At 41.1% G+C, this 49,553-nt stretch carries 48 protein-coding genes and 1 pseudogene (1 of these 49 cut by a window edge); 10 read left to right on the top strand and 39 right to left on the bottom strand.

Annotation, left to right across the window (positions count from 1 at the left end; all coding sequences use genetic code 11):
- Nucleotides 1-1,008: 1,008 nt before the first annotated feature.
- Together PGP85_RS17205 and PGP85_RS17200 are read right to left on the bottom strand one after the other, a co-directional pair.
- The gene (locus PGP85_RS17205; RefSeq protein WP_010743121.1) at nt 1,009-1,716 is read right to left on the bottom strand and encodes a helix-turn-helix domain-containing protein; all 708 of its coding nucleotides are present in this window, start codon (nt 1,714-1,716) and stop codon (nt 1,009-1,011) included.
- Between the two features lie 422 nt (nt 1,717-2,138).
- Nucleotides 2,139-3,452: an NCS2 family permease gene (locus PGP85_RS17200; RefSeq protein WP_034708455.1), complete on the bottom strand. Its 1,314-nt coding sequence runs from the start codon at nt 3,450-3,452 to the stop codon at nt 2,139-2,141.
- 352 nt (nt 3,453-3,804) lie between these two features.
- Here PGP85_RS17200 and PGP85_RS17195 point away from each other — a divergent pair, with 352 nt between their 5' ends.
- Complete coding sequence (locus PGP85_RS17195; protein WP_010743119.1) at nt 3,805-4,716, top strand: UbiA family prenyltransferase; 912 nt, start codon at nt 3,805-3,807, stop codon at nt 4,714-4,716.
- 45 nt (nt 4,717-4,761) lie between these two features.
- On the opposite strand, the gene PGP85_RS17190 is transcribed toward PGP85_RS17195, so the two are convergent.
- From PGP85_RS17190 to PGP85_RS17150, 9 genes are all read right to left on the bottom strand, one after another.
- A complete protein-coding gene (locus PGP85_RS17190; protein WP_270328601.1) occupies nt 4,762-5,538 on the bottom strand; it encodes a DeoR/GlpR family DNA-binding transcription regulator in 777 nt (258 codons plus the stop codon).
- Nucleotides 5,539-5,606: 68 nt separating this feature from the next.
- On the bottom strand, nt 5,607-6,653 hold the full coding sequence (locus tag PGP85_RS17185; protein ID WP_270328600.1) for an alcohol dehydrogenase catalytic domain-containing protein: 1,047 nt from the start codon (nt 6,651-6,653) through the stop codon (nt 5,607-5,609).
- Nucleotides 6,654-7,676 (bottom strand): Gfo/Idh/MocA family oxidoreductase, encoded by a 1,023-nt coding sequence (locus PGP85_RS17180; RefSeq protein WP_270328599.1) that lies wholly within the window; start codon nt 7,674-7,676, stop codon nt 6,654-6,656.
- A gap of 8 nt (nt 7,677-7,684) precedes the next feature.
- Nucleotides 7,685-9,061: a PTS fructose transporter subunit IIC gene (locus PGP85_RS17175; RefSeq protein ID WP_010743115.1), complete on the bottom strand. Its 1,377-nt coding sequence runs from the start codon at nt 9,059-9,061 to the stop codon at nt 7,685-7,687.
- A 14-nt stretch (nt 9,062-9,075) separates the two neighbouring features.
- Complete coding sequence (locus tag PGP85_RS17170; RefSeq protein WP_270328598.1) at nt 9,076-9,522, bottom strand: PTS sugar transporter subunit IIA; 447 nt, start codon at nt 9,520-9,522, stop codon at nt 9,076-9,078.
- Between the two features lie 4 nt (nt 9,523-9,526).
- Nucleotides 9,527-10,207 (bottom strand): deoxyribose-phosphate aldolase, encoded by a 681-nt coding sequence (gene deoC, locus PGP85_RS17165; RefSeq protein ID WP_270328597.1) that lies wholly within the window; start codon nt 10,205-10,207, stop codon nt 9,527-9,529.
- A gap of 182 nt (nt 10,208-10,389) precedes the next feature.
- The gene (locus tag PGP85_RS17160; protein ID WP_270328596.1) at nt 10,390-10,689 is read right to left on the bottom strand and encodes a rhodanese-like domain-containing protein; all 300 of its coding nucleotides are present in this window, start codon (nt 10,687-10,689) and stop codon (nt 10,390-10,392) included.
- Nucleotides 10,682-12,331 (bottom strand): FAD-dependent oxidoreductase, encoded by a 1,650-nt coding sequence (locus PGP85_RS17155; RefSeq protein WP_270328595.1) that lies wholly within the window; start codon nt 12,329-12,331, stop codon nt 10,682-10,684. The genes PGP85_RS17160 and PGP85_RS17155 overlap by 8 nt, the downstream gene beginning before the upstream one ends.
- Nucleotide 12,332: 1 nt before the next feature.
- Nucleotides 12,333-12,644 (bottom strand): rhodanese-like domain-containing protein, encoded by a 312-nt coding sequence (locus PGP85_RS17150; RefSeq protein ID WP_010743110.1) that lies wholly within the window; start codon nt 12,642-12,644, stop codon nt 12,333-12,335.
- Nucleotides 12,645-12,822: 178 nt separating this feature from the next.
- Here PGP85_RS17150 and PGP85_RS17145 point away from each other — a divergent pair, with 178 nt between their 5' ends.
- From PGP85_RS17145 to PGP85_RS17135, 3 genes are read left to right on the top strand one after another with little or no spacing between them, the layout of a single operon-like run.
- Nucleotides 12,823-13,083 (top strand): metal-sensitive transcriptional regulator, encoded by a 261-nt coding sequence (locus PGP85_RS17145; protein ID WP_010743109.1) that lies wholly within the window; start codon nt 12,823-12,825, stop codon nt 13,081-13,083.
- A 9-nt stretch (nt 13,084-13,092) separates the two neighbouring features.
- Nucleotides 13,093-13,407, top strand: coding sequence for a DsrE family protein (locus PGP85_RS17140; RefSeq protein WP_270328594.1), 315 nt, complete (start codon nt 13,093-13,095; stop codon nt 13,405-13,407).
- 41 nt (nt 13,408-13,448) lie between these two features.
- On the top strand, nt 13,449-13,655 hold the full coding sequence (locus tag PGP85_RS17135; protein ID WP_010743107.1) for a restriction endonuclease subunit S domain-containing protein: 207 nt from the start codon (nt 13,449-13,451) through the stop codon (nt 13,653-13,655).
- Nucleotides 13,656-13,768: 113 nt separating this feature from the next.
- On the opposite strand, the gene PGP85_RS17130 is transcribed toward PGP85_RS17135, so the two are convergent.
- The 5 genes from PGP85_RS17130 to PGP85_RS17110 all read right to left on the bottom strand — a co-directional run bounded on the left by PGP85_RS17130 (nt 13,769) and on the right by PGP85_RS17110 (nt 18,280).
- Nucleotides 13,769-14,083 carry a PTS lactose/cellobiose transporter subunit IIA gene (locus PGP85_RS17130; RefSeq protein WP_010743106.1) on the bottom strand — a complete coding sequence of 105 codons (315 nt, stop codon included), beginning with the start codon at nt 14,081-14,083 and terminating at the stop codon, nt 13,769-13,771.
- Between the two features lie 26 nt (nt 14,084-14,109).
- Entirely contained in the window at nt 14,110-14,430 is a 321-nt protein-coding gene (locus tag PGP85_RS17125) for a PTS sugar transporter subunit IIB (RefSeq protein ID WP_010743105.1), read from the bottom strand.
- Between the two features lie 54 nt (nt 14,431-14,484).
- Complete coding sequence (locus PGP85_RS17120; RefSeq protein WP_090403722.1) at nt 14,485-15,915, bottom strand: 6-phospho-beta-glucosidase; 1,431 nt, start codon at nt 15,913-15,915, stop codon at nt 14,485-14,487.
- Between the two features lie 16 nt (nt 15,916-15,931).
- Nucleotides 15,932-17,287: a PTS sugar transporter subunit IIC gene (locus PGP85_RS17115; protein ID WP_090403720.1), complete on the bottom strand. Its 1,356-nt coding sequence runs from the start codon at nt 17,285-17,287 to the stop codon at nt 15,932-15,934.
- A 234-nt stretch (nt 17,288-17,521) separates the two neighbouring features.
- Nucleotides 17,522-18,280, bottom strand: coding sequence for a MurR/RpiR family transcriptional regulator (locus PGP85_RS17110; RefSeq protein WP_090403718.1), 759 nt, complete (start codon nt 18,278-18,280; stop codon nt 17,522-17,524).
- 241 nt (nt 18,281-18,521) lie between these two features.
- Between PGP85_RS17110 and PGP85_RS17105 the strand changes: the two genes are divergently transcribed.
- Nucleotides 18,522-19,142, top strand: coding sequence for a GyrI-like domain-containing protein (locus PGP85_RS17105; protein ID WP_270328593.1), 621 nt, complete (start codon nt 18,522-18,524; stop codon nt 19,140-19,142).
- A 35-nt stretch (nt 19,143-19,177) separates the two neighbouring features.
- Here PGP85_RS17105 and PGP85_RS17100 read toward each other — a convergent pair whose 3' ends face one another.
- From PGP85_RS17100 to PGP85_RS17045, 12 genes are all read right to left on the bottom strand, one after another.
- Nucleotides 19,178-20,245 carry a hypothetical protein gene (locus PGP85_RS17100; RefSeq protein WP_270328591.1) on the bottom strand — a complete coding sequence of 356 codons (1,068 nt, stop codon included), beginning with the start codon at nt 20,243-20,245 and terminating at the stop codon, nt 19,178-19,180.
- 19 nt (nt 20,246-20,264) lie between these two features.
- Nucleotides 20,265-20,531, bottom strand: coding sequence for a hypothetical protein (locus PGP85_RS17095; RefSeq protein WP_010743099.1), 267 nt, complete (start codon nt 20,529-20,531; stop codon nt 20,265-20,267).
- A gap of 60 nt (nt 20,532-20,591) precedes the next feature.
- A complete protein-coding gene (locus PGP85_RS17090; protein ID WP_270328590.1) occupies nt 20,592-22,241 on the bottom strand; it encodes a hypothetical protein in 1,650 nt (549 codons plus the stop codon).
- Nucleotides 22,242-22,415: 174 nt separating this feature from the next.
- Nucleotides 22,416-23,612, bottom strand: coding sequence for an MFS transporter (locus PGP85_RS17085; protein ID WP_270328589.1), 1,197 nt, complete (start codon nt 23,610-23,612; stop codon nt 22,416-22,418).
- Nucleotides 23,613-24,085: 473 nt separating this feature from the next.
- Nucleotides 24,086-24,742, bottom strand: coding sequence for a methionine ABC transporter permease (locus PGP85_RS17080; RefSeq protein WP_270328588.1), 657 nt, complete (start codon nt 24,740-24,742; stop codon nt 24,086-24,088).
- Nucleotides 24,735-25,709, bottom strand: coding sequence for a methionine ABC transporter ATP-binding protein (locus PGP85_RS17075; RefSeq protein ID WP_270328586.1), 975 nt, complete (start codon nt 25,707-25,709; stop codon nt 24,735-24,737). The genes PGP85_RS17080 and PGP85_RS17075 overlap by 8 nt, the downstream gene beginning before the upstream one ends.
- Nucleotides 25,710-25,720: 11 nt before the next feature.
- Entirely contained in the window at nt 25,721-26,521 is an 801-nt protein-coding gene (locus tag PGP85_RS17070) for a DUF169 domain-containing protein (RefSeq protein WP_270328585.1), read from the bottom strand.
- Nucleotides 26,514-27,326, bottom strand: coding sequence for a MetQ/NlpA family ABC transporter substrate-binding protein (locus PGP85_RS17065; RefSeq protein ID WP_270328583.1), 813 nt, complete (start codon nt 27,324-27,326; stop codon nt 26,514-26,516). The genes PGP85_RS17070 and PGP85_RS17065 overlap by 8 nt, the downstream gene beginning before the upstream one ends.
- 351 nt (nt 27,327-27,677) lie before the next feature.
- Entirely contained in the window at nt 27,678-30,758 is a 3,081-nt protein-coding gene (locus PGP85_RS17060; RefSeq protein WP_270328581.1) for a bifunctional metallophosphatase/5'-nucleotidase, read from the bottom strand.
- A 219-nt stretch (nt 30,759-30,977) separates the two neighbouring features.
- Nucleotides 30,978-32,810 (bottom strand): DUF4365 domain-containing protein, encoded by a 1,833-nt coding sequence (locus PGP85_RS17055; protein ID WP_270328580.1) that lies wholly within the window; start codon nt 32,808-32,810, stop codon nt 30,978-30,980.
- 198 nt (nt 32,811-33,008) lie between these two features.
- Nucleotides 33,009-33,488 carry a rhodanese-like domain-containing protein gene (locus PGP85_RS17050; protein WP_270328579.1) on the bottom strand — a complete coding sequence of 160 codons (480 nt, stop codon included), beginning with the start codon at nt 33,486-33,488 and terminating at the stop codon, nt 33,009-33,011.
- A 388-nt stretch (nt 33,489-33,876) separates the two neighbouring features.
- On the bottom strand, nt 33,877-34,803 hold the full coding sequence (locus PGP85_RS17045) for an FAD:protein FMN transferase (RefSeq protein WP_270328578.1): 927 nt from the start codon (nt 34,801-34,803) through the stop codon (nt 33,877-33,879).
- A gap of 146 nt (nt 34,804-34,949) precedes the next feature.
- Here PGP85_RS17045 and PGP85_RS17040 point away from each other — a divergent pair, with 146 nt between their 5' ends.
- From PGP85_RS17040 to PGP85_RS17030, 3 genes are all read left to right on the top strand, one after another.
- A complete protein-coding gene (locus PGP85_RS17040) occupies nt 34,950-35,936 on the top strand; it encodes an ornithine cyclodeaminase family protein (protein WP_270328577.1) in 987 nt (328 codons plus the stop codon).
- A gap of 62 nt (nt 35,937-35,998) precedes the next feature.
- On the top strand, nt 35,999-36,211 hold the full coding sequence (locus tag PGP85_RS17035; RefSeq protein ID WP_090403693.1) for a tautomerase family protein: 213 nt from the start codon (nt 35,999-36,001) through the stop codon (nt 36,209-36,211).
- Nucleotides 36,212-36,223: 12 nt separating this feature from the next.
- Entirely contained in the window at nt 36,224-37,792 is a 1,569-nt protein-coding gene (locus tag PGP85_RS17030) for an L-serine ammonia-lyase, iron-sulfur-dependent, subunit alpha (protein ID WP_270328576.1), read from the top strand.
- A 99-nt stretch (nt 37,793-37,891) separates the two neighbouring features.
- On the opposite strand, the gene PGP85_RS17025 is transcribed toward PGP85_RS17030, so the two are convergent.
- A complete protein-coding gene (locus PGP85_RS17025) occupies nt 37,892-39,214 on the bottom strand; it encodes a DUF1958 domain-containing protein (protein WP_270328575.1) in 1,323 nt (440 codons plus the stop codon).
- 380 nt (nt 39,215-39,594) lie between these two features.
- Nucleotides 39,595-40,134, bottom strand: a complete 540-nt coding sequence (locus PGP85_RS17020) for a prolyl-tRNA synthetase associated domain-containing protein (RefSeq protein WP_010743084.1) — start codon at nt 40,132-40,134, stop codon at nt 39,595-39,597.
- Between the two features lie 152 nt (nt 40,135-40,286).
- On the opposite strand from PGP85_RS17020, the gene PGP85_RS17015 reads away from it, so the two are divergent.
- Together PGP85_RS17015 and PGP85_RS17010 are read left to right on the top strand one after the other, a co-directional pair.
- Complete coding sequence (locus tag PGP85_RS17015; protein ID WP_270328574.1) at nt 40,287-41,153, top strand: LysR family transcriptional regulator; 867 nt, start codon at nt 40,287-40,289, stop codon at nt 41,151-41,153.
- A gap of 86 nt (nt 41,154-41,239) precedes the next feature.
- Complete coding sequence (locus PGP85_RS17010) at nt 41,240-42,151, top strand: TSUP family transporter (RefSeq protein ID WP_408639903.1); 912 nt, start codon at nt 41,240-41,242, stop codon at nt 42,149-42,151.
- A 45-nt stretch (nt 42,152-42,196) separates the two neighbouring features.
- On the opposite strand, the gene PGP85_RS17005 is transcribed toward PGP85_RS17010, so the two are convergent.
- From PGP85_RS17005 to PGP85_RS16965, 9 genes and pseudogenes are all read right to left on the bottom strand, one after another.
- A complete protein-coding gene (locus tag PGP85_RS17005; protein WP_010743081.1) occupies nt 42,197-42,610 on the bottom strand; it encodes a phosphate-starvation-inducible PsiE family protein in 414 nt (137 codons plus the stop codon).
- Between the two features lie 158 nt (nt 42,611-42,768).
- A complete protein-coding gene (locus tag PGP85_RS17000) occupies nt 42,769-44,163 on the bottom strand; it encodes an oxaloacetate decarboxylase subunit alpha (RefSeq protein WP_270328573.1) in 1,395 nt (464 codons plus the stop codon).
- Nucleotides 44,156-44,707 (bottom strand): citrate lyase holo-[acyl-carrier protein] synthase, encoded by a 552-nt coding sequence (citX, locus tag PGP85_RS16995; RefSeq protein ID WP_270328572.1) that lies wholly within the window; start codon nt 44,705-44,707, stop codon nt 44,156-44,158. Before citX ends, PGP85_RS17000 begins: the two co-directional genes overlap by 8 nt.
- Nucleotides 44,700-46,232, bottom strand: a complete 1,533-nt coding sequence (citF, locus tag PGP85_RS16990) for a citrate lyase subunit alpha (RefSeq protein ID WP_270328571.1) — start codon at nt 46,230-46,232, stop codon at nt 44,700-44,702. The genes citX and citF overlap by 8 nt, the downstream gene beginning before the upstream one ends.
- Nucleotides 46,233-46,234: 2 nt before the next feature.
- On the bottom strand, nt 46,235-47,122 hold the full coding sequence (gene citE, locus PGP85_RS16985) for a citrate (pro-3S)-lyase subunit beta (RefSeq protein WP_270328570.1): 888 nt from the start codon (nt 47,120-47,122) through the stop codon (nt 46,235-46,237).
- On the bottom strand, nt 47,110-47,418 hold the full coding sequence (citD, locus tag PGP85_RS16980; RefSeq protein WP_251865638.1) for a citrate lyase acyl carrier protein: 309 nt from the start codon (nt 47,416-47,418) through the stop codon (nt 47,110-47,112). Before citD ends, citE begins: the two co-directional genes overlap by 13 nt.
- The gene (citC, locus tag PGP85_RS16975; protein ID WP_270328569.1) at nt 47,382-48,425 is read right to left on the bottom strand and encodes a [citrate (pro-3S)-lyase] ligase; all 1,044 of its coding nucleotides are present in this window, start codon (nt 48,423-48,425) and stop codon (nt 47,382-47,384) included. The genes citD and citC overlap by 37 nt, the downstream gene beginning before the upstream one ends.
- A gap of 16 nt (nt 48,426-48,441) precedes the next feature.
- Nucleotides 48,442-48,567: an OadG-related small transporter subunit gene (locus PGP85_RS16970; RefSeq protein WP_010743074.1), complete on the bottom strand. Its 126-nt coding sequence runs from the start codon at nt 48,565-48,567 to the stop codon at nt 48,442-48,444.
- A 61-nt stretch (nt 48,568-48,628) separates the two neighbouring features.
- A pseudogene (locus tag PGP85_RS16965) lies at nt 48,629-49,553 on the bottom strand (sodium ion-translocating decarboxylase subunit beta) (it continues 190 nt past the right edge of the window).

The raw sequence follows: 49,553 nt of genomic DNA, 5'->3' as shown, positions 1-49,553 counted from the left end.
TATTTTAAATAAATAATTTTTATGTTTTATTATACATCTATTTTTAAAAAATTATAAAATATTTTTTATAATAAATCAATAGTATATTAACTTTTAAAGAAACCTTTTTTTTAAAATGATTTTTGCTCATCGAAATTTTTAACAATTTACACATTTAAAAAAGAGCATGAATCTCTTCAACTTTTTTTCTGAAACAATCATTAGAAATAGCTACATAATAATAATTCTCTAAAAACAATAGCTCTGTTCACCCTTCCAATATCGAAACCAACTTTTCAGTTATGAATAACTTAAAGACAAAAAAAGACCTCATTATCGATAAAATCGATCGGCCAACTTTTAATATATTTATCGAAAAAAAATAATAAAACGTGCATATTCATCAAATGCATACAATAAATATTTATTCATTATTAATTCATATTTATCGATTTTATTCACTAACTTCTTTTTGCCCAATCAGTTATTTATCCTTTTACTACTCTTCGGACCTTTTTCAGACTTATTCTAATCTAGGAGATGTATTCTAATATAATAAATAAATAATTTACAAACTGATGACTAGAAATAGCCGAATCATCGTATTTAGCTACCTACTATTTTTTGTATTACTTTATAAGAATTATTCTTTTGTTGCTATGTAAGCGGCTATCTCAACAGTTTATTGTGCTTCAAAAAAGTTTTAGAAACAGCATCCCAGCTTGTTCCGCCTCAATTGTTTGTATTTGAACGATAATTATTAGTGCATTAATATAAAGTTTTCTTTTGATTCCATTGCATAAATCGTTTTATTTCGTGTCGATCACAACAGAAAACGATCGTCATTTCATGACGATCGTTTTAAAAAGACTCTGCTGGGGCGTATACGATAATCGTACACCACTCCTAGCAGAGCCTATTAGTTGCACCTATTTACAATACTCATTATCACTGTTTTTTTGTTACCTAGCTTAAGATGAACTATTTCGATCAGAGTTAAAAATTTTACTTACGCTTCCCAGCAAATCCCTACTCTACAATCGTTAGTACCGGTTTTTCGCTCAGATCATCGTATAAGAAATCAAAAATTTTCTTATTCAAGCGATACCCTTGCCCCCAAACCGTTTGAATTGCTTCATCTCCAAATTCGTTCTCCAGTTTCTCATTCACTTTTGAGACAACTTTTGACAAGCTCGCTAAAACTGATTTTGTTGGCGCCTTTTCCCATATTTGACGACTAATTTCTTCTCTTGGTACTGTACGATCTCCTGATTGAATTAAATAGTACACAATTTCTTTTTGTTTCAGCTTCAAATTTAGGTCGGATAACTTTTGTTTTACCGTGATTTGTTGACTACGATCCGCTTCCTTCGATGCTAACTTAGATAATTCCGCGACTAATAAAATTTCTCGTACTCTCTCCAAACTCGAATCCATTGGAATCCAAGCATCATAAATGGAGTCAAAAGTTTCATCGCAGCTAACTTCATTTATACGCCGGAAAAATTTCAAGTTTTCTTTTGGTAAAACCTGGATCAATTCTTCTACTTCTTTGTCATACATCGTCTCACTAAAAATAATTCCTTCGAACTGAGCCAAAAGCTCTTTGTTGAATGTGCCTCGCTTAAACGCTGTTATCAAACTATTGGAACAATAGACCTCATTTCCCAATTGCTTTAATTGACGTTCAAAGTTTTCTTCATATAAAGGAACCTTCGTTAATAGTAATAATTGCATGCCGTCCATCCTTTCATATCGCCGTATTTTTCTAGTCAGCTGTTCTTCTCGCCTTGCCATCTTCCACTCACTGCCAAAAATATTAGTACGTTTTTTGAAATAGAATGGAATTATTATCAAATATATTAATATATAAAAAATAATTGCATAAATTAATTATAATATAATGTTAATTTACGGTCAATTCCTAGTTTAGTACAATGATTATGCAGGCGGTTGTTTTTTATATGTATTATATTAATATGAATACACTTATAATGTCCATTAAATTTTAGTTATACGCTTACAAACACGACAAATGACGGAAACATATAATCTTTAAGTCCTTAGATACGAAAAAAGCACATAAAAAAAGAATCATAAAAAAAAGCTGCTCAGCTTCTGAATACGACAGAAACTGAACAGCTTGTTCGTTTAACCTTTTATTTTACATTTAAAATCCACATGAATCCGATGAAGACAAAAAACAACCCATACATGATCGGCGAAACTTCTTTCCCGCGTTTGGCAGCAAGCATCGTAATTGGATAGAAGATGAAGCCTAAGGCAATCCCATCCGAAATACTATATGTCAACGGCATGCCAATCAAAATTAAAAATGAAGGGATCGCGATCTCTAATTGATTCCATTTGATTTGACTCAAGGATTGAGCCATCAAAACGCCTACCACAATTAAAGCTGGTGCGGTGACTTGCGATGTAACAACTGACAATAATGGTGAGAAAAATAGACCAAAGATAAAAAATATACCTGTCGTGATTGCCGTCAAACCAGAACGTCCGCCAACAGCGATACCTGCTGAAGATTCTACGTAAGCCCCCACTGGTGAAGTGCCTAATAATGATCCGGCCAACATAGCAGTAGAATCAGAGGCCAAAGCTTTTCCAACTCGCGGCATTTTATTGTCTTTCATAAAACCAGCTTGATTCGCTAATCCGACTAGCGTCCCCGCTGTATCAAAAAAGGTCACCAATAAGAAAGTCAGCACAACGACCCAAAGCTGAAGCGTGTTAATATCTTTTACATGTTTCAGAGCAACTAAAAAGGTTGGTTTCAAACTAGGTGCCGCTGAAATAATTTGTGTTGGCGCCTGAATCAAGCCGGTCACTAAGCCTAATAATGTCGTTGCGACCATACCGATAAAGATTCCGCCTGGAACTCGCCGCACCATCAAGATCGCAGTCACGATCAAACCAAAGACTGTTAACCATGTCGTCCCCACACTCATTGAACCTAAACCGACTAATGTTGATTTGTTCGCTACGATAATGCCGCCTTCGCTCAACCCTAAGAAGGCGATGAATAGGCCGATCCCGCCTGAGATCGCATATTTCAAGTCGGCTGGAATAGCGTCAATGATCATCTCGCGTAATTTAAAAACTGTGATCAAAATGAAGATCAGCGATGCAACAAATACGCCAGCTAAAGCTGTCTCCCAGCGTATGCCCATTCCGATACAAACAGAATAAGCAAAAAAGGCATTGATCCCTAGTGCAGGTGCGGTGGCGATCGGATAACGCGCCAAGACACCCATCAAAATACAGCCCAAAGCGCTGGCTAATGCCGTTGCCGTGAAAACGGCCCCTTCATTCATTCCAGAGGCACCCAGCACACTAGGATTAACAAAGAGGATATAGGCCATTGAAATAAAGGTGGTGAACCCCGCCAGAATTTCTCTCTTTACTGTGGTGTTTAGTGTTTCGAGTTCAAAATAAGCATTTATTTTTTCTTTCATGTTGCTCCCCCTACGGTCTAAAAATGTTCGTAAAATAATAGCATGTTTTTTCAAACAACGAGGATAATCATATAATAAACAGGATAATAAGTAAACAATAATATGTAAATGAACGAAAACCCGAACATTAAACAAAAAAGCACTTTCAATTAATGAAAACCTTTCCGCCGAGTCAAACAAACTAGTGGACAAATAGCCCAATCCTCGCTATTTTTGAAAAGAACTTCATCGCAAAAATATCCTTTCTATTTTGTACATTCAGTACATCGGTTGAATGGATTGCGACTTGAAAATCAGATTTATTTTTCTGGAAGGAAAAATGATTACCTTAAAATGAAAGAGGAGAATTATTTTGAAACAACTAACCTTTAAACAATTCTGGGAATTATCGGAAATCTACACTGCGCCATTAAATCTATTTATTATTTTACTGGGATATGCCATCGCCAAATTTCAATTGAATAGCTTGCCGAGTCCCGAATTTTTTCTATTCGTTTTGATTATCGTGATGTTCCATATTACCGTTAACGTTTTTAATCATTACATGGACTACCGCAACGCGTCTGACGAAAACTACAAGCAGCAAACCAATATTATCGGACGCGATCATTTAGATCTGCGTTTTGTTCGCAATTTTTACTTATTTAATTTGATTGTTTCCTTCCTACTAGGACTACTATTGGTTTGGCGTACGAACTGGGTGATCGGTGCTTTGGGTGTGATTGGTTTTTACATCGGCTTGTTCTATTCCTATGGTCGCCGTCCTTTGAATAGTTTGCCGATTGCTGAAGCCCTGACCGGTACTGCCAGCGGATTTTTCATTACGGTAGTGAGTTACTATTTGGCCGTTTATCAAACCCATGTTGTCACCCTACCTATGATCGGAAAAGTTTTCTTGATCAGCTTGCCGTTGGTATTGATGATGTTCAATAATTTATTGGCTAATAATACTTGCGATTTGGAAGAAGATATCGAAAACCATCGCAAGACACTGGTTTATTATTTAGGAAAACCATTAGCAGTAAAAGTTCTATTAAGCGTCTACGTCTTTAGCTTTATCTGGCTATTCGTTTTAGTGATTGCCGGGTTGGCTCCTTGGACTGTGCTGTTTTTACTCTTCCTCTTCCCAAAAAATTGGCAGAGTTTAAAAAAATACCGTGCATTGCAAGATAAAAAGACGACTTTCCCAATTGTTTTAAAAGCGATGTCGGCAATTATGGTACTCTATCCTGTTCTCTATTTTATCGGTTCTCTTTTCGCATAATAAAAAGCCTGCCCAACTTCCATAAGGAATTAGGCAGGCTTTGCTTTATACCATTAACAAATTGATTTTTAAGGCTTCGATATCCGTCTGCTGCTCACGCGTAATCTGAAGATCTGTAATCAGATAATCACATTCATCCGGTTTAGCAAACTGTTTAAAGCTTCGTTGATTGATTTTACTAGACTCGCATAATACAATTTTTATTCGTCCAATATTGATCAAACTCTTTTTCATTTCAGCTGTTTCATAATTAGGGGTCGAATACCCATAATTCTTATCAAAAGAGGTGGTTCCCAGAATGACTTTATCCACGGAAAAACCAGCTAAACCTAGTGCGACAGAACTCCCGGATACATAAGGATAGCCATTACGGATCGCACCCCCGATCACTTGAACTTGATAGTTGGTCTTTTCGCTTAATAACAAAGCGATCTCCAAATCGTAGGTCAAGATCGTCAAACGCTGGAGCTGACTATTAATCAGCTTCTCGGCAAAGGCTCTGCAAGAGGTTCCCGTGTCGATCGCCAAAATATCATTTTCTTCAATCAATTTGACCGCTCGTTCAGCAATCCGATATTTTTCATCTGTAAATTCACGACTCTTGGGAATAATCTCGACGCTGCGCTGAAAATCACGCTTGATCACTCCGCCATGTGTCCGAGTCACTAATCCTTCGTTCTCCAATTCCCGCAAATCATTGCGAATCGTTGAACCTGTAACGTTAAAAATATCGGCTAACTCCGCAACTTGCATGCGATTCTTCTCGTTGACTAGATTTACGATGGATTGCTTTCGTTCCTCCGCGTATAATTGATCATCCATTTTTTATCACCTTTTTGCGTTTTGTTTCATTATAAAAGAAACTGAAAATGTAAGCAATCAAACTAAAATTATTCTTTGAAGACAATCACATTCTTTAAACCGATGGCCTTTTTAGCATTTTCCAAGGCCTCATCAAATTGATCGATCGGATAGCGCTTTGTAATCAGCTCTTTCAACGGAATTCTGCCGCTGGCAACCAATTGAGCTGAAGTCCGATAGCCCATCAAACTAGCACGAGTACAGCCAAAGACTCTCAATTGTTTATAGTGCAGAATATTCGTATTCAGTTTGACCTCTTCTTTTTCTTTCGGCAAACCGCCAAAGAATAAGCAACGACCGTTCATCGCCATATAATTGAAGCTGGCTTCTTGCGCTTGTGGCGCTGGTGCTGCAATAATACAAAGGTCAACGCCTTGATTATTGGTTTCAGCAAAAATTTTCTCCTGCAAATTTTCCGAAGTCAATGGAATCAAATCGGGAATCATTTTTTTTGCATCTGCCAAACGAGCTTCCGATAAGTCATTCATCATGACTTTTCCTGCACCTCTTGCGCGTGCCAACATCGCGTGCATGATTCCGATCGGACCAGAACCGATAATCAACACATTGTCTCCGGGGTTATTTCCGGCAATTTCTTGCCCGTTGAACACACAGCTGAAAGGTTCGATCAATGCTGCTTCTTCATAAGACAACTCGTCAGGAATCAAAGAAATATTCCCTTGGCGAACTGCTTTTTCCGGAATCACTAGATATTCGGCAAAACCACCAGGCAAATTGATGCCAAAAGCTTCATAGGTTTCACACAAATGAGTATTTCCGCTAACACATTGATCGCAAATTCCGCAGCCCATATTCGGAGCAATCGCAACTCGCATGCCTTCTTTATAAAAATTAACCGAAGATCCGACTTCAACGATATCGCCTGAAATTTCATGTCCTAACGTTAATGGTGTTTCTTCACTTGCGGTAGGATAGCCGTTTTTATACATCCGAACATCGGTCCCGCAAATCGATGCTGCTTTGACTTTTATCAAGACTTCTTTTTCAGATATTTCGGGTTTAGCGAGTTCGCTTAATTGAATCTTTTCTTTTCCTAGTAATTGGATTGCTTTCATTTATCCTTCCACCTCGACAATTCTATTTTCCAGCAGCGATGTCAGCCCCGCGTTGACTAATCGAACCGACATTAAGCCATCTTTTCCTGTACATTGAGGCGTCGTGTCATTCAGAATACAATCAACAAAAGCTTGATCTTCAGCGACATAGGCCTCTCTAAATAAATACATCCAGCTGTGCATCGTCGGCTGGGTCAATTTTTGATCGCTGGTCGCCACCACGATATTATGTTTTCCTTGATCGCCAACCAGAATACTTCCTTTGGTTCCGAGAATCTCCGTTCGCGCGTCATATCCATATTGAACATATTGAGCGCCATCGATCAGTCCCAGCTTGCCATCCATAAAACGCAGATTCATCGCAACCGTATCGTAATAATCAGGAAACTCTTCGCTCACCTCTGGCGAACGGTAATTACCGCCATTCGTGTAAATACTACTTACTTCACTCCCCGTTAGCCAACGCAATGTATCAAGATCATGACTATTTACTTCACCGATTGGCCCATTACTCTTACGTATATCAAACATCCAAGGTTTTGGTTCACTAGGACCGTGAGTCAATGATTTTACCAATACGATATCCCCAATTGCGCCTGAATCTACGACTTTTTTCGCCTCTTGAAAGCTTGCATCAAAACGACGCATGAAACCGACTTGCAGCTTCACTTGATTTTCTTCAGCGGCTTGGATCATTTCCAAACATTCCGCTTCATCCATCGCTAACGGTTTTTCACACAAGATATGTTTTTTCGCCGCTGCTGCCGCCAAAGCGATCTCCTTATGGTAGATGGTCGGCGTGACGATCACGACAGCGTCGATCTCAGGATTTTGCATTGCTTCACGGTAATCTTCATAAAGGTATTGGCAATCCACTTCTTTTTGAGCCAATTCTAAACTCTCCTTCGAAGGATCGCACAAAGCAATCAATTGTGCATTTTCAATTCGGCGAGCGAAATTTTTACCATGGATCATCCCCGCTCTGCCTGTTCCTATCAAACAAATTTTAATCAATTCTGTCATGCCGATCATTACTCCTTAGCTGTTTGTTTCTTCTGCGAGAATACTTTTACTGCCGTTACCAAAAATCCGCTGACCGCTGTTCCGATCGCCAACGCTAACACATAAAGCAAAACATTTTCGACTGCGCCGGGAATCAGGAAGACGAAGAAGCCGCCATGAGGAACCGCGATCCCGCATTTAAAGATCATCGATAATGCACCCGTAATCGCCGAACCGACCGTCACAGAAGCCAACACCCGAATCGGATCTGCCGCCGCAAAAGGAATCGCGCCTTCAGAAATAAATGATAATCCCAAGACCCAAGCAGATTTCCCAGCTTCACGTTCTTCTTTACTGTATAGGTTTTTACCTAAAACAGTTGAGGATAAAGCCATTGCCAATGGTGGCACCATACCAGAAACCATTACCGCCGCCATCACCATACTTGTCTCTCCAGCACCTAGATTCGTTAATGACGCAACTCCGAAGAAATATGCCGCTTTTCCGATTGGTCCGGCTAAATCGATCGCCATCATTCCACCTAGAAGCAGTCCCAGTAATACAGAGTTCATACCTGACAAACTATTCAACCAATTCGTGATTCCTTCGTTTAATGCCGTAATCGGAATCCCTACGATAAATTTCATAACAAGACCAACAAATAATACCGATACGACTGGAAGAATCAATACAGGCAATAACCCAGAAAAAGCTGATGGTAATTTTAGCACCTTTTTCAACCAATGAACGGTATAACCAGCAAGGAAACCACCCAATAACGCGCCTAGGAATCCGGCGTTCATTGACGAAGCGATCATCCCAGCAACCATCCCCGGAACTAAACCTGGTCGGTCAGCGATTGAAAAGGCAACATACCCACCTAGGATCGGCCACATCAAGCCCATCGCGATCCCGCCTAGCTCATTGATCGCTGAAGCCAGATCACCCTTGGCGTTGATCCCGCCGAAGGCAAAGGCTAACGCAATACAAATCCCGCCTGCCACAACAAAGGGAATCATGTAAGAAACACCCGTCATCAAGTGACTATAAATTCCGCTTTTTTCCGCTTTCGCTTCTGACTTTACTTCCGCCGAAGTCGTATAAATCGCTGCATTCGGTGCACGATCGAATAAATCATCTGGATGATCGATCGCCTCAGTCACATCGACTTCCAACAAACGTTTCCCATTAAAGCGATCCTTATTCACCGATGTGCTCGCTGCGATAATAACCGCGTCCGCGTCGGCGATCTCCTGTTCAGTTAACACATTCTCCGCACCAATCGAGCCTTGTGTTTCTACCTTGATTTCAATATTGCGTTTTTTAGCGGCGATCTCTAAGTTTTCAGCCGCCATATAAGTATGTGCGATCCCCGTCGAACACGATGTAATCCCTACAATTTTCATTTTTTTCACCCTTCCTATTCAAAAATCTGATAGATTTCTTCGACATCAGTGACAGTCATCAGTTTTTGACGGATATCATCATGCATCAGCTTCCGTGATAGTTTGCTCAGAATTTTCAGATGCTCATCGTTTGACGTTTCAGGGACAGCGATCAAAAACATCAAGTGAACAGGTTCGCCATCCATTGAATCGTATTGAATTCCCACTTGGCTGCGGCCAAATGCTAGTGAGGCTTCAGTAACTGCTGCACTTTTCCCATGCGGAATCGCTACACCAAAACCAATCCCTGTCGTACTTTCCTCTTCTCTTTTCAACACGGCCTCAAGGTAAACGCTCTCATTATTGACAACACCCTCTGTTACAAAGGTGTTCGCAAGTTCGCTGATCGCCGCTTGTTTATCGGTCGCTGCTAAATCAAAATTAATAAATGCCGTTTTCAATACGTCGCGAATTTCTGTCATCTCTCTACTCCTTTACTAAAGTCTTGTATTCTTCTACGATTTTAATGCCTGAACTTGTCCCTAAACGTTCCGCCCCTGCTTCTACCATCTTCAATGCGGTAGCCAAATCACGAATGCCGCCAGCCGCTTTTACTTTTACGCCATCACCAACTGTTTTTCTCATCAACGCAACATCTTCAAGTGTGGCACCGCCTGTTCCAAATCCTGTTGAAGTTTTGACAAAATCAGGCTTTACTTCCTTCGCGATTTCACAGACAGCCACTTTTTCTTCATCGGTTAAGTAGCAATTTTCCAAAATAACTTTGTTGATAATTCCGCCTTCACGAGAAGCATTCACAATTGCTTTCATTTCTTCACGAATATATTCAGTGTCGCCATCCTTTAATTTGCCAATATTGATCACATAATCAATTTCATCCGCGCCGTTTTTAATGGCATCCTGCACTTCAAATACTTTCGTTTCAATTGTCGTTTGCCCTAAAGGAAATCCGATGGCTGCACCCACATGAACCTCGCTGTCTTTCAAGAACTCCCGACACATTGCTACTGGATAAGAATTAATCGCTACCATTTTAAAGCCATAATCATCTGCCTCTTTGCACAATTGCTTGAATCCGTCTTTCGTTGCATCGGCCTTTAATAATGTGTGGTCCACCATATTCGCTAATTTCTTCAACTCAATCATCTTATTGCTCCTTTTGTTTTTATTTACACCTTTATATTATCATTCACTTTCACTTTGTCAACATATAAAAACAAAAAAATGAATATTTTCACTAGGATTCTATGAACAAAACAAAGAAGTGTTGATTTAAAGGCTAAATCAACACTTCTTCCTTATTCTTCATTTTAAAAGCAAATGAAAATCTATTTAGTTAACTCTCCTGGCCAAGCGGAGGTTCCACCTAAAACATTGATGACCTTGAAACCCTGACTATCTAAAAAAGCACAAGCATTTTCTGAGCGCGCCCCTGATTGACAGATTAGATAATAGTCGTTATCAGGATTTAGTTCACTCGTACTAGCGCCTAGTCCACTTAATGGTAAGTTTTTCGCGTGGGGCACATGCCCCATTTGATATTCATAGGCTTCACGGACATCAATGATTTTCACTTCTTTTTGTTTAGTTAAATGATAAAAATCATCCATAGCGATGGCATTAGTCATAAATCAATTCCTCCGGTCGAACTGTTTTGTATAAAGCAAAGGCGCCATCCAAATTTTTCACCTTGAATCCATTTTGTTTTAACTGGCGTTCAGCCACATAGCTTCTCAAGCCGCTGTGACAGCTAACAATATAGTCTTGCGTTGGATCTAGTTCGGCGATTCGTTCGCGTAATTGATTCAACGGAATATTGACTGACTCAGGAAAACGCCCATTGGCTAATTCTTCTGGATTCCGTACATCTAATAATTGACTGCCATTTTGCTGTGCTTGCTTCAATTGATACCATTGGATCGAATCACTGATGCCCTCTGATAAATTGATCGCAGCGTAGCCTAACATATTGACCGGGTCTTTGGCCGAGCCGAATGGCGGTGCGTAGGTAAATTCCAACTCAGGCAAGTCAAAAATCGTTAACCCGCCTTTGATCGCTGTCGCTAGAATATCGATGCGTTTATCTACACCGTTAGCACCGACACCTTGAGCCCCATAGATTTTTCCACTTTTTGGCTCAAACACTAATTTCAATGTCAGGTCACTAGCCCCCGGATAATACCCCGCATGGTCTTTTCCAGAAACATGGACCACCTGATAGTCTAGACCCAATTGTTTGACCACTCGCTCACTCAGACCAGCCGCCGCGGCGGCTAGATCAAATACGCGAACGATCGCTGTTCCAATACTTCCGCGATTCGTTCGTTTCAGGCCAGAGATGACATCCGCTACTTGCCTCCCTTGACGATTTGCTGGAGAGGCAAGTGAAATCAAGGCATCCTCGCCGCTAACCTGCTGTTTGACTACGATCGCATCACCAACCGCAAAAATATCCGGCATACTTGTTTGATAGTTCTCATCCACCAAAATGCCTCCGCCTAAACCAGTCTCTAATCCTGCTTGGTTTGCTAAAGTATTCTCTGGACGGACACCGACTGAAAGAATCGTTAAGTCCGAGGTCACTTCTTCCCCGTTCGTCAATCTGATTTTCTGTCCTCGTTCACTGAAACTTTGAGCAGATTCTCCATTGATGACCCGAACGCCTTGCTTGATCAGCTCATTTTTGACAAAGGCAGCCATTTCTTCATCTAGTGGCGGCAATACATGCGGCGCTTTTTCAATAACGGTCACATCCAGCCCGCGAGACTTTAGGTTTTCCGCCATCTCAAGACCGATAAAACCAGCTCCGATCACCGTTGCCTTCGCAGGTTCTTTTTCCAACGCCTGCATGATCCGATCCAAATCGGGAACATTGCGCAAACTATAGACATTCGTTGCCTCAGTCAGCCCAGCCATTTCTGGAATCAATGGTTTCGCACCTGGAGATAAAATCAATTTGTCATAACTTTCTGTAAAACTCCCGTGGTCATTTTTGACAGTTATAGTTTTATTTTCAGGAGAAATACTGGTGACCTCATGGAAAGGACGAACATCTAGATTGAAGCGGGCTTTTAACGATTCTGGTGTTTGGACCAAAAGCGCCTCACGATCCGCGATCTCTCCGGACACATAATAAGGCAATCCACAATTTGCGAAAGAAACGAATGGTCCTTTTTCCAAAACAATGATCTCCGCATCTTCCATTAAACGACGCAAACGCGTAGCTGCGGACATCCCGCCTGCGACGCCGCCTACAATAACAATCTTCATCTTACTTTCCTCCCCTAGTCGGACCTTGCCAACGATTCATGCCGCCTTGAACATTGATTGCTTCATAGCCTTTTTGCTTTAAAATCTTAACGGCTTGTTTGCTGCGCATCCCTGATTGGCAAATGACATAAACTTCTTTTTCTTTTCCTTGATAACGATCAATTTTATTCAAAGGATAATTGGATGCTTTCGTAATATGCCCTCCACGGTATTCCTCAGGTGTTCGAACATCTAATAAAGTAATTGGTTCTTTGAGTTTTTCAGCTAAGTCCTTGGTTGAAATAGCCGTATTCCTCTGAAATAGATTAAACATAAACTGTCTCCTTATTTTTTCTTTTAAATACCTCATAGGGTATTTTTATCATATCTTTTTGATTCCTGTCAACCGTTCTGTTTAGTTCTCATTATTATTAGAAGCGATCCACTTGACGAAACATACCCTCTCTAGGTATATTCTTCTTAAACAGCTTGCACAAAGGAAGTGGAAATCAATGGAGATAGAAGAAAAAAAGATCCTCAATCGGTTGAAACGAACGGAAGGACAAATCCGCGGTGTCCAAAAGATGATTGATGACGAGAAAGAATGTATTGATGTCATTACCCAATTAAGCGCCGTACGTTCCAGTATTGATCGTGTAATGGGCATGATCGTAGCTGAAAATTTGAAAAATTGCTTTGAGCATCCTGACAAGAATCCTGATGAACAGGCACAAAAATTGGAACAAGCAATCAACATGATTATTAAGAAATAAGGTGTAGAAATGAACGTTGTCTTTCATATTGATGAATTGGAAAAATGGCCGGAAGCAGCCAGTAACGTGAAAAACTTATTGAAAGAACCCTATAAAATAGCTATTATTATTTTAGTAAATGGGAAAGCGATCAATGGCTATCTTGCTCCTGAAAATCAAGCATTCATCGCAACTGCCGGTGTGACTTTTCACGCGTGCAATAATGCGATGCGGACAAATAAGATCGCAAAAGAACAATTACCGAAGAATGTCGTTGTCGTCCCTGCGGGTGTTTTAGATTTGATTGAATTACAGGCACAGGGTTATGCCTATATCAAACCATAAAACGGTTAAGCAGGAAGCTACTCAGGGGAAGGGGTAGGCACTTGAACACTATTGAAAATATCAACAAAAAAATGCATGTTACAGGTAGTTTGATTAATTTGAAAACGATCCAAGAAAATTTTGAAAAAATCAATGCCAAGGATATTTGCTCAGAAGATGAAAAACAAGAGATCATGGAATTTCTAAATGCCATCGACACAGAGTTGAATTCCATTCAAGAAAAAATCGGATTTATCCGTCAAATGTAATTGAACAGCTAACCAAAAATAGTCCATCTCCATAATTTTGGAGATGGACTATTTTTACATTAACAACGAACTTAGCAATAACTGAAAAAGTTGATTGCGTTCGCGAAATATTTTTAAGCACTGATTTTTTTGTAGACGTCGATGATCTCTTTCGCTAAGTCTGTGAAAGCAATCGAAGTCATCAAATGATCTTGGCTGTGAACTGTCAACAAATTCAAATCGAGATGCTCACCTTGCGCTTCTTTTGTTAAAAGTCCTGTTTGCGAATGGTGCGCTTCGACTAATGATTCTTCTGCTTGTTTGATTTTTTCATCTGCTAATTGGAAGTCACCATCTTTTGCTTCTTGAATGGCTTCCATCGCATTACTTTTGGCATTGCCTCCGTGGATGATCAACCCCATCACCGCTTCTAAATTTTCTTTCTGCATTTAAACACTCCTTATTTTATACCGATTTATCCATTGATCATCGCTACTGCTTGATCAAGTACCTTTTCACCATTCATCATGCCATAGTCCGTCATATTGATGATATCCACAGGAATTCCTAATGGCGCCAATTTTTCTTCAAACTGCTTCTGCATAAAACGAACCTGTGGGCCTAACAAGACCGTATCGATCTCACGTTCCTGCAATTTGTTCGTTGCATCTGCCGCCGCAATCGCAAAAATATCGACATCAAGTCCTTGTGTTTCCGCCGCTTTTTGCATTTTGGTCACTAGCATGCTGGTACTCATCCCAGCATTACAAACTAACATAATCGTTTTTTCACTCATAATACTATCCTTTCTCACGTTCTTCACTAATTCTGAGTTGGTGCGGAAGTGTCTTTATAGTACATCGCCATTACTTGCGATCACCTTTTGGAACCAATGGAAGGAATCCTTTTTACTGCGATCCAACGTTCCTGCACCTTCATTATCTTTATCGACATAAATGAAGCCATAACGTTTTTTCATTTCGCCTGTTCCAGCAGAAACTAAATCAATGAAGCCCCATGGCGTATAACCCATCAAATCAATTCCGTCATAAATGACCGCTTCTTGCATCGCTTCAATGTGTTCACGCAAGTAATCGATCCGATATTCGTCATGGATCTCGCCATCATCAGCGATTTCATCGATGGCACCAAAGCCGTTTTCTACGATAAACAATGGCAATTCATAGCGATCATTGAACCAGTTCATCGCGTAGCGCAATCCAGTTGGATCAATCTGCCAGCCCCAATCGGATGCTTTGACATAAGGATTTTCTACTAAATCATGGGCTTCATCATAATCATAAGCTGGTCCTTTATCATGATCTTTGACTGCGAAGGACATGTAATAACTGAAACCGATATAGTCAACGGTTCCTTTTGTTAACTGTACTTCGTCTGCCGCAGTGATATCCAAATCAAACTGTTTGCGATCAAAGTAGGTCTTCATATAGCTTGGGTAACGTCCTTTACAATGCACATCAGTGAACCAATAGCGACGCTGCATCGCAACTGTTGCGGCCATCATATCTGACGGGCTGCATGAATACGGATAGATTGGAACCATCGCGATCATACAACCAATCTCAAAATCAGGATTGATCTTATGTCCGATCTCGATCGCTTTTGCACTGGCAACCAACTCGTAATGAGCCGCTTGATACATGATTTTTTCCCGATTGTCATCAGCTTCAAATTTCAGACCGGAATTCGTAAACGGCGCGAAATCTTCTTGATAATTGGCTTGATTGTTGATCTCATTAAAGGTCATCCAATACTTGACCTTATCTTTATAGCGCGTAAAACAAACTTCAGCAAAATGGGCGAAGAAATCAATCATCTTACGATTACGCCAACCACCGTATTCAGTTACTAAGTGGTAAGGCATTTCAAAATGCGACAAGGTGATCACTGGTTCGATCCCATATTTCAAACATTCGTCGAATAAATCATCATAAAACTGTAATCCCGCCTCATTCGGCTCAGTCTCGTCTCCATTAGGAAAAATACGTGTCCAGGCAATCGATGTCCGGAAACATTTCAATCCAAGTTCCGCAAACAGCTTCACATCTTCTTTATAGCGTCCATAAAAATCAATCGCATCATGGTTGGGATAATTTTCTCCCTCTAAGACACCGTTAGTAATTCGACGTGGCGTGCCATGGGCACCGACAGTCATAACGTCAGCAACACTGACTCCTTTACCGCCGTCTTGCCAGCCGCCTTCTAATTGATGGGCGGCTACTGCGCCGCCCCATAAAAAATTCTCTTTAAAAATACTCATTGCTTTACCTCTTCAACTAAGCCGTTGCATTTCCTTCGGCTTTATTATTTTCGTTTGCTAAATCTTTTTCGATTTGTTCCATACTTTCACCTTGCTCTTGCAAATAGTTCAATGAATCCACTTTACGAACAAATGGCAGGTAAATGAAGAATCCGATAACTAGTACAACTGCCTGTAATAGCGCTGTTCTTACACCACCGACTAAGAATCCTGAAATGATTGGCGGTGTTGTCCAAGGAACAACGACCGCAGTAAACAATGGAACAAGTCCGGAATACAGTGCAAAGTAAGTGATCACACCAGAAACCATTGGCGTTAAGATAAACGGCAATGCCATGATCGGATTCATTACGATCGGTGTAGCAAACAGAATCGGCTCATTGATATTGAAAACTGCCGGTAATAATGCTAAACGTCCCAATTGCTTAAACTGTGCGGAACGGGCGAACATCACCATGAACATCACGATCCCGATCGTCATACCAGCCCCTGTGACTGTCATGAATTGGTCTAAAAATTGTTGTGTTACGATGTGACCGCCATTAGCGATGGTCAATTCTTTGCCTGAGTTCAAGATTGCTGTATTTTCTAATGAATTCGCTGTCAAGATTGGTCCCATGATTCCGCCGACCAATGTCGAACCGTGAACCCCGAAAAACCATAAGAATGGTACCAAGAAGCCTAACATCATAGCGCCGCCGAAGGTATCTGTAACCCCTTGCATCGGTGTTTGAATCAATTTATAAATGGCTTCTACAACCGTTGTATTGAACACTTTATCAAAGATTACATAGACAACTAATGCCACTGTTGTTATTACTGCCGCTGGAATCAACGCAGTAAATGAGTTCGCGACGTTTGCTGGTACTTGTTCTGGCAATTTGATCCGAATATCACGTTTCAAGAACCAAGAATAGGCCCAACCAACGAATAGCCCAACGATGATGGCACTGATCATACCTTGACCACCTGTCCAAGTCTTATCAATGACATTGGTCACGACCGCATTTGTTTCTGCATTCGTAGCGCTTGAATGTTGTGTAAGTAAGAAGATTACTAACGCGATCATTCCAGCTGGTAAACCTTCGAAGCCTTCTTCCTTTACATAAGAATTAGCAATACCCATTACCGCAAAAATTGACATAATACCAAATGATGCACCGAAAGCTTCATTAAAATAAACCGCTAAACCACTGCTGGTGACCCAATCAGAAACAGCCGGGATCGGAAAATTCGCTAAAAGTAAGAAAACAGAACCAATAATGGTAAAAGGCATGGTGTACAGCATCCCATTACGCAGAGCAGTAATCGCTTTAGTATTTACAAATTTTAAAATAGGGGGCAATAATTTCTCATTAATAAAGTTATTCATAAATGATTCTCCTTAAAAGATAGTTTTATGCAGCGATGGCCATCGCATTGTTTGTATCCGTTTACAGTTTTATCATAAGGGATGACTTCCCTGAATGGAATACTTCTGGAACAGCAAGAAACATGTTCCAATAAAAAAAACAATCTAGCTGTTTATTAGACAGCTGGATTATTCTCTTGCTAAATATATTTTTTTTTAAATTCGATTCGTTTTATTAAATAGCTAAATCAATAGCTAGTCTTTTGCATCTTTTTCCCGTTGATAGGCTTGGTGGGCCAGAATTTCCAAAAGTGCGATGACTGGAACTTGCGTCGTAAGGTTGATAAATTCTTCTGTCGGGTCAGGTCCTGTGACTTCTGGCATATAATAGGAGATATTGAAATCCGCCATTTGCGCAATAGTCGAATGCTGATCGTTGGTGACACTCAATATTTTTGCACCGTAGCGTTTAAAATCCTCTATTTGCTTAATGATTTCGACTGTTTCACCAGAAACGGATAGAGCGATCACCAAGGTAGTGTCCAATCCTCGTGTTGGCACAGGAATGAACGGGTCTGTTATCGCGTAGGCGTTGAATTGTAGATTTGAAAAATAGCGGGCACCATATGTCCCTAAAGTTCCACTGGTTCCAATTCCTGAAAAAACCAAATGCTTGCTGTCCATAATCAGATCGATCGCCGGATCTATGACAGTATGGTAACTTTCATTATTGACCTTTTTCAAAAAAGCATCCACATGCACGTTCGCGTCGTAAAAGGCTTCGAAAGACTGCCCTTCGCGGGACAAATTTTCTTTTAGGGCATATTTGAATTCTGTAAAACCAGAGTAACCCAGTTTGTTTAAACAACGTAAAATGGTCGAAGTAGATACATGGCAGCTTTCAGAAAGATCACGGATCGTCATACCGCCTACACGATCCATATTTTCTACGATAAAAGTATAGACGATCAATTCCAACTCATTTAGTTCTTTTACTTTTTGCGAATCGAACACCTGATTTCAACTCCTAATAATAAGATCTCTGTTTATTTATTATCCCATAAAACCCAAAAATTACACAGTCTATTGATCGTTTTTTGCGTTATTTAATGAAATCACGTAAACTATCTATAATAGTTGAAATAGCGCATTAACATCATTCGATACATTAATCAAAAACAATATCTAAGATCAATAATTCAAGCCAATACCGATGGATTGGATGCTCTAAAAAAAATGGCAGGAGATCAAACCGATGAAATATGAATGGCGCAAAGAAGAAAAACAATTCTATTTACCAAAAAAAATTGAGATTCAAACAATTCCCAAGTATAAGTTTATTTGTCTAACTGGACATGGAAATCCGAATAGCGACTTATTTGGTGAGCAAGTCGCTGCGCTTTATGCATTGTCGTATGCGTTGCGAATGAAATTAAAAAAAGGGGAATTAGGCGAACCATTTGAGTACACCGTCTATCCTTTGGAAGGTGTTTGGACTTCTGAGACAGATCCCGGCGATGGTCCAGTGAATAAGGATGAACTGATTTATCGGATCATGATCCGCCAAACTGACCGCCTCACAAAAGAAGATTTCTTGGCCGTCGTTGAACCGACATTCAAGAAAAAACAGAATTCGTATATCAAGGAAGCAGAGTTTATTGAATACGAAGAAGGACGTGCCGTACAAATGATCCATCTTGGTTCTTACGATGACGAGCCCGCATCCTTTACAAAAATGCATGAATTTATGAAGGAAAACAACCTTCATAAAACAACTACCATGGGTGACTTTATCCATCGGGAAATCTATCTTTCCGATCCGCGCAAAGTCGATTCCGCTAAACAGAAAACTGTCTTGCGTTATAAGCTCAAATAAAAAATCCGACACGAGGTCGGATTTTTTTATTTCTTCTATTTGCGCTGAATTGCTTTTCGAATTCCCACGCGATAAACTTTTGGGATTGCGAGAAAAAAATTCTGCGTAAATTGATAGTGCTGATATTTTTCAATGATGAAGCGGATTAACTCTGCGTCTCCATATTTCTTTTGATGAAAAAGTTCAAAGCTGTGGATTTTTCGGGCGACTTTAGTTGGCTCTTTCAACACGAGTAAAAAGGACAGCAAATCATCAAAGTAACGTTCTTTCGCCTCTTCATAGGTCTCCGTACCGTAACGCTCTAACTGAATAAAATCAGTCAGCTTACGTCCCCAAAACTTCCGTTCCAAGTAAATAGGAGCTTGAATGTCTTGTTGAAAATCCTCCAAATAGGCTTCAAAAACCTTTTTATCAGCTAAGAAATTTTTCTCCTGCCGATCGAACACTTCCCGATCGAGTTGATTGATCTCCGTCACAACACTTAGATAATCGCCAATAAACAGCGGCATCTTCGCTTCACGAAAACGAACCACTCGTTCGCCTAATCTCTGATTCAGAGAAAGCGGGCGGCGCAGCGTATTATTACGATAGTAAGCAAATACATAACGTTGCCACAAATCTTCCGGAAACGGAATGCCTTTTTCCGTCAACCACAATAATTCATCTAAGGCCAAATCCACATGAGCGACACCTTTTTTGATCTCTTCTGCCACTTGCTGTGAGATCCCTAAATGATCCTTGAAATGCCGGATACCTAAGCGAATCTCCTGCTGCTTGAGCTTTGATTCGATCACAAATTGGTATTTCAACGGACGTCCGCAAGCACATTTCAATTGACTGTGAACTCCACGTTCAAATTCGTCATCAATATTCAACGCGACAAATTCCCAATCCGATGTCTGTAAATACTGCTTTTGTAAAAACAGCGAGCGGACTTCGTATTTTCTTTGCTGATTGACCAGCGCTTGCTGAGGTTCCGTTAGTTTCTCAAATAGGGCTTTGCGCTCTGCTCCCGAATACGTCACATGACATTCTGTCGGATAATCATTCAAGCCATAGCTTCGTGGATACCAGTGTTCATAAATCTCTAAATAATTATCCATGGATTAACTCTTTCACAGCTTATTTCTTCGAATCAAATTTATCTTCGAGCTCTTTAATAATCTTTTTCGCTTCGTCTTTAAATGAAGCATGCGGTTCTTCTTCCTCTACCGCGTTCGAGCCTGAGCGCGCGACTTCTTTCGGTTCGCCAGAATTACTGCCGGCTAATGCTTCCGGCTTGTTTTCTGTCTCGCTAGAATTTGTCCCTGCTAAAGCGACATCATCGTCGGTTTTTGGTGCCATAGAACCGCGCAAACGGGGTTCTTTTTCATTGTTATAGTTAGTCATTATGCTTCACTCCTCGCTTCTTTTTTGTATTTTACCCGATAGTTTGTTAGATTACCAAAGTTAACCTAGCTTTATGAAAAATCGATAAGCACACCATAGCAATGTCGTTAACCAACTTAGACCACATAGAGTAAAAATCATCCCTACGTATTTTGGCGGATCATAACGAACACGAACAGTATTTTTACCGACGTGCTGTTTAATTGTTGGGACGCCAATGTTAGAAAGCGAAACTGGCGTGATTTCTCGATCGCCTTCAACTATTTTCGTATTTTGATAGACAATCACTGGCAATTGAATATTATCGGTTTTCTCTGCCTGCCACGAAATCTCCAACTGATTGTTTTTTACAGTCTTAGAAAATTTTGTTTGATCTGCGAGAATTTGTTTTTCATAGCTGACATATTTGTTCTTCTTATCGTTGTGATAAATTGGCAGATAGTCTGGACTCGACTTTTCTACAGCTTTTAACGCTTGTTCCATATCTGTATCATAAAAACTTTCTCTCGCCTCTTTTTCAGAGACGCGGACAAAGGTGTGTTTACTTGTTAAAGATTCCTTATCCCAACGGTTCAGATCATGCGAAAGGATCTGCCAGTTCTGCCCGATACTGATCACACTAAATAAGGCTAAAACAATAGGAAGGAACCTCTTGCTTGGCAAATCATTGACCATTGAAGCAAAGAAAAAAAGAAACAATATCGTAAATGGTGCGAAAAAGCGAAATGGAAATTGGATCAGTGAAACCAGCGGTACCTGATGAGCCACTAACCAATCCCAAGGAATGATGCTCGTTGAAAGGAATAAAAAGAGACCACTAAATATCAGCAACTGTTTTGTAAATCGTTGGACACTATGCCAATATACGAGACAAAAAAGAAAGCCGACAATTACTATCAAGCGTAAAATTTCAGGATAATGCAGCCAATATGCCCCGCCCAAATCAATCGCCTTTTCACTCATTTGTGGATTGGTAAACGGCATCTTCAATTGATCTCCAGAATTGATCAAAAATAAACTGACCCAAACATTGATCGACAGGCAACCGTACAAACCGATTGCTTTCGCTAACTCGATCAGAGCCGTTCCCCAACGATTTCGCGCATAAGCAATAAAAAACGGAACATAGATTAGGCCCAGCATCACTGCCGTCAACATGTGAATTTGGGTCATCAGCGCGACACTTAAGGCAATTTTCACGAAAGGAAAATGGCGATTTTTCAGATCGACCAGCGGAATCAAGCACAATGGTAAAAGACTCGTTCCCCAGCTAGTAAACCCTTGATTCAATATCCAATAGTTGATACTGTATGTTGTCATAAAAATAATTGCCGAAAACAGCGCCGTGTTTTCTTTGATCTTACCGTAGGTCAATAATTTGAACAATGAGCACCCGGCAAATAGATAAACCAAAAAATTCGACAACACTTGATAACGGAACCAGCTGCCGGCCAGTAAAACTAGTCCACCCTGCAAATAAGAAAACAACGGTCCGTATACCGCATTGACGATTCGTCCTGACTGTTGAAAACCAAAGATCGAAATAAAGTAACTGAAATTGCCTGTTTTGAGTTGTTCCGCAGTCTCATAAAAACGATTGTAGTGAAAGACAGCGTCGGCGCCCAAAATCATATTCTGTGTCCAAATCTGCGGAGCGACAAAGAGTCCGGCGATCAAAAAAATGATCAGATAATAGCGATTGCGTTTCATAAACGACCTCCTTGTTCATACTAATGAGTAAATTTTTGCGTACCGTATTGCCCTCTGTATAAGATGACTACGGCTAACTTAGTTAATTAGTACAAACTTCACTCTATCCTATTTAAAAAAATAAACGAAATAAAACGCCTATTTTCATGATGAAAATAGACGTTCCTTATACTTTTATTTTTCTACCGAGAGCCAAACAATCACTGTTCCAACCAGCGAAATCAGCGTACCGATCATAAGCATCGCCGAAACGGATAAGAAACTCAGCATTTGACCACCGACAAAAGCGCCAATGATTCCGCCAATCGTGTTGGCTGTTGCCATCAAGGTTTGACCTTTAATCAAATCTTTTTGTGGAATGATTTGATTCGTATAATAGACCGACGCCATCGTGTGCATCGCAAAACCGACCATCTGTAAACTTTGCGCGACATTAATTAGAAAAATACTTCCCGCAAAGAGAATCAATACTGCCTTGACTGAGAAGAAAAAGGCCGCCACTCGCATCAGCGAATGAATTTTAAATCGCCGCAAAACCCAAGTAAACAAAAACATCGTCGGCAATTCACTCAACGCAGCGATCGATAAGGAACTCCCCGCATTCGCGGCCGTCCCACCCAAAGGCTGCATGATCTGAAACATATAACTGTTGATGATCGTATGATACACAAACAATAAAGACACACCGAACAATAGAAATATAAAGCGCTTATACTTTTTAGTGAATTCAATTAAACCAATCGGCTCTTCCAACGACCCTTCACGATGATGCTCCGTCAACAATGATTCAGAATACTTTCCACCTTGTTTTCGCGTATCGATAAGCAGTGCCATCACCGCGAATAGCAAGAAAATTCCAATCAATAAATACAAGATGATCGTTGGTGAAAATCGTTCGATCAATACGCCAGTTACCGAAGCAGCTCCAGCAAAGGCCAGTGACCCCAGTCCACGTGCCACACCGAAATTTAGCCCATAGCCGCGGCTAATAAAAAAGGTTCCGATCGAAATCGTCATCGGCTGCAGAAGTACTAAACTCGCATAAAGCAAAACATAAATGACCGCTACGATCAGAAAAGCTTTCGGCAGCGCCAGCAAAATCCCCGAAAACAGTACCAGCAGCAATGCCATTCCCGCCGCTAGCTGGGACAAACGAACTCGGACCATCCGATCAGCAAAGGATGCTAAGAATGGCTGGCACACTGCGGCGAGTAAATTCGCCAATGATAAGATCATCCCGATCTGCCCATTTGAAAAATCACGAGACAATAAGAAAACAGAGGTAAAGCCGCCCAACACCGAAAATCCCATCCAATAAGGAATCTGCATACTGATATATTGTAGATTCAACTTGATATGATTTGTCTCCATAGTCCCTCCCCAAAATTATCGTTCACTCATTATACCTGATAAAATTGTTGAATTCAGACGAATCTTGAAAATAGTCGCGGCGGACTTAATTTAGACCGGAAAACTATAAAAACAGAACTCGCAGCTAGCTTTTTTTTGCTGAAGTATTTTTCCAAAGATCGGAAAAATCTTTTTATTTTCGCTTCGCATACGATTCTGCTATACAGGGTTCGCTAAGTATGGGGCGAATGATCCTAAAATACTCCGTTTGCCCCGACAAACTGCTAAAACTGAACTCGCAGCTAGCTCAGTTTAGCTGAATGATTTTTCCAAAGACCGGAAAAATCTTTTTTTGTCGCTTCGCATACGATTCTGCTATACAGGGTTTACTATGCATGGTTGAGTTATCGTGAATCAATCCGTTCAACTTAAAGAACTGCTAAAAGCAGAACTCGCAAAATCAGAGCATAAGTTGACTTACGCTCTGATCGATATTAATTTTTCGCTTTTTTATAACAGATATTGCCAATCCATTGAACGACTTGCACGAAGACGATCAATAGGACAACGGTGCTATACATGATCGTATTATCAAAATTTTGATACCCGTATGTGATCGCTACAGCACCTAGTCCACCTGCACCGACTGTTCCCGCCATCGCGGTATACCCCAGCACTGAGATGACTGCTAAAGTCAGACTTGAGATCATACTAGGAAAAGCTTCTACCAGCATCACCTTGAAGATGATCTGCATATGCGTCGCGCCGATCGATTTCGCCGCATCCAACGTATAGGGATTGATCTCCAATAAATTATTTTCAAACAACCGTGCCACATATGGTGTCATCGCAAAGGTCAACGGTACGATTGCCGCCGAAGTGCCGATCGTTGTTCCTACTATTGAACGAGTAAAAGGCATCAATGCTACCATTAAAATGATAAAGGGAAATGATCGAATGATATTCACGACAAAATCCAGTAAGCGATAAATGTTCAAATTAGGCGCCAGACCCTTTTTATTGGTGATCACTAATACGACCGCCAAGGCAAAACCAATGATCGTCGCAATCAATGAAGAGACCAGTACCATGATCAATGTACTGACTAAGTTCGGCAGCAACACTTGCGTGATCAAAACTGAATTACTCACCGACCTTCACCTCCTGGCAATTAAAGTGACCCTGATCGGCGAGTCGCGTCAATTTCTCGACATCCTCGTCTGGGATTGACAAGAGCAAAGTAGAAATTGTTTCATTTTTGAATTGTTCTGTCGCTGCCTTCAACAGATGAGGTGTTTCTATACCTGCTTGCCGCAACAAAGCCAAGACATCTTTATCCAGTTGCGTAAATAGTTTCACCAAACGATGACCTGCCTTTAGTTTGCCAAAGCCTGTCTGCTGCTCACCGGTGATTGTTTTCAGCACTTCAGAATCATTGAAGAAGACTTGCTGAACGGTATTTTTTTCTACGATTTTTCCACTCTGTAGAATGGCGACGCGATCACAAATCTTTTTCACCACTTCCATCTGATGAGTCACGACTACGATCGTTAATCCCATTTTTTGATTCAATTTCAGCAGCAAATCCAAAATGCCGTTCGTTATATTTGGGTCTAGTGCCGAAGTCGCTTCATCACACAATAAAATCTCGGGACTCATGGTCAATGCCCGCGCGATCGCTGCCCGCTGTTTCTGTCCACCAGATAATTGCCGCGGCTTCATCTGTGCTTTATCCGCGATCCCAACTTCTTTCAACAGTTCATCCACTCGTGCTTTAATGTCTTCTTTAGAATACCCGCTGCATTCTAGCGGCAGTGCCACATTCTTAAATATCGTTTTTTGTTCGATCAAGGAATTTCCCTGAAAGATCATTCCGATCTTTTTCTTTACTTCACGCAACTGTTTTTCTGATAATTCTTCCAAAGCTTGTGTACCGATTTTGATACTGCCCGATTGCCCTTTTTCTAAGCCGTTGATACAGCGCAGCAAGGTTGATTTTCCAGCACCGCTGACTCCTAAGATCCCCATGATAGAACCGGCGGGGATCGTCAGAGAAATATCTTCTAAAATAATTTGTTCACCATAACTTTTATTGACTTGATCGATGACTATTTCCATCTGCTCAACACCTAACGTTTGACGCCTTGATATGCGCCTCTAAAATAATTTTCTCGCTTACGCACATCATAAAAATCCGGTGCATCGTCTTCTGCGGTTTTTTTGATGATTTTGCGTTTCTTTTCTAATAATTCCATCGGGTTCAAGGTTTCTTCTAAGCCTTCGATCATCGTCTCGAATTTTTCATAAGGAACACCGACACACAATTCTTCGTCCTTCCAGCGCGCGACATACCGCGTTCCAGAACACATCATCGAAATGTTGATCAAGCCGGTCTCATAGGGATAAGACGTTCCTTCCTGACAAATCGCCTGCATCCCGGTCATCTTGATATTTTTCGCCTGCCCATTGAAATAAGCATTGCCCTGCAAAATACGCATCGCATTAAAAGGAGTCGTGATGATCAAAATGACATCGGGCGCACTTTGCCACGCTTCGATCGGATCAACAGCGATTCCATAAGAAGATTCACGACAGTAAACCATGTCATCCGCGATTGCTTTACTCACTTCGATGTCTTTATAGACACCCATCTTGGCATGCTTTTGTCCGCTAGCGCTGTATTCGTCGTTTTCGATCAAGCCCAAAGCCACCGCAGACGCCGGACAACCAAAGTTATCGATCGATAATTTCACACTGACACCTTCTGTTGCTTGCTGAACCGAACGGCAATAAGGAACTAATTTTTCGGTCGCTGGTGCATCGTAGGCTTCAAAATCCTCTTTGCTTCGTAAAAAACTAATTCCCACGACCTTGCGTTTCAATTCCAATAAATAATTCAATCGCCGATCTAGCTCTTGAAAATTACTCATAGAAAGTGAACACCCCTTTGAAGTGATCGTTGATTCCTTTTTTGCTCTCTTTCGTAGTGAATGAGCTGTTGATTGCTTTCGCCCAGTCCGTATCCTTGTTTTTATCCTTCACAATCAGGCTGATTGGGAAATCTTTGGCGTGCTGATCACGAATCAAATAATCCTTGTAGTTTTCACCAGAGTTAAACATAAATGTAAAGAAGCACGTCGCTGCATCTAGATCTTCCAAACTGCGAACCGTTTGTGCTTGTTCGATCTCAACAAATTTGAAGTTTTTCGGATTCTCAACGATATCCAATGCTGTAAAACCAGATTTCTTCTCATCACTTAATTTGATCAAACCGGCATCCTGCATCATCAATAAAGAATTATCCCGGTTCATCGCATCATTCATAATAGCAATTTGCGCGCCATCAGGTAATTGATCAACCTTGTCATGTTTTGTCGAATATAAGCCAATCCCTGTGTAATAAACATGCGGCTTCATCATTGCCAAATCGCCGCCCTTTTGCTCATTGAAAGATTTTACGAAGGGCTCATGTTGTGCAAATGATGCATCGACATTGCCATCTTGAACGGCTTGCAATGCTTCAATATTATTTGAAAAGACCACAAATTCTGGTTTATAGCCTTCCGCTTCCATGGATGCTTTTGCCGCCTTAAGTGAATTCTCCGACACTTGATTACAGGCGATCTTAATTTCTTTCTTCTCATCCTTAGCTGTCGCGTCTTCTTTCTTCGAGCCACAAGCTCCTAATACTAAAACCGCCGCTAATACTGCAAATCCAACTTTTAATTTCTTCATCTTCATTCTCCCTTTTACATAAATTTTTGTACTAATAAATCGTATGTGTTCGAGCGCACAAAAAAGAAACATACAAAACTGTATGCTCCCCCGATCCAGCAAAAATAAACGTAAAGAATCACGTACCAAAGAAAGGAGGGAAATTTTGCTTACTCATTGACTTAGTAACTCTAAGCCCACACTTCACTCAAACTCACCGTCGATAAATAAACAAACTTGCCACCCCCCTAAATATTAAAAGCGTTATCATTAAGAGTATAGCGAAAAGAGAAACGCTTCACAATAATTCTCACAAAAAAAGAATAAATACTAAAAAAGCCGAATCCAAAAACGGACTCGGCAAACTCTCACTTATTTCCTCTTAAAGTAAATCAAACCGCTGGCGCTTAGAACGACCATTCCCAATACAACAAAGATCGGCTGTTTCCCTTCACCAGTATTCGGATAAATCTTTCCAAAAGCATTTTCGATCCAATGAGTGCTGTTGGATGTCCCGTTGTTCACACTGGAAATAATTTTCCTTTCTAGAACTGTTTTCTCAAATACGTACGCACCACCATTTACTCCAGTGATCGTAATCGTAATCTTTTGATCCTTCTTCAACGCCAATTCAGCTATATCAAGAATGATATTGCCTTTTCCATCCGATTTACCAAGTGCAAATTTTCCACTCTGAACAACTGATAAATCGATCGTTGCATTCGCGATCGTCTTACCCGTGAATGTCGTGTCGCCTTCGTGTATATCATTTAATGTAGTTTCTTTTTTGATACGCGCTGTTTCCTCATCCGCAGCTGGGTCAGTCCCTGCTTTTGCTAAAACTGGCGTCCGGAAACTAGCATTCCCACCATTTGGTCCAGTGACGCTGACAACAACTTCTTGACCTGCCTGCAGCTTCAAGTTTTGAACATCAATTTTGAACTTACCTTCTGCATCAGATTTTTTCGGCTCCTCAGCAGCCTGCGCAGCAACTTTCGCCATTGGTGCAGGTACCGCAGCTTCAGCTGATTTCACTTCTGGAACAGCAACCTCAATTGTCGCATTCGGGATCGTTATTCCAGTCAGATATTGGTCACCTTCATAAATTTTGTCTAGTTTAGTTTTTTCTTTAATCAGTTTTATTTCCGCTGAATCTTCTGATGGTTCTGTCGTTGAACCTGTCGTATCTGTTGTTGTATCACTAGTCGTACTAGTCGTGCTGGTTGTCGTATCCGTCGTTGTATCGCTTGTCGAACTAGTTGTGCTAGTTGTTTCCATTGGCAATACGGTCACTGGAAATTCTGCTTTACCACCGTTGTCCCCTTCGATACTCACGGTGATCTCCTGACCTTCATTCAAACCTAACTGATCTACAGCAAGACTGATTTTTCCATCTTTATCAGCTTTCGTTTGAGCCAGCGCACGCGTTTTAACGGAAGTGATTGTTACTGTAGCATTTGGAATAGTTTTTCCTGTTAGATGCTGGTCTCCTTCGCGATAGTTATCCAATTTTGTCTCTGCTTTAATTTTTTTTGTTTCTTCTACCGCCGGATCAACTGGGGCCAAGGTTTTACGGCCTTCAATTTTTGCCGAAACTTTCTTGCCATTCGCTTCTAAATCCTTGATGTAGCCAATGAATGTTTCAGTATCAGGATCTAAGGCACCTGTCAGGTTCGCATTCGTAAATTCGGAGAAACCATCTCCGCCACCATATAAGAAATCATTGATGATCAGCTTGTACGTTTTATTCGCCTCGAGTGGTGTACCGTCAGCCTTTTTGATTTCCTTGACCACAGAAGATGTGCCATTTTTCTCAACTGTATATTTCAATCCAGAAACCTGAAGGAAGTATTTATCACTTTGCTGATTCAAAACATTCTCAATTTGTTGTCCGGTCATTTCTACAATCTGCATGATATTTCCAAACGGTTGAACGGCTTGAGCCGCCCCCCAAGTAATTGACGAATCATCCTTCACTTTCAAATCATCACGAATGCCACCATTATTCGTCATAGCAAAATCAACGTCTTCGCCATTTTTCTTCGCCATGTAGACTTGTGCATCTGTCACAAGATTTCCGACTGGCGACTCACCCAGTTCATTGACTGTACGTGTGATATCTTCCGCTTTATCCGCTGTTCCGATTTTTTCATCCGTTACATCCTTAACACGAGTATCAGCATCGTCAACAATCCCTTTTACTGTCGCATCGGGAGTAACACCGCCATTTGGATCAACTGGATTAACTGTTGCTTTCGGTGTCGCGACAAAATCATTGGTTGCTGTGTCGTATTCTCCCTGCAAATCAATGTATCCTTTTCCTTGTGAAGTGGATTGTACGATCCGCGTATTACCGACTACACCGTTTGTATATACATGATTATGTCCTGCAAAAAAGGCATCCACACTATTATTAGGATCTGCTTGATTGACCTTCGTCATAATATCAGCCGTCTCACCACTCACACTTTCGCCAGCGCCTTGCACTGATGGCGTATGACCAAGTACAACGATCGCATTAACACCTTGATTAACTAACTCTTTTGAATATTTTACAATTTCATCAGCTGGATCAGTAAAATTATAATCCTCATGGTATTTAGCTAAAACCAGATTTGGGATTTCAGTAGTAACTACTCCAATGTAGCCAATCTTGATTGGCTCAGAAGTCGTGCCCACATTTTTAATAGTATATGGTTTCCAACCATATGGGATATCTCCCGTATTCTTATCACGAACATTGGCGATGACTAAATCGAATCCGCCCTTTAATTGATCTTGAGTATAATCATTATTGTAATCCTTCACGATCTGATAAAAATCAGAAGTTGGATCTGGTTTAGTTCCGGTCAAGATCCGATTGAATTCTCCTAATCCCTCATCAAACTCATGATTTCCTAAAGTTCCAACATCAAACTTCATTTGATTCAAAATTCGCATCGTCGGTTGATCTTGCAACAAGCCAGAATTTGCCGGACTTGCCCCAACCATATCACCTGCTTGTACTCGCAACGTTTTTCCAGTACTGTTCTTTTGTTTGAAAGTTGATTCGGCCTGGCTAAAATATCCAGCCAATAATGCTGCCGTTCCAGCGCCAGACACTTTTGCTCCATTCGCACCATAATAGCTTCCTGTCGTACTCAACGCACCATGAAAATCATTGATTCCCAACATCTGAATTGGAACAGTCGTTGAACTTTTCGCTGCTTTTTCTGGAGATGAACGCCTTTCAGCCGTCGATTCAGTCGATAAAGCAGAATCTGATGACTGACTATCGACCTCACTATTCATCTCACTAGTGGCGGTACTATCTGTTGTATCACTAACTTGACTGCTTATCGTACTATTTATTTCGCTATTAATCGTTTCTGCTGCCGCTAACCCAGACGGCAAAGTAAAACCTAAAACGGTAAGTAATGTTACAGCACTTCTAATTAGATTCGGCTTCCTCAAAGAATTCATCTCCTTTAATATTAAAACGCTTACAATAGAGATGTTAACAATTCTTCACGAAATATTCAAACTTTTTTCGAATTTTCTTATTATTTCTTGTCGATACGATAAAAATGAGCAAAAAAATAAACCTAAGAAGATTGATAATATCTTAGATTTATTTTAAATACAACGAAAAATCCGTTTCTTAAAGTTGGGCCATTCATAAGTATTGTCATGCTAACTAACCAATAACTTAATCAACCGTTCTTCGTTATAATCAACGATCAAGTCAGAAAAATCTTTGAGCAGTTCACTTTCACGAATCCTTTTTCCATCGAAGGAGCCTTTGTATTGTTGAACGATCGCTTGGAGTCTGCTAAATATATTGGCTAGAAAATAGCCTTCACTGAGCGTTTCATTTTTCTGTTCTTGTTTCATTTGTGCTAAATCCTCAAGTAAAATATTTTTCTTGTTTTGGTACCAGGCTTTTGCGGAATTACCGTCGATCGACAGTTCGGCTTGAACTAACCGATCGAAATTCAGTAGCAACTGTTCAAATGAAGCATAGTTGACCAAATAGAAATCTTTTTCTTTCATATATTCAGCCAAATAATAAAAGGTACTGGCTAGTTCACTGTTGCTATTGGGATACTGCGTAAGTTTATATTTCGGTACAAAGATTTTTTTCTCGATTTCTTCTTTGGTCAACGTTTTATACACTTTTATCAGCTTCGTTCCAAAAAGTCTTTTTTTCCTGACTGTAAATTCATTCGTGAGGAATTTAGGCAGCAGATCATTGATAAAGAAGGAATACGTATCCACAACACTATACGGCTGTTCTGGTTTATTTTCACAATCATCGAGATATTCCCAGATGACATCTACGACTAATTTCTCCGAGTCATAACTTGACTGCTCGTAACTGCCGTACACATTGAAAAGCTCTTTCCCCTGCTCATCCTCGATACCGATTCGGTTATTGTCCTCAAAAGGAATAAAAATATACCCCTCTTCAAAGGAGCCGTTGCTCAGCTGATACTTCTGGACGTGCTCGCGAATCGTCTCCCAAAGTTCTACCTCAAGCTGCATCAATTTAAAACGGCTATGACTTCCGCGATAAGGTTCAAAGGCAAATGACTCCAGCTCTTTCATGAAGCGAGTGATTTTTCCTACATAATTTTTGATGAATGTATCGATAACCACACACAGCTCATCCACTTCATCTTGATACAAATAAGCGATACTATTGCCGAAATCCGCAAAGTATTGATCGATTTCTTCTAAGTACAATTTGATAAACTTCCGCATTCCCAGCTTGGCGTCTGTTTCTTTGCCAAAATAAAATAAATCCAATAATTCTTTATGTGTTAAACGTATCTCCGCATCGGGTTTCTTTGCATATCTGCTGAATTGGATCGAACAGCTCGCCTCACGCGAAGCCAGATTATCCATTGGATAGGATGCCGTTAGACGAACGTTTTTATAGTTGATACTAATTGATTTTTCCGCTTCTTCAATCAGCAGCTCCTCTGAAAAATACTCAATTTCAGAAAAAGTGGCGATATCCTGGCTGATTCGATCTAAGGCACCATTAAATAAATGGTTATCAAAGCGTTTCATGTGCTCCATAAAGTCTGTTGGCAGATCTTCCGATTTTTCATGTAACAGGTTCGTTTTAGGCAGTTTGATCACGATCGATTCTTTATCTTCAGAAATTTCTTTGATCTTCTCAAAAAGTTGCTCAAAGGGATCTACCCAATAAATATCTTCCTCTTCTGGATCAACGTAAAATAGAAAAGTTACATATCTTTTTTTGAACCAAAGACGAACCATCGCTGGATTCATTTGCAGGGACACATAATCATCGTCCTCAGCAATTTTTTCTACTCCTTTGTATTGAACAAAAAATTCTCTTCCATTAGCTACTTCCCCCGAAGTAACCGTACACGAAAGATCGATCCCAAAATCATCGTGCATTTTGTTTACAGTACAGTTCCTTGATAAAAATGTGTTTAATAACGATTCCGTTTTATTTTCCATTTCTTGTATCGTTTCCATTTCTACAACCAACGATGTCCCACCTCTCACTTAATCATTTCCATTAACAAAAATAACATTTTTCGCAACTTAAGTAAATGGTCCAGGACTATTTATAATGATAAAATAGTATATTTTATAGTTGTTAAAAATAAATATAACTACATTAATAATAGATAATAAACGAAAAACCTCCTCTTGGTTAAGAGGAGGTTTGCATTATTTTTATATTTATTCTGTTACCCAAAGTTTATTATCATCTTTATACGGCCATTTCTTCGCGCCATTTTCAACGATGAACAAACGAGATTCATCCACACCTTCGTCGATCATTAGCGAGATGGTGCGTTTGGCACCGCCACCGCCGCCAGGACAAACAACATAGATCGGTTTGTCGCCTTCTTTGAATTGATCAACATTATCAACGACTAGCTTTTCTAATTTTTCAGTGTCGACCGGATAAGCTGGCACACTGATTGAATTTGGCATATGGCCTTTGTCAAACTCAGCTTCTGGTTGGATATCGATGATTTGATAGTCCGTTGAATCATCGGTTTCAAGAACCTTTTTCATATCTGCCGGCTTGATCATCTGCCAATCGATATCGGCCTCTGCACGGTCTTCTTTAGCATCCTCTTTTTGGCACCCTGTCAATACTACCGCAAACACCGCTAAAGCGATAATTAATAATCCGCTTACTCTTTTTTTCATTTCTTAAATCCTTCTTTCATTCAATTTTTTGTTGGGATCACTTGATGAGCTTTAACTCTCCATCCGTCAAAAAATTCCCTGCAAAAAAGCATCTATTTGTGTTTTTAATCACATATATTTCGAGGGAAAGATTGTTAAATACACTCGCTTAGAGACTCTAAGTATACTTTCACCTCATAGTCATAGTCGTTTTGACAAATCTTTCACCTCCACGTCAGAATGTAAGGGCTCTCTCAAATCAAAGTATATAGAAAGGAAATTGCTTTTTCAATAACAAAAGGGAAGATTTTTCATTGTTGCAAAATCTTTAATATCAAGTAAAAAAATTGAATGAAATAACGATATTTATTTTAAAAAAAGACATAAAATCACTTTTATGTCTTGCTGCTTAGAACTCGATTCGATTCTTTAGTCCATCGCTATATGCCATTTGCTGATCCGTCGTAATGACGATTCCATCGATGCCTTCATGCTGATTCAATTCAGCCAGAACCTCATGGGCATTTTTCCCAAATAAGCGTGTGGTCCAAATCTCGCCAGCTAATGATTTTTTAGACACGATCGTCAAGCTGGCCAAATCATTTTGGATAGGATAGCCGGTCTGGCTGTCAAAGATGTGATGATAGCTTTGCCCTTGCCACTCGAATTTGCGTTCATAGATGCCTGATGTCACTACCGATTCATTTTGCGCCTTTACGACAGCGACATAATTTCCTCGTGGCAAGAAAGGATTTTGAATCCCGATTCGCCAGCGTCCTTCGGCTCGTTGCGGTGCTGATCCATAAGTCAGCACATTTCCGCCAAGATCAATAAACGCCGCGGCTGCTCCAGCAGCTTTAAATTCAGCAATGATTTTATCAGCAAAGTAGCCCTTGGCTAGCGCGCCCAAATCCAACGCCATACCTGCACGCTCCAAATAGACCATCTGTTTCGCTTCATTTAATTGGATCAAAGCTGGATTAATAATAGCAAGCAGCTCGTGGATTTTTTCTGGTGAGGGATATTTCGCGTCTTTGAAGCCGACCCGCCACTCTTGAATCAAGGGACCGATGGCAATATTCAACGCGCTATCTGATACCAGACTTTGTTCCTTTCCAATTTTAATCAGCTCAAAAAGCTCTTCGTCCACCTTAACCGGCACCTTCCCTGCTTGATGATTGATCTTCATTAACTCGGAGTCATCTACGTTGGCGCTGAAGCGCTGCTCAAAATCGCGTAAACGTTCTTCTGCACTGATCAATAATTCTTCTGATTTTGGATGCTCAACCCAAAGCTTAATGACCGTTCCCATCAAATGCAGTGTCTTTTCATTCATACTCGTGTTCCTTCCTTATTCTTCTATTCTCTAGCTTAATGGAATCGTGGACAGAACAAAAGAAGAATTTCTGGAATTGTTTTGAAACCAGCAATGTAATCGCTTATACTTCTAGGTGTGAAAGAAAATTTGTAAAGGGGGATTTTATGCTACTTTTATCTCGGGACAATATCAAACAAGTTTTTACTATGAAGGACGCCATCGAGGCAGACAAGGTTGCCTTCCAATTATTCAGTGAGGACAAAACAGATGTGCCTTTGCGCACGCAAATCGTATCAGAAAAACAAAATGGGACATTTCTATTCATGCCTTCTTATGTACCTGATTTGGATGCGGCGGCATTAAAAATCATCAATATTTTTCCTGACAATATTGATAAGGGCTTGTCATCTGCTCCGGCTCAAGTGCTATTAGTTGATGGCAAGACCGGTTACGTCAACGCTTTATTAGACGGCGTGACCGTTACACAATTCCGAACGGGGGCTGCTTCAGGAGTTGCCTTTGATGTCTTAGGTCGAAAGGACGCTAAGAAAGGCGCTTTGATCGGAACAGGCGGACAAGCCGCGACGCAATTAGAAGCGATGATTTGCGCACGCGATTTGGAGACCGTTTATGTTTTCGATCAAAATCCAGAACGGACGAAAGAATTTTCGGAGCAAATGAGTGAAGAATTGAAGGCTTACGGAACAGAAATTTTACCAGCCGCAACTTCTGATGAAGCCATCGGAGATGCCGACTTGATCGTTACTGTGACTCCGGCTACCTCCCCTGTTTTTGACGGCAGTAAAGTTAAAGCTGGTGCGACTGTCAGCTGTGTTGGCTCATATCAGCCGCACATGCAAGAAATGGACCCGGTTGTTTTGGAACGGGCAAGCAAAATTTATTTTGATTCAGAAGAAGCCGTTCTTTCCGAAGCAGGCGATATTTTGATTCCATTGGAAGACGGCACCATCACCAAAGACGATTTCACTGGTGACATTGGTGAGGTATTAATGGAAAAAATTGGCGGCAGAGAAAATGACGAAGAGATCATCGTCTTCAAGACCGTCGGAATCGGGGCACAAGATTTAGTCACCGCTCAAAAAATCTATGAACGGGCTCTAGAAGAAAAAATTGGAACAGAATGGTGTTAAACAAGTTCCGATTCTTTACAGCAAAAGACTTCAAAAAATAAAATATATAGGAGGAATAAACCATGCCACATTTATCAGTTAGATTATATCCAGGTCGCACGAAAGAGGTAAAACAGGATTTTGCCGAAAAATTGCAGGATCTAGTCGTGAAGGAATTAGGCTGCGAACCAAATGTCGTGTCTGTTTCTTTTAAAGAAATCGAAAAGGAAAAATGGGATGACGTGATCAATGATGAAATCGCGGGTGAAGATATTTATATCGAAGCGGATTTCTAAAGGAGGCCGTGGATGAAAGAACACGCAAGTATTTTTAATGATGTTTTAGGACCGGTAATGATCGGTCCTTCAAGCTCTCATACTGCTGCTTCTGTCCGAATCGGTCGCGCCTTACGTCAAATGGTCGCCGGGAAAATCACATATTTTCAAGCGGATTTCGATCCATCGGGTTCTTTAGCGGCAAGTTATATCACGCAATGTTCCGATATTGGCTTAGTCGGCGGATTACTAGGCATGGACCCCACGGATAGTCGGCTCACCAACGCGATTGAAATTGCCGAAGACGGTGGTATGGAGATTATTTTCCGGATCATCCCTTATGAAAATGAGCACCCCAACACCTATAAAATGACGATTAAAACGGATTTAGGGGAAGAATTAGCTGTAGTCGCTCTTTCTGTCGGCGGCGGAATGATCGAGATCACTGAGATCAATCATTTTGCAGTTGAAGTTACTGGCGGCTTTTATGAAACGCTGCTCTTTGGTGAGGCGTTGAATTTAACGGAAGCAGACTTCGCAGAAAAGATCAGTAAATTCTGTTCCGTTGCCATCAATGAACAGTCTGAAAAAACGCTGCTGCACCTCAAAACGCAGCTGATTATTCCTGAAAATGAAATCGCTTGGCTGAATCAGCAAATGACGGTCGATCGTTTCATCGCTTTTGATCCTGTCTTACCGATCATGTCGCAAAAGGAACCAAAGATGCTCTTTTCAACGGCTGAGGAAATGATTGCTTTGGCAAAAAAAGAAGATTTAGATTTAGCTGATATGGCGCTGCGCTACGAAAGTCATCGTGGCAGTATTTCAGAAGAAGAAGTGTATCAAAAGGCTGAGGCGATTCTTGAGATCATGTCTAATGGAATCAAGGTCGGTTTAGCGGGAACCTCTTACGAAGATCGAATGTTAGGTTCGCAAGCACCGAAGATTCGAGCAAATCGAGACAAATTGATTGGCGATGATCTACCGGCAAAAATCATCGAAAACATTTCTGCTTTAATGGAAGTCAAAAGTTCGATGCAGGTCTTTGTCGCCGCACCCACCGCGGGTTCATGCGGTGCTTTACCGGGAACATTGATCGCGGTCGGTGATTATCAGAAAAAATCTCACGATGATTTGGTACGTGGGTTATTAGCGGCCGGAATGATTGGTGTTTTCATTGCCGAATACGCGACTTTTGCCGCAGAAGTCGCTGGTTGTCAGGCGGAGTGCGGGGCAGGTTCGGGTATGACCGCGGGTGCCCTTGTTCAATTGATGGGCGGTACGATCGAAGAAGCCGTGGATGCCGCATCGATGGCTCTGCAAAACGTTTTCGGAATGGTTTGCGATCCGATCGGCGTGCGCGTGGAAGTCCCTTGCCTTGGGAAAAATATGATGTGCGGTATGAATGCGCTAGGCGCTGCCAACATGTCCTTGGCGGGCTACGCTGTCGTCATTCCATTGGATGAAACGATCGACAGCTTTAATAAAGTGGGTCGAATGATCCCACCTGAATTACGCTGTACCGGTCATGCCGGCTTGGCTCAAACAAAATCAGGTCTAGCGATCGCCGAACATTTAGGCTGTCCGCTGGATTGTTGTTAAGTTAAATTTGCTGAAAAAAATAAGACCAGAGCAGCAGTCTAACCTGTTACTCTGGTTTTGTTGTCTAAAAAATTGAGTCTTATTGCAGTAACTGAGTTGCTATAGAAACGTCATCGCTAAAAGAAGTAGCGCTACAAGAATACAGGCAGCACCTGCAAGTCTAAAGACTGTCGGTCCTTTTTTTCGTGAACTTCTTGTCGTTCTGCTTGTTGGTTTCCGTTTGATTGGGAAAAGTAAAAGCAGTAATCCTAAAACAGCAAGGACACCCGGTAATAGATAATTCTTTTTTTGATCCGAAGATGAGTTGCTTGTAGCCGGCAGCTGTTCTTTTTTTGCCTTATCTGTCTTCGCTTCTTGATAATTTAGTGACAATTTAGGCATCTTCTCGGTTAACTGCTCGTTTTTATTCGCTAACATCACCTGATTGCCTTGGATAGTCAATTTTGGTTTCTCATTCTTTTTCACTACACCATAGAAGTCTCGATCTAGTTTAATCGTTTTATCCTCTATGCCGTGTTCTCCTTTGGGTAAAAGCAAACGATGCTCGTATTCATCAAAGGTTTTTTTCAGCAATGCATTTCCAAAAGGATGTCGATAATATTCACCATCTTGATCCGACCAGTCTCCAACACCTAGGATTACTTCAATCAATCGCGTGTCTCCCCGCTTGGCTGTGGCAATATAATTGAAGGCACTGCTAGGCCCAGAACCGGTCTTCAAACCATCGACTCCTTCAAACCCGTATTTTGCGCCAGGCAATGAATAATTGTATGTCTCAAAGGTTTCTTCATAAGGGGTGCCCTCCATGGCAGTAACCTTTGCTTGACTCGTAAACTCTAATACCTCGGGATGATCATTGAGTAAAAAGAAGACCATCGTGGCCAAGTCACGGGCAGTAGACGTGTTGCTTCCATTAGGATCAAAACCAGCTGGACTATAAAGTCCCTCAAAGCTTACCGCGGAAGCACCACTACAATTGTAAAAAGCCGTGTTATTCATTCCGATTGTTTTGGCTTTTTCATTCATTTTTCGGATGAACTCACCAGAATCATTCTTTGAAACGGTGTTTGCCAACATTACCGTCGCTACATTCGATGATGGAACAATAACCATTTTTAGTAATTCTCTTAACGGATACTCGACACCCGCCACAATTTTATTATTGCTGATCGCATACAATTGGCTGATTTCTTGGTCTTTCTCAGTCGCTGTGATTTTAGTATCCAAATTCATTTTGCCTTCTTTTATGGCATCAAATACTAAAAAAACGGTCATCATTTTGGATATACTCGCCGGTTCCCTCACTACTTCAGAATTCTCTTCCCATAATATCTGACCATTCGCCCCATCAATTACGATAGAAGCTTTTGGCTTATTCACCTCTAAAACATCTGTATACCCTGCTGCTTTAGTTATTTCCATAATATCTTCAGCCGCAAAGACAGGTGTTTCTAAAGAAATTAAGCATAGAGTAACTAATAAAAAGACAATTTTTTTGATTGCAAGTCCCCCTTATTTCGTCAAATCATACTTAAAATTTTAGCATATCTAATAAAAATAGTTTAGAATTTTTTAAATAGTAAATTTTATAGCTAAGAAAAACTGAGAAATAAATAGTCCAAAACTTGTTTATTTAAATTTGCGCAAGTAAAAAGTGTTCAAAAGATTGATTCCACCTTTTGAACACTTTAAAATTTATTCACGTCAAATTAAAAAATAATTTTCTACCGAATCCTCTTAAGCCTCAGCTATTTTTTGCTTGATTCCTTCAAAGTTGTTCTCTACGAGCTCATGCTCATCGTTTATACTTCAATAATCTTCGGTTGTCGTTTTACATAAGGCAAAAATTTCTTCAGGACATCCTCCGTTTTCAATTTCAAGTAACCAGTCGTAGTTCCATCACTGCAACCGTAATACTCTTGGTCGCAAACATCCTTGTCCAGAACAAGCTGGACCTTTCCGGCTTCCTTCAATAACGTGCTGAAAATTGTCGCTGCACCAATTTTTGTCCCCAGCATCGAATCCATCCGCTCGGCTGACGCAAAAGAAACGCGGGCAATTTCTAAGGCCTGACTAAATTCTTTTGATTTAAACGGCTTATCACCACTAGTCACGAATAGATAGAAATTAGTTTTTTGACGATTACATAAGAACAGCGTCTTCACCATATCCATATCCAGCCGTTCATTGATCTGCTGGCAATCCTCCATCGTGATGACTTCCTCAGTTTCCACCCGTTGGAAATCTATTTCTAATTCTTGCAAGACTTGGTAGACCTTTTCTTGCAAAGGCGTGTCGCATGCTGCGGGCACCGCCGTATACACTTCACTTACAAAGACCATTTTACTCATTCCTTCTTGAATAGTTAATAGTAGTAATCTATCATAGAATCTAAGATTACAAAAACGAATTTTAATCATATTTAGCATGACGAAAACAGATGCAAAGATATCAGTTCAACTTTTCTCAGAAATACAAACAAGGAGGAACAACCATGGATATGAACATTCAAAAATACATCGCTTTTGTCAAAACGGTCGAACTAGGTAGCTTTACTAAGGCCGCTAAAATTTTGAACTATTCTCAATCCGGGATCAGCCGCATGATCAATGATCTTGAACAAGAGTGGGGCATTACCTTATTAGAACGAAATCGTGCTGGCCTGCGCCTGACTTCCGACGGTATGAATGTCCTGCCTTATGCTAAAGAGTTAGCAGAGAAATATCAAACGCTGCAAAATCAACTAGCCGAGCTTGGGCATTTAGACACGGGCCTGATCCGTATCGGGACTTTTTCTAGTGTCGCAACTCACTGGCTGCCGGAGGCGATCAAAACTTTTCAAGCTGACTATCCTAAGATCGATTTTGAATTATTGTTGGGCGACTACGAAGAGATCGAGCAATGGATATTAGAAGGTCGGGTTGACTTTGGTTTTTCACGCTTGCCTGCTGCTCATGATTTGGAACAAAAGTTTCTGCATGATGATGAACAACTGGTCGTTCTGCCACAGGGACATCCTTTTTTGAATAAAGAAAAGATTCCTGTAACGGATTTAGAGCATCAGCCGTTTATTTTACTGGAACGTGAAGGCAATTCCGATATCACCGAATTATTGACGGATGCTAAGGTCCAGCCGCAGATCAAATTTCGGACATGGGATGATTATTCTATCTTAGCAATGGTGGAGAAAAATTTAGGCATCAGTATTTTGCCAAAATTAATTTTGCAGCGAATCGCTTACCAAATTGAGACGAGACCGTTAGAAAAACCGGTATTTCGTAAAGTCGGCATCCTCTATCGCAACCCGTCATTACTCTCTTTAGCCAGCCGAGAATTTCTAAAATTGTTTCTTGAATTTTGAGCTAAAAAGGACTTATTTTCCATACCAATAGTTCAACGAATCACAAAATTTTCGGATTTTGTGGTTTTTTCATTTTGTTTATTGTTATAATTATAGAAAAAGGAGCTATGGGAGGACTTATGGCACAGATTATTTTTTATGTATTGATTGGTCTGATGATCTTTCAAGCATTCATGCTTGTACGCGATGTATTGGCTCATCGTGATGATTTAGGACCGGGAAATTGGTTGATTAGCGGTATTATTGGTTTTATCGCGGACTTTGCGGACACGATCGGAATTGGGAGTTTTGCACTCACCACCATGATGTTAAACATTACGAAACAAAACAATGACGATAGAAAATTACCGGGGATTTTAAACGTTGGACATGCGATCCCTGTATTGACTGAAGCTGTGATTTTCGTCACAGTTATCAAAGTAGATGCGTTAACACTAGTTGCCTTGATCCTCGCGGCAATCGTTGGATCTTGGTTCGGTTCAAAATTTGTAACAAAATTATCGGAAACAGCCGTTCAAAAATGGATCGGCTGGGCACTATTGATTACGGCTATTTTGATGCTGCTGCGTCAGACAGAAGTCATTGCGTTATTAGGAAAAGGGAACACCGCGATGGGATTGACCGGAGCAAAATTGATCATCGGAATCGTCGGAAACTTCTTATTTGGAGCTTTGATGACAGTCGGTGTTGGTTTATACGCACCATGTATGGCGATGGTCTATATGTTGGGAATGACACCACTTGCAGCCTTCCCGATCATGATGTGTTCATGTGCGGGGCTTCAGCCAGTCGCTAGTATCAACTTCATTCGTGAGAAAGCTTACTCTAGAAAGATTGCTTTGGCGATTACGATCGGTGGTATCCCCGGTGTAATCATCGCCTCACAATTCTTAATGAACTTAGACATTTCAATGGTTACCTATTTAGTAATTGTTATTATTTTCTATACAGGAATCCAATACATTTTGAAATCGCGTAAAACTGCTTCATTAGCTTAACAAGCCACATAACAAAAATAGCGATGTGCCATTTCTGGTACATCGCTATTTTTCTCCTTTATGAAAAGCTTTGACCTTTTCCAATAGAAACAAAACGGCCACTAAAACCAAAATCGAGATCGACAGCAATAAGGAATTAGCACCATTTCCATGGGCCAATAAAAGTTCTCGCAAGATAGCGGTAATACTGATCAAAATCAAATAACGTACAGGAATATGGTGTCCTTCTTTGATGTAGCGCAGCAGCATCAAAATGACCTCCAGCAAAATGAAGAGCGTTGCGATCTCTTCGATCAACAGGGTCAATTCAGAAACATTATTTAACGGGATCACATGTAGAATAATATTAAAAATTCCCTCCCCCATAACGATCACCACAACGATGATCAGCAAAGCCAATAAGATATCAACGATCGTACTGATTGCTTTTTCAAATTTCAAAAAGTAATTTTCTTTCATCGTGCGTCCCCCTCGTTCCATTTTCATCTAAATTATAGCAATTCTTTTCTTAAACAAAAAAAGATATGCGCCGACCATAACTGACTCAATGGTAAAAATTCGAAACCTCTTAGCGAAAAAAACGCCTCGTCTCTTTTGCGGGACGAGGAACGTTTCATTTATACTACATCAATCGTGACATCCACTGTTTGAATCGGTACATCGTAAAAAGGATCTTCACGGCGGCCTAAGAAATCTTTGGCTTGCTGCGGGAACAAAGCATAGGATAAAACATCCTCTGCTGTTTTCGCATAACCATCGATCTCTGCCGCAAAGGCTGCTAGTTGCGGAGCAATCAAATCGGCTGGCCGTTCTGTGATTACTGGTTCATCCCCAATAATTTTTTGTTTGATCTCTTCTGCGATCGCTACAGGCGGCCGGCCGTACAGACCGCGAACATAATCCTTGATCTCACTTGGGACCAATTTATAGCGTTCTTGCGAAATAATATTCATCAGCGCTTGAGTTCCCACCATCTGAGATAAAGGAGTCACTAACGGCGGGTACCCTAGATCTGCCCGCACTTTTGGAATTTCTTTCAATACCTCTTCATATTTATCTTCAAGATTTTGTTCTTTTAACTGGCTCAATAAATTGGACAGCATTCCGCCAGGGACTTGATAGGTCAACGTTTTCGGTTCAACGTCTTTAACTTTTGGATTCAGTAGTCCTTCTTCTCTAAAACGGTCGCGAATTGGATTGAAGTGCTCGGCAATTTTTGAAACTTCGGTCATTTTTATCCCAGTTTCAAAACCCAATTCCTCTAACGCCATAACCATCGACTCGGTCGCCGGTTGACTCGTGCCGCCAGCAAAAGAGGAGATGCTTGTATCGATGATGTCGGCTCCTGCTTCTGCGACTTTTAAATAAGTCATTTCCGAGATACCACTCGTCGCATGGGTATGAACTTCTAATGGCAGGTCAATCTTTTCTTTGATTCGGCTAACCAATTCGAACCCTGTTTTAGGTGTCAAAACTCCCGCCATATCTTTGATACAGATAGAATCTGCTCCGATCGCAGCCATTTCCTGCGCCAACGCTACATAGTAATCGACAGTATGAAAATCACTTGTCGTATAAGAAACCGCTGTTTGACAATGTCCGCCCGCTTCTTTAGTCGCTTGGATAGCTGTCTGCAAATTGCGAACATCATTCAGGGCATCAAACACACGAATAATATCGATGCCATTTTGAATGGATTTCTCTACAAAATCCCGCACTACATCATCCGCATAGTTTTTATAGCCTAATAAGTTTTGTCCTCGCAAAAGCATTTGTAATTTTGTGTTTTTAACTTCTTGGCGAATGGTACGCAGCCTTTCCCACGGATCTTCATTCAAAAAACGAATGCAGGAATCAAATGTTGCACCGCCCCACATCTCTAATGAATGATAGCCCGCTTTGTCCATTGTTTTCAAAATCGGAAGCATATCCGCGAGCGGCATCCGTGTCGCGATCTGGCTTTGCTGACCATCGCGTAAAACAGTTTCCATGAAACGTATTTTTTTAGTCATTTTGATGCACTTTCCCCTTTTCTACAATTTCAATGATTTTTGTTTGAATCTCTTCTATAGTATGGCGGCGGGAACGCCCGCAAATTTTGGCGTTGGCATCACATACAAAGCACTTTCTCGGTAACAGATTCAACTCCGCTCTGCCAATCGCCTGAATTTCTTCCCCATCCATGGATAGAACATCCAGATCGACCAATCGTCCATAATCGTGATTCTCTTCGATCTCAACCATCCGATGCTTCAGCTCTTCTTTAGCTAAAGGAACCAATAGATAGTATTCAATGCCTGTCGGTTCCTCGCGAAAAAGATTCACTAAAGGGGTGACATCGTTCACCGCTTCCTCAATGGCTTCCATGACTCGCTGAAAAACCTGACTGAACGTTTCGGAGTATTTGACCGGACCCGGAATATTCATCGTGGCTGATAATAAAACTTCTTCCGTGTCCGCGCTCAGTAACTCCCGTTGTGTTTTTACCCGCAGTTCTCGTGCTGCCAACATTTCTGATAAGCTGATTTTTGAACCAGAAAAAATCGAATTAGACATTTTTTACCACATCGATAATGGAACCGTCACGATATTCAATCAAGGCAACGACTTTATCGCCATACTGAATCGGCATTGGTTCACCGACAATGCTGTAGGCTTTTTCTTTCAGCTCTTCAATACTGAATTGTGGGACATCAATTTTTTTGAAGTGTTCGATCAGATCTTGGCGATTGGGATTGATAGCCACGCCAAGCTCAGTTACTACGACATCGACACTCGTTCCCGGTGTAACGACTGTATTCACGGTATCAACGACTGTTGGGATGCGTCCGCGAACCAACGGAGCGATTATCATGCTCATTTGACACGCCATGCTGGTATCGGAATGTCCGCCGGAAGCCCCGCGAATCACACCATCTGAACCCGTAATCACGTTGACGTTATAATCCGTATCGATCTCTAACGCGGAAAGGATCGCGATATCCAATTGATTGATGACTGAGCCTTTGCTTAATGGAGAAGCGTACATGTTCGCGTCAATCTCATAGTGATTCGCGTTTTTTGCAAGTGAAAGAGCGGACGCATGATCAAAATCTTGTACATCGATAATTTTTTCAACGAGGCCTTCTTCGGCTAATTCCACCATCGCATTCGTGATTCCGCCTAATGCAAAGCCTGCCTTGATATCATCTTTGATCATCGCTTCGCGAATAAAACGAGAAACCGCTAATGACGCGCCGCCAGTCCCTGTTTGAAATGAAAACCCGTTTTTGTAATAAGGTGAATTGGTAATTATTTTCGCTGCATATTCGGCGATCAATAATTCTTTTGGGTTTTTCGTGAAGCGTGTCGCTCCTTTAGCAATCCCTTGCGGATCACCGATCGCGTCGATTTCTACCACATAATCAACATCCGTTTGAGGAATGCTGATTGGTGTGTTCGGAAACGGCATCAAGGTATCGGTGATGATCACGACTTTATCGGCATATTTCGCATCAACCATTGCGTACCCTAAGGAACCGCAAGTCGCTTTTCCGACTGTTCCATTAACATTGCCGTAAGCATCAGAACTAGGTGCTCCTAGAAAAGCTACATCAATATGCAGATCGCCCGTTGCGATTGCCCGTGCTCTGCCGCCGTGGGAACGAATCACTACAGGATTTTCTAAAATACCTTCAGAAATCGCCGCACCAACTTTGTCTCTTAGTCCACTAGAGGTGATGTTCGTGACAACCCCATTCTTGATATGGTCGATCAATGGCGCATGCACATTTGCGATCGAACTTGGCGCGATCGAGATATTTTTGAAACCCATATCCGCGATTTCTTGCATTACTCTATTCATTACAAAGTCGCCTTCGCGGAAATGATGATGAAAAGAAATCGTCATCCCATCTTGCAATCCAGTTTTTTCAATCGCTTCGCGGAGATCTTTTACCATTTTTGAAGCTCGTGGACGAATAGGTTCAATCTTTCGGCTTGCTTCTTGATAGGCGTCGATATGAGCTAGCTCACCAGCATAAATCTGATATTTTTCTGCGTATTCTTGAGGAATTTCTTTGTTCACTTGATTGATCGCCATGCTTAAATCTCCTCCTCTGTAATCAGTTTGGCGGCTTTAGCTATCGCGATCACGCGCTCTGCCCGCTCAACGATCGGCTTGTCCACCATTTTGCCATTCACTGAAATGACACCCGAACCTTTGGCCTCCGCCTCGCGAATTCCCCAAATCACTTCTTTTGCATTTTGCAGCTCTGCTTCGGTCGGCGTATAAATCGCATTTACTAAGGGAATCTGGCGTGGATTAATGACTGATTTTCCATCAAAGCCTAATTGTTTGATCAAGGACACTTCATTTTTGAAGCCTTCCGCATTATCCACATCGGAATAAACCGTATCGATTGCTGCGATTCCAGCTGCTCGAGCAGCATGCAAAATCATACTGCGGGCAAAAAATAGTTCCTGTCCATCTGGATAGCGCTTGGTTTTCATGTTGGTCACATAGTCTTCCGCACCTAGAGCGATCCCAATCAAGCGAGTTGAAGCCTTCGCAATTTCTCGGGCATTCAATACGCCTTCAGCCGACTCGATGGCGGCCATCATTTTGGTTGTCCCAACCGGGATTCCATTTGCTGCTTCGACGTTGGTGATCACCTCATCAACATCCACGATGTCTTGCGCCGTTTCTGTTTTCGGCAACCGAATCACATCTGCACCAGCCAGAACCATCGCCTCAACATCGGCCGCGCCATCCGTATCTAAACTGTTTATTCGCACTACAGTCTCAACTTGACTAAAGTCAAAAGTCTTCAAGGCAAAATGAACCAGCACGCGGGCAGAATCTTTTTCCTTTAAAGAGACAGCGTCTTCTAAATCAAACATGATCGAGTCCGCCCCATATAGCGGAGCATCTCTCAACATCGCCGCATTCGCTCCGGGAACAAACATCATCGTTCTTCTTAAACGTTCCATGAGTCGATCTCCTTCCAATTGTAGACGGATTCTCCGGCCGCTCGATAAACTGTCGTGATTGTTCGTGCTTTGATCGTACAGTCCAACGCGCCTTTATCCACCGCGATGACTTTGGCGGATGAAACGCCTAATTCTTTTAATGTGTCTTTGATCACTTGTCGAATCTGCTGACCAAATTGCTTTTCAACACTGCTGTCCAGAGAAATACTGATCTCCGGTTGAGAATTTCGGTCAATGGTGATCATGATATCACTTGATTCTACTGTCCCAGTGACAGCTTTTTGCTTGATTTCCATTCTTCTTCACCTCTTGATTGAATTTGTTCTTTCAAATAATCGTAGGTCGTTGCTGGTAATAATCTGCTAAGTAATTCCTGATTATTTTGCTGATAAGCTGCTCGTACTTTAGTAGCGCTGACGATCTCTCCTTCAACAGCGATCCTAGGTAAAATAGATAACGTCAATTCTTCACCAAATATTTTTTGCATCGTTTCATTATAAATTTCCGTGACCTCTGAATAAGGTTCATCCCCTACAAAGCGCCGTTGAATGGCTAAAGCTGGTGCAATTTTCTCTTTAAACAAAAGAGCATCCAGCTCCGCTTGTTGGGAAGCCTTTTTCGCTTCAGTCTGATCTTTCAAAAAATAGGTAGGAAAGGTCGCCGATGAGATCAAATAGTCCCCCGTCAATAAGACCTCAACGTTTTTTAGATGCGCCACACCTCGTTTGACCATCTCCAACCGATCCTCCGTAGAAAATTCAGATCGATCTTCCGATAAGACAAAAACATAAACGAACGGACTTTCCTGTGCGGCCCTCTCAACCAAATACTGATGTCCTTTAGTAAAAGGATTAGCATTCATCACGATCCCGCTAGCACTGTCACCCTTTTTCTTCCGACTTGAATACTCGAGATAGTCCTCAAAGGTCGGCAATCCTTGCTCCATAAAAAGAATCTGATCGGTCTTCACGATTTCATGAAACCCTAAAGATTGAAAAATAGCTTGATTGCTTGGCTTAGTATATAGAAAATAATGTGTCTGGTTTTCCTCTCTCAATCGTTCCAATAAATGGATCACCAGCTGTGTTAATAAGTTTTCGGATTGAAATTCTTCTGCTACAGACAAGCATTTGAGGATGTTTCGTTGATAAGAGCCCGTCGCGATTAATCGGTCTCCCTGATAGATCCCCGCACTGTAATCAAGCTTTTCATTCACATCGATCTTGGTTTCTCGCAATAATAACGACCAATCCTTATATGCTTTAGGGTCCTTTTCTAGCCAAAGTCGTTTTATCCTGTACATACGGCATGCTCTTTTCTTAACGTTTTACTGGAAATAATTTCGTTAATGCCAGCGACGCCAAATAAATGACCATGATTACGACAAAAACGCCGCCCCAGCCCAGCACCAATAACTCCAATGATTTTTGCAATGCTTCTGACATGAAACTTCCTCCTTGTTTCTATTTAATAGGATGACTTTTGCGGTGATTGATAGTTTATTGATTAAGTCAATAACGCCAGTAGTAAACCGCCGGCGATAACCGAGGCAATCTGACCAGAAACATTGGCGCCCGCCGCATGCATCAGAATAAAGTTTTGTGGATCTTCATCCGTCGCCATTTTTTGGATCACGCGACTAGACATCGGAAAGGCAGAGATTCCTGCGGCACCGATCATTGGATTGATTTTTTCTTTTCGGAATAGATTCAATAGCTTGGCAAAAAGTACGCCGCCCACTGAGTCCATAACAAATGCAACCAGCCCTAAACCGATAACCATTAATGTATCTAATCTTAAAAAATCGGCATATTGCATTTTGACTGAAATTGTCAGCCCCAATAAAATACTGATGATATTCACTAATTCGTTTTGCGCAGTTAGAGACAATCGTTCCAATACACCACATTCTCGCAATAAGTTCCCAAACATTAAAAAGCCGACTAACGGTAAAGACACTGGTGCAATCAAACCCGCTACGATCGTAATAACGATCGGGAATAAAATTTTAGCTGTTTGCGAAACTTCGCCCGCGCGGTAAGTCATGCGAATCGTTCGTTCATGTTTCGTTGTAACTGCCTTGATGGCAATTGGCTGAATGATCGGTACTAAGGCCATATAAGAATAAGCCGCGACCATGATCGCTCCCATATATCTTGAATTCAACGTATTCGCCACAAAAATAGAAGTTGGACCATCGGCTGCACCGATAATCCCGATCGATACCGCATCGTTCAAGTCAAAACCGATCACTACGGCAACGATGATTGTAAAAAAGATACCGAATTGTGCCGCAGCACCAAATAATAGTAGAAATGGGTTTTGCAGCAATGGGCCAAAGTCGATCATCGCTCCGATCCCAATAAACAACAGTAATGGGAATAGCTCAGTACTGATCCCAAAATCAAATAAAACTTGAAAAGGTCCTGCT

Origin of the sequence: Enterococcus malodoratus, from assembly GCF_027659535.1 — a bacterium.
In the GTDB taxonomy this organism is placed as follows: Bacteria; Bacillota; Bacilli; order Lactobacillales; family Enterococcaceae; genus Enterococcus_A; species Enterococcus_A malodoratus.
This window is presented reverse-complemented; position numbering and strand designations above follow the sequence as displayed.

Bases quoted from the DNA above. Each gene is read 5' to 3' on its own strand.
- PGP85_RS17150 (WP_010743110.1), bottom strand. From the start codon at position 12,644: ATGTTTAATCTATTTCAGAGGAATACGGCTATTTCAACCAAGGACTTA.
- citE (WP_270328570.1), bottom strand. From the start codon at position 47,122: ATGGAACGTTTAAGAAGAACGATGATGTTTGTTCCCGGAGCGAATGCG.
- citD (WP_251865638.1), bottom strand. From the start codon at position 47,418: ATGGAAATCAAGCAAAAAGCTGTCACTGGGACAGTAGAATCAAGTGAT.
- PGP85_RS17090 (WP_270328590.1), bottom strand. From the start codon at position 22,241: ATGAAACGCAATCGCTATTATCTGATCATTTTTTTGATCGCCGGACTC.
- PGP85_RS17175 (WP_010743115.1), bottom strand. From the start codon at position 9,061: ATGAAAATTGTAGGGATTACATCGTGTTCGACGGGGATCGCACATACT.
- PGP85_RS17020 (WP_010743084.1), bottom strand. From the start codon at position 40,134: ATGGTCTTTGTAAGTGAAGTGTATACGGCGGTGCCCGCAGCATGCGAC.
- PGP85_RS17030 (WP_270328576.1), top strand. From the start codon at position 36,224: ATGAAAGAACACGCAAGTATTTTTAATGATGTTTTAGGACCGGTAATG.
- PGP85_RS17050 (WP_270328579.1), bottom strand. From the start codon at position 33,488: ATGAAAAAAAGAGTAAGCGGATTATTAATTATCGCTTTAGCGGTGTTT.
- PGP85_RS17045 (WP_270328578.1), bottom strand. From the start codon at position 34,803: ATGAATGAAAAGACACTGCATTTGATGGGAACGGTCATTAAGCTTTGG.
- PGP85_RS17120 (WP_090403722.1), bottom strand. From the start codon at position 15,915: ATGAGTATTTTTAAAGAGAATTTTTTATGGGGCGGCGCAGTAGCCGCC.
- PGP85_RS17185 (WP_270328600.1), bottom strand. From the start codon at position 6,653: ATGAAAGCAATCCAATTACTAGGAAAAGAAAAGATTCAATTAAGCGAA.
- PGP85_RS17160 (WP_270328596.1), bottom strand. From the start codon at position 10,689: ATGACTAATGCCATCGCTATGGATGATTTTTATCATTTAACTAAACAA.
- PGP85_RS17170 (WP_270328598.1), bottom strand. From the start codon at position 9,522: ATGACAGAAATTCGCGACGTATTGAAAACGGCATTTATTAATTTTGAT.
- PGP85_RS17115 (WP_090403720.1), bottom strand. From the start codon at position 17,287: ATGAATAACTTTATTAATGAGAAATTATTGCCCCCTATTTTAAAATTT.
- PGP85_RS17075 (WP_270328586.1), bottom strand. From the start codon at position 25,709: ATGGAAATAGTCATCGATCAAGTCAATAAAAGTTATGGTGAACAAATT.
- PGP85_RS17015 (WP_270328574.1), top strand. From the start codon at position 40,287: ATGGATATGAACATTCAAAAATACATCGCTTTTGTCAAAACGGTCGAA.
- PGP85_RS17140 (WP_270328594.1), top strand. From the start codon at position 13,093: ATGAACGTTGTCTTTCATATTGATGAATTGGAAAAATGGCCGGAAGCA.
- PGP85_RS17205 (WP_010743121.1), bottom strand. From the start codon at position 1,716: ATGCAATTATTACTATTAACGAAGGTTCCTTTATATGAAGAAAACTTT.
- PGP85_RS17130 (WP_010743106.1), bottom strand. From the start codon at position 14,083: ATGCAGAAAGAAAATTTAGAAGCGGTGATGGGGTTGATCATCCACGGA.
- PGP85_RS17145 (WP_010743109.1), top strand. From the start codon at position 12,823: ATGGAGATAGAAGAAAAAAAGATCCTCAATCGGTTGAAACGAACGGAA.
- PGP85_RS17200 (WP_034708455.1), bottom strand. From the start codon at position 3,452: ATGAAAGAAAAAATAAATGCTTATTTTGAACTCGAAACACTAAACACC.
- PGP85_RS17035 (WP_090403693.1), top strand. From the start codon at position 35,999: ATGCCACATTTATCAGTTAGATTATATCCAGGTCGCACGAAAGAGGTA.
- PGP85_RS17180 (WP_270328599.1), bottom strand. From the start codon at position 7,676: ATGACAGAATTGATTAAAATTTGTTTGATAGGAACAGGCAGAGCGGGG.
- PGP85_RS17125 (WP_010743105.1), bottom strand. From the start codon at position 14,430: ATGAGTGAAAAAACGATTATGTTAGTTTGTAATGCTGGGATGAGTACC.
- citX (WP_270328572.1), bottom strand. From the start codon at position 44,707: ATGTCTAATTCGATTTTTTCTGGTTCAAAAATCAGCTTATCAGAAATG.
- PGP85_RS17000 (WP_270328573.1), bottom strand. From the start codon at position 44,163: ATGACTAAAAAAATACGTTTCATGGAAACTGTTTTACGCGATGGTCAG.
- PGP85_RS17065 (WP_270328583.1), bottom strand. From the start codon at position 27,326: ATGAAGAAATTAAAAGTTGGATTTGCAGTATTAGCGGCGGTTTTAGTA.
- PGP85_RS17070 (WP_270328585.1), bottom strand. From the start codon at position 26,521: ATGAGTAATTTTCAAGAGCTAGATCGGCGATTGAATTATTTATTGGAA.
- PGP85_RS17025 (WP_270328575.1), bottom strand. From the start codon at position 39,214: ATGGAAATAACTAAAGCAGCAGGGTATACAGATGTTTTAGAGGTGAAT.
- PGP85_RS17155 (WP_270328595.1), bottom strand. From the start codon at position 12,331: ATGAAGATTGTTATTGTAGGCGGCGTCGCAGGCGGGATGTCCGCAGCT.
- citC (WP_270328569.1), bottom strand. From the start codon at position 48,425: ATGTACAGGATAAAACGACTTTGGCTAGAAAAGGACCCTAAAGCATAT.
- PGP85_RS17100 (WP_270328591.1), bottom strand. From the start codon at position 20,245: ATGGATAATTATTTAGAGATTTATGAACACTGGTATCCACGAAGCTAT.
- PGP85_RS17095 (WP_010743099.1), bottom strand. From the start codon at position 20,531: ATGACTAACTATAACAATGAAAAAGAACCCCGTTTGCGCGGTTCTATG.
- PGP85_RS17005 (WP_010743081.1), bottom strand. From the start codon at position 42,610: ATGAAAGAAAATTACTTTTTGAAATTTGAAAAAGCAATCAGTACGATC.
- PGP85_RS17085 (WP_270328589.1), bottom strand. From the start codon at position 23,612: ATGGAGACAAATCATATCAAGTTGAATCTACAATATATCAGTATGCAG.
- PGP85_RS17105 (WP_270328593.1), top strand. From the start codon at position 18,522: ATGAAATATGAATGGCGCAAAGAAGAAAAACAATTCTATTTACCAAAA.
- deoC (WP_270328597.1), bottom strand. From the start codon at position 10,207: ATGATTGAGTTGAAGAAATTAGCGAATATGGTGGACCACACATTATTA.
- citF (WP_270328571.1), bottom strand. From the start codon at position 46,232: ATGGCGATCAATCAAGTGAACAAAGAAATTCCTCAAGAATACGCAGAA.
- PGP85_RS17190 (WP_270328601.1), bottom strand. From the start codon at position 5,538: ATGGATGATCAATTATACGCGGAGGAACGAAAGCAATCCATCGTAAAT.
- PGP85_RS17040 (WP_270328577.1), top strand. From the start codon at position 34,950: ATGCTACTTTTATCTCGGGACAATATCAAACAAGTTTTTACTATGAAG.
- PGP85_RS16970 (WP_010743074.1), bottom strand. From the start codon at position 48,567: ATGTCAGAAGCATTGCAAAAATCATTGGAGTTATTGGTGCTGGGCTGG.